At 69.5% G+C, this 57671-nt stretch carries 39 protein-coding genes and 3 pseudogenes (1 of these 42 running past the window's edge); 27 read left to right on the forward strand and 15 right to left on the reverse strand.

Going from position 1 to position 57671, the window contains the following annotated elements:
- The 3 genes from AB0G47_RS22085 to AB0G47_RS22095 all read left to right on the forward strand — a co-directional run.
- Positions 1 to 1578, forward strand: a 1578-nt coding sequence (locus tag AB0G47_RS22085) for an alpha/beta fold hydrolase (RefSeq protein WP_360772457.1), incomplete at its 5' end; no start/stop codon positions are given.
- A gap of 42 nt (positions 1579 to 1620) precedes the next feature.
- Entirely contained in the window at positions 1621 to 2610 is a 990-nt protein-coding gene (locus tag AB0G47_RS22090; protein ID WP_360772460.1) for a threonine/serine dehydratase, read from the forward strand.
- A gap of 727 nt (positions 2611 to 3337) precedes the next feature.
- Positions 3338 to 4354, forward strand: a complete 1017-nt coding sequence (locus AB0G47_RS22095; protein ID WP_360772463.1) for an aldo/keto reductase family protein — start codon at positions 3338 to 3340, stop codon at positions 4352 to 4354.
- 119 nt (positions 4355 to 4473) lie between these two features.
- Here the strand turns inward: AB0G47_RS22095 and AB0G47_RS22100 are convergent, their stop codons facing one another.
- The 3 genes from AB0G47_RS22100 to AB0G47_RS22110 all read right to left on the reverse strand — a co-directional run bounded on the left by AB0G47_RS22100 (position 4474) and on the right by AB0G47_RS22110 (position 13460).
- Positions 4474 to 5670, reverse strand: coding sequence for a cytochrome P450 (locus AB0G47_RS22100; RefSeq protein WP_360772466.1), 1197 nt, complete (start codon positions 5668 to 5670; stop codon positions 4474 to 4476).
- Positions 5667 to 5897, reverse strand: coding sequence for an MbtH family protein (locus tag AB0G47_RS22105; RefSeq protein WP_360772469.1), 231 nt, complete (start codon positions 5895 to 5897; stop codon positions 5667 to 5669). The genes AB0G47_RS22100 and AB0G47_RS22105 overlap by 4 nt, the downstream gene beginning before the upstream one ends.
- 99 nt (positions 5898 to 5996) lie before the next feature.
- Positions 5997 to 13460, reverse strand: a complete 7464-nt coding sequence (locus AB0G47_RS22110; protein ID WP_360772472.1) for an amino acid adenylation domain-containing protein — start codon at positions 13458 to 13460, stop codon at positions 5997 to 5999.
- A 488-nt stretch (positions 13461 to 13948) separates the two neighbouring features.
- Between AB0G47_RS22110 and AB0G47_RS22115 the strand changes: the two genes are divergently transcribed.
- The 3 genes from AB0G47_RS22115 (at position 13949) to AB0G47_RS22125 (ending at position 17241) form a co-directional block, all read left to right on the forward strand.
- Positions 13949 to 14809 carry a methyltransferase domain-containing protein gene (locus AB0G47_RS22115; RefSeq protein WP_360772474.1) on the forward strand — a complete coding sequence of 287 codons (861 nt, stop codon included), beginning with the start codon at positions 13949 to 13951 and terminating at the stop codon, positions 14807 to 14809.
- 288 nt (positions 14810 to 15097) lie between these two features.
- Entirely contained in the window at positions 15098 to 16231 is a 1134-nt protein-coding gene (locus tag AB0G47_RS22120; RefSeq protein WP_360772477.1) for a tryptophan dimethylallyltransferase family protein, read from the forward strand.
- 146 nt (positions 16232 to 16377) lie between these two features.
- On the forward strand, positions 16378 to 17241 hold the full coding sequence (locus tag AB0G47_RS22125; protein WP_360772480.1) for a methyltransferase domain-containing protein: 864 nt from the start codon (positions 16378 to 16380) through the stop codon (positions 17239 to 17241).
- A gap of 160 nt (positions 17242 to 17401) precedes the next feature.
- On the opposite strand, the pseudogene AB0G47_RS22130 reads toward AB0G47_RS22125, so the two are convergent.
- Positions 17402 to 18037: pseudogene (locus AB0G47_RS22130) on the reverse strand (integrase); the annotation flags it as partial.
- On the opposite strand from AB0G47_RS22130, the gene AB0G47_RS22135 reads away from it, so the two are divergent.
- From AB0G47_RS22135 to AB0G47_RS22165, 7 genes and pseudogenes are all read left to right on the forward strand, one after another.
- Positions 17963 to 18178 carry a hypothetical protein gene (locus AB0G47_RS22135; RefSeq protein WP_360773230.1) on the forward strand — a complete coding sequence of 72 codons (216 nt, stop codon included), beginning with the start codon at positions 17963 to 17965 and terminating at the stop codon, positions 18176 to 18178. The pseudogene AB0G47_RS22130 and the gene AB0G47_RS22135 overlap by 75 nt on opposite strands.
- A gap of 446 nt (positions 18179 to 18624) precedes the next feature.
- Entirely contained in the window at positions 18625 to 19026 is a 402-nt protein-coding gene (locus tag AB0G47_RS22140) for a hypothetical protein (RefSeq protein ID WP_360772483.1), read from the forward strand.
- 245 nt (positions 19027 to 19271) lie between these two features.
- Positions 19272 to 20018, forward strand: coding sequence for a hypothetical protein (locus AB0G47_RS22145; RefSeq protein WP_360772486.1), 747 nt, complete (start codon positions 19272 to 19274; stop codon positions 20016 to 20018).
- Positions 20019 to 20916: 898 nt separating this feature from the next.
- Positions 20917 to 21159 (forward strand): annotated as a pseudogene (locus tag AB0G47_RS22150) (myo-inositol-1-phosphate synthase); the annotation flags it as partial.
- Positions 21160 to 21342: 183 nt separating this feature from the next.
- Positions 21343 to 23568, forward strand: coding sequence for a M9 family metallopeptidase (locus AB0G47_RS22155; protein WP_360772489.1), 2226 nt, complete (start codon positions 21343 to 21345; stop codon positions 23566 to 23568).
- Positions 23569 to 24912: 1344 nt separating this feature from the next.
- On the forward strand, positions 24913 to 27651 hold the full coding sequence (locus AB0G47_RS22160; RefSeq protein ID WP_360772492.1) for a LuxR family transcriptional regulator: 2739 nt from the start codon (positions 24913 to 24915) through the stop codon (positions 27649 to 27651).
- Between the two features lie 289 nt (positions 27652 to 27940).
- On the forward strand, positions 27941 to 28303 hold the full coding sequence (locus AB0G47_RS22165; RefSeq protein ID WP_266872487.1) for a peptidase inhibitor family I36 protein: 363 nt from the start codon (positions 27941 to 27943) through the stop codon (positions 28301 to 28303).
- A 265-nt stretch (positions 28304 to 28568) separates the two neighbouring features.
- On the opposite strand, the gene AB0G47_RS22170 is transcribed toward AB0G47_RS22165, so the two are convergent.
- Both AB0G47_RS22170 and AB0G47_RS22175 read right to left on the reverse strand, forming a co-directional pair.
- Positions 28569 to 28901 (reverse strand): hypothetical protein, encoded by a 333-nt coding sequence (locus AB0G47_RS22170; RefSeq protein WP_360772495.1) that lies wholly within the window; start codon positions 28899 to 28901, stop codon positions 28569 to 28571.
- Between the two features lie 192 nt (positions 28902 to 29093).
- Positions 29094 to 31166 (reverse strand): glycoside hydrolase, encoded by a 2073-nt coding sequence (locus AB0G47_RS22175; protein WP_360772497.1) that lies wholly within the window; start codon positions 31164 to 31166, stop codon positions 29094 to 29096.
- Positions 31167 to 31694: 528 nt separating this feature from the next.
- Between AB0G47_RS22175 and AB0G47_RS22180 the strand changes: the two genes are divergently transcribed.
- The 6 genes and pseudogenes from AB0G47_RS22180 to AB0G47_RS22205 all read left to right on the forward strand — a co-directional run bounded on the left by AB0G47_RS22180 (position 31695) and on the right by AB0G47_RS22205 (position 38380).
- Positions 31695 to 32681, forward strand: a complete 987-nt coding sequence (locus AB0G47_RS22180; RefSeq protein ID WP_360772500.1) for a bile acid:sodium symporter family protein — start codon at positions 31695 to 31697, stop codon at positions 32679 to 32681.
- 77 nt (positions 32682 to 32758) lie between these two features.
- Positions 32759 to 33408 (forward strand): annotated as a pseudogene (locus AB0G47_RS22185) (short chain dehydrogenase); the annotation flags it as partial.
- A gap of 159 nt (positions 33409 to 33567) precedes the next feature.
- The gene (locus AB0G47_RS22190) at positions 33568 to 34365 is read left to right on the forward strand and encodes a VOC family protein (protein WP_360772502.1); all 798 of its coding nucleotides are present in this window, start codon (positions 33568 to 33570) and stop codon (positions 34363 to 34365) included.
- Positions 34366 to 34579: 214 nt separating this feature from the next.
- Positions 34580 to 36121 carry an amidase family protein gene (locus tag AB0G47_RS22195; protein ID WP_360772505.1) on the forward strand — a complete coding sequence of 514 codons (1542 nt, stop codon included), beginning with the start codon at positions 34580 to 34582 and terminating at the stop codon, positions 36119 to 36121.
- 174 nt (positions 36122 to 36295) lie between these two features.
- Positions 36296 to 37456 carry an alkaline phosphatase PhoX gene (locus AB0G47_RS22200; protein ID WP_360772508.1) on the forward strand — a complete coding sequence of 387 codons (1161 nt, stop codon included), beginning with the start codon at positions 36296 to 36298 and terminating at the stop codon, positions 37454 to 37456.
- A gap of 57 nt (positions 37457 to 37513) precedes the next feature.
- Positions 37514 to 38380 carry an MBL fold metallo-hydrolase gene (locus AB0G47_RS22205; protein WP_360772510.1) on the forward strand — a complete coding sequence of 289 codons (867 nt, stop codon included), beginning with the start codon at positions 37514 to 37516 and terminating at the stop codon, positions 38378 to 38380.
- A 31-nt stretch (positions 38381 to 38411) separates the two neighbouring features.
- Here AB0G47_RS22205 and AB0G47_RS22210 read toward each other — a convergent pair whose 3' ends face one another.
- Positions 38412 to 39932, reverse strand: coding sequence for a PucR family transcriptional regulator (locus AB0G47_RS22210; RefSeq protein ID WP_360772513.1), 1521 nt, complete (start codon positions 39930 to 39932; stop codon positions 38412 to 38414).
- A 230-nt stretch (positions 39933 to 40162) separates the two neighbouring features.
- On the opposite strand from AB0G47_RS22210, the gene AB0G47_RS22215 reads away from it, so the two are divergent.
- Complete coding sequence (locus AB0G47_RS22215; RefSeq protein WP_360772515.1) at positions 40163 to 40987, forward strand: FAD binding domain-containing protein; 825 nt, start codon at positions 40163 to 40165, stop codon at positions 40985 to 40987.
- On the forward strand, positions 40984 to 43803 hold the full coding sequence (locus AB0G47_RS22220; RefSeq protein WP_360772518.1) for a molybdopterin-dependent oxidoreductase: 2820 nt from the start codon (positions 40984 to 40986) through the stop codon (positions 43801 to 43803). The genes AB0G47_RS22215 and AB0G47_RS22220 overlap by 4 nt, the downstream gene beginning before the upstream one ends.
- On the opposite strand, the gene AB0G47_RS22225 is transcribed toward AB0G47_RS22220, so the two are convergent.
- From AB0G47_RS22225 to AB0G47_RS22250, 6 genes are all read right to left on the reverse strand, one after another.
- Positions 43791 to 44930, reverse strand: coding sequence for an ABC transporter ATP-binding protein (locus AB0G47_RS22225; protein WP_360772521.1), 1140 nt, complete (start codon positions 44928 to 44930; stop codon positions 43791 to 43793). The genes AB0G47_RS22220 and AB0G47_RS22225 overlap by 13 nt on opposite strands.
- Positions 44927 to 45796, reverse strand: a complete 870-nt coding sequence (gene modB, locus AB0G47_RS22230; protein ID WP_360772524.1) for a molybdate ABC transporter permease subunit — start codon at positions 45794 to 45796, stop codon at positions 44927 to 44929. The genes AB0G47_RS22225 and modB overlap by 4 nt, the downstream gene beginning before the upstream one ends.
- Positions 45793 to 46611, reverse strand: coding sequence for a molybdate ABC transporter substrate-binding protein (gene modA, locus AB0G47_RS22235; protein ID WP_360772527.1), 819 nt, complete (start codon positions 46609 to 46611; stop codon positions 45793 to 45795). The genes modB and modA overlap by 4 nt, the downstream gene beginning before the upstream one ends.
- 203 nt (positions 46612 to 46814) lie before the next feature.
- Entirely contained in the window at positions 46815 to 47207 is a 393-nt protein-coding gene (locus AB0G47_RS22240; protein WP_360772529.1) for a helix-turn-helix transcriptional regulator, read from the reverse strand.
- Positions 47208 to 47221: 14 nt separating this feature from the next.
- Positions 47222 to 47641: a TOBE domain-containing protein gene (locus AB0G47_RS22245; protein WP_360772532.1), complete on the reverse strand. Its 420-nt coding sequence runs from the start codon at positions 47639 to 47641 to the stop codon at positions 47222 to 47224.
- A gap of 156 nt (positions 47642 to 47797) precedes the next feature.
- A complete protein-coding gene (locus AB0G47_RS22250) occupies positions 47798 to 48220 on the reverse strand; it encodes a MarR family transcriptional regulator (protein WP_360772534.1) in 423 nt (140 codons plus the stop codon).
- 189 nt (positions 48221 to 48409) lie between these two features.
- On the opposite strand from AB0G47_RS22250, the gene eno reads away from it, so the two are divergent.
- Both eno and AB0G47_RS22260 read left to right on the forward strand, forming a co-directional pair.
- On the forward strand, positions 48410 to 49711 hold the full coding sequence (gene eno, locus AB0G47_RS22255) for a phosphopyruvate hydratase (RefSeq protein ID WP_360772537.1): 1302 nt from the start codon (positions 48410 to 48412) through the stop codon (positions 49709 to 49711).
- A 197-nt stretch (positions 49712 to 49908) separates the two neighbouring features.
- The gene (locus AB0G47_RS22260; RefSeq protein WP_360772540.1) at positions 49909 to 50742 is read left to right on the forward strand and encodes a PIG-L family deacetylase; all 834 of its coding nucleotides are present in this window, start codon (positions 49909 to 49911) and stop codon (positions 50740 to 50742) included.
- 165 nt (positions 50743 to 50907) lie between these two features.
- Here AB0G47_RS22260 and AB0G47_RS22265 read toward each other — a convergent pair whose 3' ends face one another.
- On the reverse strand, positions 50908 to 51936 hold the full coding sequence (locus AB0G47_RS22265) for a LacI family DNA-binding transcriptional regulator (protein ID WP_360773182.1): 1029 nt from the start codon (positions 51934 to 51936) through the stop codon (positions 50908 to 50910).
- A gap of 248 nt (positions 51937 to 52184) precedes the next feature.
- On the opposite strand from AB0G47_RS22265, the gene AB0G47_RS22270 reads away from it, so the two are divergent.
- Genes AB0G47_RS22270 through AB0G47_RS22285 form a run of 4 tightly spaced genes read left to right on the forward strand, consistent with a single transcriptional unit; the run spans position 52185 to position 57544 of the window.
- Complete coding sequence (locus AB0G47_RS22270; protein ID WP_360772543.1) at positions 52185 to 53111, forward strand: sugar ABC transporter permease; 927 nt, start codon at positions 52185 to 52187, stop codon at positions 53109 to 53111.
- 5 nt (positions 53112 to 53116) lie between these two features.
- Positions 53117 to 54055: a carbohydrate ABC transporter permease gene (locus AB0G47_RS22275; RefSeq protein WP_360772546.1), complete on the forward strand. Its 939-nt coding sequence runs from the start codon at positions 53117 to 53119 to the stop codon at positions 54053 to 54055.
- Positions 54056 to 54115: 60 nt separating this feature from the next.
- Positions 54116 to 55453 carry a sugar ABC transporter substrate-binding protein gene (locus AB0G47_RS22280; RefSeq protein WP_360772549.1) on the forward strand — a complete coding sequence of 446 codons (1338 nt, stop codon included), beginning with the start codon at positions 54116 to 54118 and terminating at the stop codon, positions 55451 to 55453.
- A 39-nt stretch (positions 55454 to 55492) separates the two neighbouring features.
- Positions 55493 to 57544 carry a beta-galactosidase gene (locus AB0G47_RS22285; RefSeq protein ID WP_360772552.1) on the forward strand — a complete coding sequence of 684 codons (2052 nt, stop codon included), beginning with the start codon at positions 55493 to 55495 and terminating at the stop codon, positions 57542 to 57544.
- Between the two features lie 41 nt (positions 57545 to 57585).
- Here AB0G47_RS22285 and AB0G47_RS22290 read toward each other — a convergent pair whose 3' ends face one another.
- Positions 57586 to 57671, reverse strand: partial view of an RICIN domain-containing protein gene (locus AB0G47_RS22290; RefSeq protein ID WP_360773185.1) — the end only. The gene runs 1372 nt beyond the window's last position; the window shows 86 of its 1458 coding nt (coding positions 1373–1458); its start codon lies beyond the right edge, outside the window — the gene reads right to left on this strand; the stop codon is at positions 57586 to 57588.

Raw genomic sequence — 57671 nt, forward strand, 5'->3', positions numbered from 1 at the left:
GACAACATGCGGGCGTTCGTGCTGGACGCGGGGCTGCGTCCGGTGCCGGTGGGGGTGGCGGGTGAGTTGTATCTGGCCGGGGCCGGGCTGGCGCGTGGGTATGTGGGGCGTGCGGGGCTGACCGGGGAGCGGTTTGTGGCCTGCCCGTTCGGCGGGGTGGGTGAGCGGATGTATCGGACCGGGGATGTGGTGCGCTGGAACGCGCGGGGCGTGCTGGAGTTCCTGGGCCGCGGGGATGACCAGGTCAAGGTGCGTGGTTTCCGTATTGAGCTGGGTGAGGTGGAGGCGGCGCTGTCGCGGTGTGCGGGGGTGGTGCAGGCGGTTGCGGTGGTGCGGGAGGACCGTCCGGGGGACAAGCGTCTGATCGGTTACGTCGTCACCGATGCCGGCCGTTCCGTCAGCGCGGAGAGGGTCCGTGACGCGGTCGCGGCCGCCCTGCCCGACTACATGGTCCCGGCCGCTGTGGTCGTCCTGGATGAGATCCCGTTGACGGTGAACGGGAAGGTGGACCGTAAGGCGTTGCCTGCACCTGACTTCACCGCGGCGGGTGAGGGCCGTGCCCCGGCCACTCCGCAGGAGGAGATCCTGTGCGGGATCTTCGCCGAGGTGCTCGGTCTGCCACAGGTCGGGGTGGACGACGGATTCTTCGAACTCGGCGGCGACTCGCTCCTGGCGACGCGCCTGGTAAGCCGGGTGCGGGCCGTCCTGGGCGTCGACGTCAGCATTCGGGCGCTGTTCGAAGCGCCCACCGTGGCGGAGCTGGCGGCGGGGCTCGGCGGGGCATCGACACCGAGGGACGCCCTCGGCGTGCTCCTGCCGCTACGGAAGAGCGGCAGCCGCGCACCTCTCTTCTGTGTGCACCCCGGCATCGGCCTGAGCTGGTGCTACACGCCGCTGCTGCGCAGCATGCCTTCGGGCTATCCGCTGTACGGAATACAGGCTCGCGGGTTCGTCGGGCCGGCCGAACTGCCCCGCACCGTACGGGAGATGGCCAAGGACTACGTTCAGGAGATCCGCAGCGTCCAGGAGACGGGCCCCTACCACCTGCTCGGGTGGTCCCTCGGCGGCATCGTCGCCCACGAGGTGGCGGTACAGCTTCAGGAGTCGGGCGAGGAGGTCGAGACGCTCGTGCTCCTCGATCCGTACCCCCGCGAGCAGGCGGTGGACACCTCATCGCTGAGCGACGCGGAACTGCTGGCGGTAGCGGTGCAGGGGCTCGGCGTCTCGATCGACCCGGCGGAGGCCGACGACGTCGATGCCGTACTCGAGGCCTTCCGGGAGCAGGGCGGCATCTTGGGCAGCCTCGCCGATGAGGCAGCCGGATCCCTCGCCGACGTCTTCCGGAACAACACCGGAATTCAGCACGGCCATGTGCCGGGCGAGTTCGCGGGCAACGCGCTGATCTTCACCTCGACGGCGGGCGCCGATGAGCCGGACGGGGCGGAACAGCGATGGCGGCCCTTCGTCTCCGGTGAGATCGAAGAGGTCAATGTGCCCTATGGGCATGAGGAGTTGGCGCGGCCGGACGTGCTCGCAGAGGTCTGGCAGAGGCTCCAGTCCTCGCGTCAGCGCTGGTAGTACCCGTGGAAGCCATTCGGATTCTAGGTGGGGAAGGCGCTCATGCTGATCAGTGATGTGGAGCGGGCAGCCGGACGGATCGCGGGAAGAGCGATCCGAACGCCGGTACTTCGGTTGCCCGCTCTGGACGCCGCGGTGGGTGCGAAGGTCGCCCTGAAGGCAGAGATGTACCAGCACAGCAACGCGTTCAAGTTCCGAGGAGCGCTGAACAAGATGCTGATGCTCGGCCCCGCGTCGCTGCGCAGGGGAGTGGTGGCGGGCTCGTCGGGCAATCACGGCAGGGCGGTCGCGCAGCTCGCCGAGAGCTTTGGTGTCCCGGCCCTGCTCGTGCTTCCCCGGGACGTGTCCGAGCTCAAGCTGGCGGCGGTGCGCCGCCACGGCGCCACCGTCGTCACGTACGACCCGGAAAGTGACGACCGTGACACGATCACGGCGGCGCTCGCCGCCGAGCGCGGCCTCCCGGTGCTGCCGTCGTCGGACGACCCGGATGTGGCGGCCGGGCACGGCACCGTGGCGCTGGAACTTTTCGCCGACGCAGGGCACTTGGATCAGCTCATCGTGCCGGTCGGCGGCGGCGGTCTCGCGGCCGGATGCGCCACCGTGGCCAAGGCGCTCAACCCGACAATCAAGGTGATCGGCGTCGAACCGGAGGACGCCGACGACACGGCTCGCTCGCTGCGGGCCGGCCGGCGGGTCATCGTTCCGCCCCCGAGGACCCTCGCCGACGGTCTGCGTCATCGCACACCCGGACGTTTCACGTTCGACGTGAACCGAGCGTTGCTCGACGGGATCGAGACCGTTTCCGATCACGAGATAGCGGGAGCGATGGGATTTTTGTGGAAGCACGACCGGCTGGTGGTCGAGCCGAGCGGTGCGTGTGCCGCGGCTGCCGTCCTGAGGCTGCGGGCCGGGGCGCCGGAAGAGCGGATAGGCGTCGTCCTGTCCGGCGGGAACATCGCAGTCGACCGCTTTCACGAGATCATCGGGTCCGTCAGAAGCGGGGAGCGAATGATGTCCGTGCTGGAGAGCTGATCGCGAGTCATCCCCCGCTTCGAGTGGTGAGGGTTGCCCGGCGGGCAGTGAGGCCGACGGTTCTCAACTTTTGTCGCGGGGGTCGGGTGCGCGCTGTTCGGCAGGCGGCGGATTTCGCTGGTTGAGGGGGCCAAGCGGCGCAGTAGTTCCGCATACGGCGTCGTGTGCGTGCCAACGGGGCTTCTCAACTCCGAACCAGAATAGGACACTTGACTGGGGGGCAAGGGGTCGCAGGTTCAAATCCTGTCGTCCCGACAGTGATGTCGGATATTTCCGCAGCTCAGGGCTCATCTTCGGATGGGCCCTGAGGCCTTTTCGGGGTGAGTGGTGGGACCGGGGGGGAGCATCTCGTGCTCCCCCCGCTCCCAGCCCGCCGGAGTCTGGGAGCGACGTCAAGAGTCGATTGACGGTCGGTCGCCCGTTGGTGTCGCTCATGGTGGAAATCTCTGCCGCTCGGGGCCGGTGTATCAGTCAAGTGCTCAGGGCTGTGCCCCCTTGTCCGTCTTCTCGTCGACTGCTGTCCACCCTGGTGCGGGTCGCCGGACGAACACCAGGTCCGGCGCTGGGCGTCCTGGCGCCGCTGGGTCACCCTCCGGCGACGCCGCCACCAGGCCCGATCCCACGCCAGCCGCTACCAGAGACAAGCCGCCCAGATTCGACGGCGATCTCGCCCTAGTCAATTGCGCATTCGCCGGAACGATCCCAATTCCGTTGATAATTTGGGGTCATGGAATTTTGCCATCTGGGACGCAGTGGTTTAATTGTCAGTCAGATTGCGTACGGCAACTGGCTGACCCGGAGCTCATCGAGAAGCGAAGAGACGGAACTCGCCTGCGTGCGGGCCGCACTTGACGCCGGAATCACCACCTTCGACACCGCGGACGTCTATGCGGACGCCCACGCGGAGGAATCCCTCGGCCGGGCACTGAAGGGAGAGCGGCGGGAGGGCCTGGAGATTCTCACCAAGGTCTTCGCGCCTGCCGGGCCCGGCCGTAACGACATGGGGCTCTCGCGCAAGCACATACGGGAGTCGATCGACAACTCCCTGCGCCGGCTTGGCACGGACCACGTGGATGTCTACCAGGCCCATCGGTTCGATCTCTCGACCCCGCTCGAGGAGACCATGGAAGCGCTGGCCGACGTGGTGCACTCAGGCAAGGCGCACTACATCGGTGTCTCCGAATGGACCGCGGACCAGATCAGGCGCGGGCACGCTCTCGCCCGGGAGCTCAAGATCCCCCTGGTGTCCAACCAGCCGCAGTATTCGGCCCTGTGGCGGGTGCCCGAGGCCGAGGTGATTCCGGCCTGCGAGGAGCTCGGTGTCGGGCAGATCGTCTGGTCGCCACTGGCCCAAGGCGTGCTGACCGGCAAGTACCTGCCGGGCGGGAAGTGGCCGGAGGGCTCCCGGGCGACGGACTCGAACGACGGCTCGGCGGAATTGGCCGCCTGGCTGACGGACGATGTCCTCGGCCGGGTGCAGCAGCTCCGGCCGATCGCCGCCGACGGTGGCCTGACGGTCGCTCAACTCTCGCTCGCCTGGGTGCTCCAGAACCCCAATGTCTGTGCCGCCGTGCTCGGCGCGTCCCGGCCCGAGCAGATCACCGACAACGTCAAGGCGGTCGGCATCAGGCTGGACGACGAGGTCATGGCCCGGATCGATGCCGTGCTCGGTCCGGTGGCCCATCGTGACCCTGCGGCCACGGTCGCCATGAGTCCCCCGTCCCCCGACTGGCGGCTCGCCTGACGGTCCGGATAAGGGGCTCCCCGCGGACGTACGACATGTCCGCGGGGAGGCCTTTCACCAAGCCCTGTGCATCCACCAAGCCCTGAGCATCCACCAAGTCCGGTGGATATAGCGGAAATTCACCAGGCGACCGGCAACCGCAGCAGGCTCCGTACCTGCATTCCGTCCTTCCACTCCAGCGAATCCAGGGGAACGGCACACCGCATTCCGGGAAGTCGCGCGAACAGCGCCTCCAGCGCCACCTGCATTTCAAGGCGGGCCAGCGGCGCACCCAGGCAGCGGTGGATTCCGTACCCGAATCCCAGATGGGGATTGTGCTCCCGGGTGAGGTCGAATCGGTCCGCGTTCTCGAATACCGATTCATCGCGGTTGGCCGAGGGAATGGCGGGCAGCACGGACTCGCCCGCACGGACCAGCGTTCCGCTCAGCTCGATGTCCTCGGTGGCGTAGCGCGCGAAGGTGACATGGGAGATGAGGGGCACATAACGCAGCAGTTCCTCGATCGCCCTCGGCATCAACTTGGGCCTGCTCCTGAGCAGTTCCAGCTGCTCGGGGTGGGTGAACAGAACGTAGAGGGAGTCGATGAGCTGCGACGAGACCGTCTCGTGCCCCGCGATCAGCAGGACGCTCGCCAGCTCCACCAGCTCCTTCTCGGAGAGCCTGTCCTCCTCGTCGCTGGCCTTGACCATGGCGCTGATCAGGTCGTCCTGCGGCCGCTCGCGGCGGCTGACCATCAGCCGCGCGATGTATCCGTGCAGCCGCTCGGTGTCCGCCTCGATCTCCTCCTCCGTCATCACGGTCGTGGCGGAGAATGCGTCGAGCCAGCCGCGGAACCGCTCACGGTCCTCGAAGGGGACGCCGAGCAGATCACAGACGACCGTACCGGCGAAGGGCACCGCGAACCCTTCCATGAGATCACCGGGCGGCCCCTGGGCCACGAGCCCGTCGATCAGCCGGTGAGCCTCCCCTTCGATCCGGGAACGCAGCAGCTCGACCCGGCGAACCGTGAAGACCTTGGCCAGGAGCCGGCGCAGCCGGGTGTGGTCGGGCGAGTCCATGCCCAGGATGCTGGTGTGGATGGGCAGTGGGGTGAGACGGGACTCGTCGTGCTCGGCCGCCTTCGCACGGCTGAACCGGGGATCCCCGAGGATCTTCTTCATGTCCGCGTGCTTGGTGACCAGCCAGGCGTCTTCGCCGAAAGGGCAGCCCACCCGCAGGACGGGTTCTTCCTGGCGCAGCTTTTCGTACAGCGGATCGACGTCCAGGGCGACCGCTTCGCTGAAGGGATAGCTGCGGGGTGACGGCTGGTCACTCATGCGGACCGCACCTCCGTGAACCGGTCGTAGTGCTCGACGAGGCTCTTGGGCCGCATGTCGGTCCAGTTCTCCTCGACGTACGTGAGGCACTCCTGGTGGGAGGCGGGGCCATGGACCGTGGTCCACCCCGCGGGCACGGTGGCGAAGGACGGCCATAAGGAGTGCTGTCCCTCGTCGTTGACCAGCACCGAGAAGGTGCCCTCGGTGTCGTCCCAGGGGTTGCTCATGATGCGTGCCTTTCCATGGGTGACTGGATGAGCGGGTGACTGGATGAGGTGATGGCGTGGTGGTGCCGCGGCCAGGTCCCGGCCGCGTGACGGTGGTGCTCAGCGAGCGGGCGGCGGGAAGAAGCCGGACGCGACGAAGTAGTCGGCGTAGGTCCGGATGAGCGCGCCGTCCAGGGCCGGGAACGCGGGCCCTGAATCCGCAAGGCCGGTCAGGGTGTTGGCCCGGTGGAGACGGATCTGCCCCAGGCGGGACAGCGCGGGCAGCGTGTCGGTGAGCAGCACGGCCGCGTCGAGGAGTCCCGCGCCTGCCGACCGGTCCGCCTCGGCGTCCGCCTGCCGGCGCAGGGCCCGGGTCCAGTCGTCGAGGCCCATGGTGTCCAAGTGATAGCCGTACGCCCGCAGATGGCCGAGGACCGTGTCGAAGGGGACGGGTTCGGGGCACGTGAGATGGTGCGCCAGACCGAGGCTGCCGGGGCGGCGGGAGAGATGGACGAGGGCGGCCGCGGCGTGGTCCACGGGGATCAGGTCGACCACGGGCGGCGGGTCGTCCTGACCGGCCGGGCGCGGCGCGGCCCCGATGACGAGCATGGCCCGCACGAGCTGCCAGAGCACGTCCTTGCTGGAACCGGCCCCACTGACGGTGTGTCCGCTCACCCGGCCGAACCGGTACACGCTCACCGGGAGCCCGCGCTCGCCCGCCTCCCACACGAGCTGCTCCGCCGCCCACTTGCTGGCCGTGTAGCCGCCCGGCATGAGGGACTCCGGGCGTACCCGGTGGGACTCGGGCACGGGGGCGAGGCCCTCGAAATCCTCGTCGGTGCTCACGGAAACCGCGGCCGTCGAGACATGGTGGACCGGCACCGGGACCGAGCGAGCCGCAAGGCGAAGGACCTCCTGGGTGCCGGACACGTTGGCCGCCCTCAACCGGGCATACGGTTCAACCGCGTTGACCCGCGCGCCATTGTGATAGATGACGTCAGTCAGGTCCGCCAGGGCGTCGAACCGCTCCGAGGAGAGGCCGAGCAGGGGCTTCTCCAGATCGCCGGGCACGGGCACGATCCGGCTGCGGGTGAACTCGTTCCACAGCCCGTACTCCACCAGGCTCCGCCGGACGCGCCTGGCCGCCTGCTCGGTGTCGTCCGCGCGGACCAGACAGTGGATGTCGGCACTCGTACGGTCGAGGAGTTCGCGCAGGAGGAAGGCGCCGAGGAAGCCCGTCGCGCCCGTCAGCAGGATGTTCTCGTGGTCCCTTGTGTCGCCGGACTGGCCCTCCCGCCGGGGCCCGACGGTGATCCGCGGGTCGAGCACGGCGTCCGCCGCGAGGCCGGCCGGGCCCGGAGCGCACGCGTCCGCCCCGCGCGGGTCGATCGGCGTGGTCGGCCCGTCGACGGCCTCGAGGAGCGCCGCCACCGACTGCCGTTCGAAGAGGGTACGGACGGGCAGTTCCACGCCCAGACGGCGGCGGATCCCGCTGATCACCCGGGTCACGAGCAGGGAGTGCCCGCCCAGGTCGAAGAAGCTGTCGTCGATGGTGACCTGTGGGACGTCCAGGACCTCGGCGTACAGCTCGCACAGGATGCGCTCGCGCGGATTGCGCGGCGCCCGGCCGGCCGACAGCGTCGCGAAGTCCGGCGCGGGGAGCGCGGCCCGGTCCACCTTGCCCGTCGCCGCGAGCGGCAGCGCGTCGAGGACCGTCACCGAGGCGGGGACCATGTAGTCGGGCAGCAGGCCGGCCAGATGGGAGCGCAGTTCAAGGCCGTTCAGGTCGGCCGGGTGACCGGCGGGCACGGCGTATCCGGCGAGGCAGGTGGCGCCGCGGCTGTCCTTGCGCGGGACGACCACGGCCTGCGCGACATCCGGATGGGCGCTCAGCGCGGCCTCGACCTCGCCCGGCTCGACGCGGAACCCCCGGATCTTGACCTGCCCGTCGGCGCGGCCCAGGTACTCCAGTTCCCCGGCACGGTTCCAGCGCACGATGTCGCCCGTGCGGTACATCCGGGAGCCGGGGGCGCCGAACGGGTCCGCCACGAACCGGTCGGCCGTCAGCCCCGGCCGGTGCAGATAGCCGCGGGCGAGTCCGGCCCCGGAGACGTGCAGCTCGCCGGGGATCCCGGGCGGCACGAGACACAGGTCGCGGTCGAGGACATAGGTGCTCGCGCCCACGGTGGGCCTGCCGATCGGAGGCGTACCGCCGCCGGAGAGCGGGGAGCTGAGCGTGGCGCACACGGTGGTCTCGGTCGGGCCGTAGCCGTTGATGAAACGGCGTCCGGCCGACCAGCGCCGGACCGTCTCCCCGGACGACGCCTCACCCGAGACGATCAGTGCGGACAGGGACGTCAGCTGAGCGGGCTCCAGCACGGTCAGCGCGGCCGGGGGCAGCGTCGCGTGGGTGACGGCGTGTCGCTCGACCAGGTCAGCCAACCCGGGCCCGGGCGCGGTGAGTTCGGCCGGTGCCATGACCAGCGTGGCGCCGGTCAGGAGTCCGCCGCACAGCTCCCACACGGCGCCGTCGAAGCTGTGCGACGCGAACTGGAGGATCCGGCTCGACGCCGTCACCCCGAACCGCCGCAGCTGCGCCTCGGTGACACCGGAGAAACCGGAGTGGGTCACCACGACGCCCTTGGGCCGTCCTGTGGACCCGGACGTGTAGATGGCGTACGCGGGACTGGTGTCCGTCAGCGGGCGTACCCGCTCGCCGTCGGCTACGTCCGTCTCCCGGCACAGGCCGACGGCGTGCCGGGTCTCGGCCCGGTCCAGGACGACTCGGCGCATACCGGGGGTGCCGGGAACATCCGGCAACGGAAGCGAGGTGCCGGAGTCGGTGAGGAGCAGCGCCGGACGGACGTCCTCGAGCATGAACCGGAGCCGCGACGCGGGGTAGTTCGCGTCCAGCGGCAGATAGGCGCCTCCCGCCTTCAACACGGCGAGGGTGGCGATGACCGAGTCGACCGTACGGGGCAGCGCGATGGCCACGTACTGCTCGGGGCCGATGCCGCAGCCGACGAGATACCGGGCGAGCCGGTTCGCCCGGGCATTCAGCTGACGGTACGTCAACTTCCTTACGGGTCCCACTCCGTCGTCGAAGAGCAGCGCCGTCGCCTCCGGTGCCCGCTCGACCTGCGCCTCGAACAGATCGGGCAGGGGCAGCCGCGGTACGTCCCGCACGCTGTCGCGGCCCTGCGCAAGGAGCCTTTCCCGCTCGTCGGCGAGTACCACGTCGAGCGCGCCGATCCGCTGCCCGGGGTCGGCGGTGACCGCGTCGAGGAAACGCAGGAACCGTTGGACGAGACGCTCGACGCTACCCCGGTCGAACAGATCGGTGCTGTACTCCGCCACCCCGTCCATGCCCTGCGGGCGCTGGTCGGCGCCCCGGGACTCCCGCAGGCTCAGCGAAAGGTCGAACCGGCAGGCACCGGTGCTCACCGGGCGCTCCCCGACGGTCAGGCCCGGCAGCTCCGGCGCACCCTGTGGAGCGTTCTGGAGGGCGAGCATCACCTGGAACAGGGGGTGGTGGGCCGTCCCGCGCGCCGGGGCGAGGGCGTCCACGAGGCGCTCGAACGGCATGTCCTGATGGGCGTACGCGGCGAGGTCGGTCTCCCGCACCCGGGCGAGCAGATCTCGGAAGGCGGGGTTCCCCGAGGTGTCGGTGCGCAGCACCAGGGTGTTGACGAAGAACCCCACAAGACCGTCCAGGGCATGGTCTGTGCGGCCCGCGACCGGGGTACCGATCGCGATGTCGTGGCCCGCGCCCAGTTTGGTCAGCAAGGTGGCGAGCGTGGCGTGCACCACCATGAACGGGCTCGCCCCGCACCGCCCTGCCAGGTCCACGATCCGCCGGTGCAGATCGGCGTCCACGGTGAAGTGCAGGGTGTCGCCGCGGTGCGACGCGGTCCGCGGCCGGGGCCGGTCCAGGGGGAGTTCGGCGCACTCGGGCAGCCCGGTCAGGGCACCGGTCCAATAGGCGATCTGGCGGGCGGCCGGACTGCCGGGGTCGTCCTCGTCGCCCAGGAGCCGGCGCTGCCACAGGGTGTAGTCCGTGTACTGGACCGGCAGGGGTTCCGTGCCCGGGGCCTCACCGGAACGGCGCGCGGCGTAGGCGGTGGCGAGATCCTGCCACAGTGGTGCAAGGGACCATCCGTCGCAGGCGATGTGATGGATGGTCAGTGCCAGGACGTGACGGTCCGGGGCCGTGGTGAACAGGTGGGCCCTGACCGGGACTTCGCTCGCCAGGTCGAACGGGCGGCGTACCGCTGCGGCCACCGCCGCGTCGAGTTCCGCGGGCGTCACCGTGCTGATGTCCAGCGGCGGCCGTGCGGCCGCGCCGTCCAGGACGAGCTGTCGGGGCACACCGGCCGTTTCGGGAAAGACCGTCCGCAGGCTCTCGTGGCGCTCAAGGACATCGCCGAGCGCGGCTTCGAGAGCTGTCCGGTCAAGGTCGCCCTTCAGTTCAAGGACGAGGGGGACGTTGTACGTCGCGCTCGGACCCTGGAGCCGGTCGAGGAACCACAGGCGGCGCTGTGCGAAGGACAGCGGTATCCGATCCGGGCGCTCCATGGGCTGGAGCGGGGGCCGGTCGCCTGCCGACGCCTGGCGCACGGCCTCGGCAAGGCCGGCGACGGTCGGTGCCTCGAAGACGCTGCGCACCGGCAGCTCGAGGCCGAGCGCCGACCGCAGCCGGGAGCTGAGACGGGTGGCCGACAGGGAGTGCCCGCCGAGCGCGAAGAAGCTGTCGTCGATGGTGACCCTGGACACGCCGAGGATGTCGGCGAACAGCCCGCACAGCAGCTCTTCGAGGGGGTTGCGGGGCGGCCGCCCGTCCTCGGCGGAGCGGATGTCGGGCTCCGGAAGTCGGCGCCGGTCCACCTTGCCGTGCGGCGTCAGGGGCAGGGTCTCAAGGACCACCGTGGCGGCCGGGACCAGGTACTCGGGTAATCGCCCCCGCAGGAAGTCACGGACCGAGGAGACCAGGGCGCCGGTGTCGCGCGCAGTCGCGGGGGCGTTGACCAGCGAGGTGAGCGCCGTACCTGCCGGTGCCGGGGCGGCGGCGCCGGGTGCGCCGGGCAGGCGGCGGGTCAGCACGACGTCCAGGGCGTCATCGATGGTGGCCGACCAAGTGGCGGACGCCCGGAGCCCCAACTGGGCCGCACATTCGTGCAGTTGCTCCAGTACGAGGGGCTCGACGTCGTCCTGACCGCTCAGCGGGCGGACCTGGCCCGGGCCGCCCACACCGTCGAGGGCCCGCAGCGCCGCGGCAACGGGTGCCATCCGGTGGTCGGGCACGCCGGTGAGGCGGATGTCGACGGGCCGTCCGGCGTCGAGGCGCCCGGCCAGCGATTCCAGATCCGATACGTCCTGACCCCACCGCAGCTCTTCCACGGGCGGTTCGGGAGCCGCTTCGTGTCCGGCCTTCCGCAGGACGGCGTCGTAGCGATAGCGGGTCAGCTCGTTGACGTACCGTCCCTGCTTCACCCGCACCTCGCTGCCGCCGATGCCGGGAACGGCACCCGCCAGTTCGGTGAAGAACGCCGGGTCGACCAGGAGCTCCTTCTCCCGGACCATGCCGTGCTCGACGGCCGCCCGGAATGCGCCGGGGCTCGACGGCAGGTCCGGGCGGCGCAGCTGGACGTCGGTGTGGAAGGCGCGAAGGAGGCGCAGGTTGCGTACGTCCCCGATGAAGACGGACCCACCGGGGACGAGCAGTTCGACGGCCTTGGCCAGGACGTCCGTGAGGTAGTGGGCGTCGGGGAAGTACTGGGTGACGGAGTTGACGACGACGGTGTCGAAGAAGTCGACGGGCAGACCGCTGATGTCGTCGGCCGCACGGGCGCGCAGCTCGATCCGGTCCGCGAGCGAGGCGTCCCGGCGCACCAGTCCCGTCAGCGCCTCGATGACCTGGCCGGACAGGTCCGTTCCCCAGTAGGCGTCACACTGCGGAGCAAGGCGGGACATCAGCAGGCCGGTGCCCACGCCTATCTCCAGGACGCGACGCGGGTTGAGTTCGCGGATGCGCTCCACGGTCGCGTCGCGCCACTCCCGCATCTGCTCCGTCGGAATGGGCTGTCCGTCGTAACTGCTGTGCCAGCCGGAGAAGTCCTCGCCGAAGTGCGCCCGGGCGACATCGCTGTACAGCGAGTCGTAGATCCCCTGCCACTCGCTCACCGAGTCCGCGTGCGGGGCGCCCTGCCCGGGCCCGGCCTCATCGGCGGGCACGACGTAGCCGACGAGCCGTTTGTGCCCGGGCCGGTCCTCCCTGGTCACGACCGCGGCCTGGGCGACACCCGGGTGCTCCGAGAGGACGGCCTCCACCTCGCCGGGCTCGACACGGAAACCGCGAATCTTCACCTGGTCGTCGCTGCGGCCCACGAACTCGAGGAGACCGTCCGGCCCGCCGCGCACCAGGTCACCGGTGCGGAAGAGACGGGCGCCGGGCTCTCCCAGCGGGTCGGCGACAAACCGCTCGGCGGTCAGGTCGGGGCGATTCCAGTAGCCACGGGCCAGGCCCGAGCCGCCGATGTACAGTTCCCCGACCTCACCCGGCGGCACCGGGCGCAACTGCCCGTCGAGGACCTCGGTGCGCATGCCCGACATGGCGGCGCCGATGGGCACCACGGTGCCCGAGCCACCGGCGCCGGCGACCCGGTGGCAGGTGGCGAACGTCGTCGTCTCCGTCGGCCCGTAGCCGTTGACGACCGCCGTGCCGGGGCAGGCCCGCAGGACCCGGCGGACGGCCGCGGGCGAGACCGCGTCCCCGCCGGTCCACACTTCGCGCGCGCCTCGGAAGCACTGCGGGTCCTCCTCCGCGAGGACGGCGAACAGCCCGGCGGTCACCCACATTCCGGTGACCCCCGCATCCGAGACCGCCGAGGCGATGCCACGGGCGTCCAGTTCGCCCGGGGGCGCGACCACGACCGTCCCGCCGCACAGCAGCGGCACCCACATTTCGTAGGTGGACGCGTCGAAGGCGTGCGGCGAGTGCAGCAGGACCCGCTCGTGGGCGCCGCCGCGCCAGGCCTGGTCCCGGGCCAGGCCCACGACGTTCTCGTGGGTCACGGCCACGCCCTTGGGCGTACCGGTGGAGCCCGAGGTGAACATCACGTAGGCGAGCTGCCGCGGTTCGGCGGGGACGCCGGGGGACGCGGGGCCCTCGTGCCCGTCCGGTGCGCCGAGCGGCACCGGCAGGACCCGCGGCCCGGCGGCGCCGAACTCGGCCCGGGGACGTGGCCCGTCCGTCAGGATCAGCCGGGACCCGGTCTGCTCGACCATCGACCGCAGCCGCGAAGCGGGCTGCCGTGCGTCCAACGGCACATAGCAGGCACCGGACTTGACGACGGCGAGCAGCGACACCACGAGCTCGGCCGAGCGTTCCATCAGGACCGCCACGGTGGAACCCGGACCCACCCCCTCCGTGGCAAGGCGCCGGGCCAAGTGGTCGGAACGGGCGTCGAGTTCCCGGTACGTCAGGGCCGTGTCCTCCTCGGCACCGCAGATCAGTGCGGTCGCGTCGGGAGACAGCTCAGCCTGTCGCGCGAAGGCCTCCGGGAGGGAGTGGTGCTGTGCGGACACGCGTCAACTCCTCTGCGCCGGCTTCCCGGAGCACGGCGGTGCCGACATGCCGGTCGGCCGCACAGAGGGAAGGGCGCACTCAGTCGTCTGGTGAATGCGTCATCGAACGATGCGTAGCGATCATGTCGCAGAACGTGGCGATACGGATCGGCGCGGTGGCCAATTCGGCCGTTCTTGTAGCTGCCTGATCGGTCGTGTGGGGCTTTGTGGTCAATCCGCAGGTGCGATCGCTTCCGGAGGCGGTACCACCGGGGCGCGGGGCCCGGCCGCGCCACCGGACCACCGGGCGCAGGCGTGAGGTCTTCCGTCAGATATGCGGCCCGGAGATTGGCCGGAATGGAGTTCCGACGGGCGGTTCGTGGGAAATGTCGGGCAAAGCTCCGGCATGCTCCGCGCCGTACTGGGAAGATCCCGCTCGCTTTCGGCGACACGGCACAGGGGGACGCGGTGGAAGCCGCCGGTGAGTTACTGAAGGGGAGGCCAGGACCATGACTGCCGACAGGCACGGAGTCACAGCCGAAGTGGTCGGAGAACTCTACGACCAGGGAACCGAGTTGCTGAGCGCCCTCATGGGCGGCAGCCTGCACTACGGATACTGGGACGGCCCCGCCGACACCGGTTCCATGGCCGATGCGTCCCGGCGCATGACCGACCTCATGATCGACAAGCTCGCGGTGCGCAGGGGCGGACGGGTCCTCGACGTCGGCTGCGGTACCGGCGGACCGGCCCTCCGGCTCGCCCGGTCCACGGGCGCGGAGGTCGTCGGCATCACCATCAGCCGCGAACAGGTCCAGCTTGCGAACCTGGCGGCCGAGGCCGAACGGCTGGGCGGCCAGGTGAAGTTCGAACACGGCGACGCGGCCGACCTTCGCTTCGCCCCCGAGTCCTTCGACGCGGTGTGGCTGTTCGAGTCCCTGCTGCACATGCCCGATCCGCGGCACGTACTGAAGCAACTCGCCACGATCCTGCGACCCGGCGGTCGCCTCGTCATCGCCAACCTGGTGCAGCGAGCCCCGCTCACCGAGGCCGAGGAGGCCGGCCTCTCGGCGTACCTCCAGATGACCGGCATCGCCGCGATCGCCCCGCTGGACGACTATCCCGGCCTGATTACCCGCAGCGGGCTCGTGCTGGACGAGCTCCTCGACGTCTCCGACCACAGCGTCCGCAGGACCCTCGAGTGCGTCCTCGCCGGGCTCTCCGACGCCGTGGTCCCCGAGGTCGCGGAGACCGACGCGGCGAGCGAGGCACTCGGGCAGGCAAGGGCCATCGTGGAGCAGTTCGCCGCGACACGGGGCATCGGGTACGCGCTGGCCGTCGCCTCGAAACCGGTGCGCAAACTTCCTGGGTGAGATCTTCAGGCCGTTCTCGGCTCGACCCCGCGCAGACCGATACGACCCTGGGTAAGCGCAGGTGCGACCATGTGCGCACGACTGGCTACGGATTGCGGTCCTTCGCCGCCAACTCCACTTGTCCTGCGTAGTGGTGTTTCGGATGATGCTGAACATTGGCCGAAATAGCCGTACTTAGTGCTCCGTAGTCGAATGGATCTCTCCGGATGACGGATGTCTGCGATCACCGGATGAGACGATCCGATCGTTTGCGCCCGTTACGTGTTCCCAGTCGTGCAGGGAGAGTCAATGGAAGCTGCAGCTCTCACACCGGACACGGGAGTCGCCGCCGAGATGGTGGGACGGCCCGTGCGCTTCGAGTCCCGGAGGTACCAACCGACCGACAGCTACGCCGACATCGCTTGCGACAAGATCCTGCGCGGGAGCGAGGTGCTCGGTGCGAGCGAGAGCGAACGGCGCTCGCGACTCGCCCTGGTCCGCGAGCTGTTAGGGGCCTGGGGTGAACTCCCCGCAGGGAAGCCGCCCGAGCGCGCGTGCTGGGTCGCCATCGACGGCATGCCTTTCGAAGTGTCGTTCGCCTGGGCCGACGGCCAGAGCGAGCTGCGCCTTTCGCTCGAAACCCCGAGTCACCCGGGTACATCTCTGGCCCGCCAGGAAGACGGCAGGACTTTCACCCGCAGCCTGGCCGGCCGTCCGGGAGTCTCGATCGAGCGCTATCTCGCCGTCGAGGACCTCTTCACCGACCGGGACCCGCGCGGATACTTCTCGCTCTCCCACGGGGTTGCCTGGCGGGGCGGACACCCGCTCTACAAGATCTATCTCAACCCCGCCGTCGCCGGCCGCGAACACGCTGTTGCTCGCACGGAGGAGGCCATGATCCGGCTGGGCATGGAACGCCCCTGGCGCGCCCTCGCCGACCACTTGGGCGGCGTCCATGGCATCGCGCACGAGCCTGCCGCACTGGCCCTGGACCTGTCCGACGCCCGAGAGGCCCGCTGCAAGGTCTACCTCGCGCACACAGGTGTGACCGCCGATGACATCGATGCCCAGTCGGCCGTCGCCCGCGATCACATACCCGGTTCCTTCGCCCGTGCTCTCGAACGCGTCACCGGACGCCGCGAGTCCGGATGGCCGAAGCCCCCCGTCACTTGCTGGGGCTTCAGCTCTGCTCAGGACGCGCCGGGCGCCACGCTCTATGTGCCGCTCATCCCCGGTCACAGCGACGATGAGACCGCGCACGACCGCGTGGCGGCCTTCATGCGCGAGGAGAACGTGGACCCGGCGCCCTACACGGCTGCCCTCCACGCCCTGGCGGACGGCCCGCTGACGGAGTCGGTGACCCAGAACTTCCTCTCCTACCGCGGTGGTTCGGCCCCGCGCTTCGCCGTCTACCTCGCCCCGGGCACGTACCGCCCGGCCTGACGGCGGTGACCGGCCGGGCGCCACACCCCGGCCGGCCCTCGGGCGTGACCGAGAGGTTCTCGCACCGCCGCACGCCGTCCCGCAGGTCTCCCCAGGCACAGCCTTCGCTGCTGTGCCACCGTGCCGTTTCCCCGTCAGGAGGACATGTGTCGCAAGAGAGCCCCGCCCCCGTCGCCCAGCAGGCCGAGCCGATCGCCCCCGAGCAAGTCGGCACCTGGTACGACCAGTTCGGCGACGTCTATCACCAGACCATCGGCGACAGCCTGCACTGCGGTCTCTGGGTGCCCCCGGACGCGCCGCACCCCGCCGGCCTGGACCTGGTCACCCTCTCGTCCGAGGCACAGGACCGGTACACGGACTACCTGATCAGCGTCCTCCACCTCCGGCCCGGCCGGCGCTTCCTGGACATCGGCTGCGGCCCGGGCCGCCCGGCCGCCCGACTCGCCGAGCAGACCGGGGCACACGTCACGGGCATCTCCGTGAGCAAGGAGCAGATTGACCGTGCCAACCGGCTTGCGGCCGGCTCCGAACAACTCACCTTCGAGGTGGCCGATGCCACTCGGCTCCCCTACGACGACGAGTCGTTCGACGGTGCCTGGGCCGTGGAGAGCATCGGGCACATGGACCGGGCCAAGGCCCTCAAAGAGGCATGGCGCGTGCTCCGGCCCGGTGGTGAGTTACTCGTCCTGGAGGCCGTGCTCACCGCCGATCCGTCAGAGGCCGATAGCGCCCTCTACGATCAGGTCCTCGCCAGCAATCTCCCCCTGCGCATGCCGGAGTTCTTCGGCCTGGTCGAGGACGCGGGCTTCCACACCCTTGAACTCAAGGACCTGACGGCCAACCTCGCCTTGAGCATGGACGTGATGGAGCTTGTCTTCCGCGACCGGAGCGAGGAGATGGGTGAACGGTTCGGGCCCGAGTTCGCCGGGCAGATGGGTGTGGCCCTGCCGCGCGTTCGAGCGTTCATCCGCGAGAAGATCCGCTTCTTCCTGCTGTTGCTCCGCAAGTGATGCGGGGTCACCTTCGGGTGGCCCCTATTTCGTTTCTGGGAGCGACGTCAACCGGGGGTCGACGGATGGTCATCCGATCCGGTCGCTCCCACGGAGAGTCTCTGCTGGCCGGTCTGATGTACGAGGCAAGGGGCCGCGCTGTTCGCCCCCTTGACCGAGTACCCGTCAAGGGGCCGTGGACGCCGACCTCGCTCAGGATGTTGTCGAAGAGGGCGGGGTACTTCGCGTCTCGGTCGCGGATCAGGTACAGGTTGCGGGCTGCTTGGCTGACCCAGGCGCCGGTGGGGTGTGCGGCGGTGGTGCCGAGGATCCTGACGCGGCGGGTGGAGTGCTCGATGACCGCGAGGATGTACTGGCGCCTGCCGGTCAGGGTGACGGTCTCGATGAAGTCGCAGGCCAGGAGAGCGTCGGTTTGCGGGCGTAGGAAGTCGGCCCAGGTGGTGGCGGCTCGGTCGGGCGCGGGGTCGACGCCCTCGGAGGTGAGGATCTCCCAGACGGTGGAGGCGGCGACCTGGATGCCGAGGGTGGCGAGTTCGCCGTGCACCCGGCGGTAGCCCCAGGACGGGTTCTCCCGGACCAGGCGGAGAATCAGCGCGCGGATCGAGCGGACCGTGTGCCGTCGGCCCGGCCTCTTCGGCCGGCATGTGCGGGCATGGCGCCGCTTGATCAGGTCGCGGTGCCGGCGCGGCACGGTGTCCGGCCGGACCACTAGTCGCAGCCGGTGCAGCACCTGGCGGGGCAGCGGCGCCAGCAGAGCGGCCAGGGGCGCCCGGTCTTCCGGAGCGAGCTTCAACACCGTGAACCCACGATCGGCTACCGCCGCATCCTGAAGCTGTCGGAGTCGGTGACGACCAGCAAGGTGCGGCTGCGGATCACCTCGTCCCGGGCCCGTCCGCCGGCCATCGACACGGTCAGCCTCCACAACGATCAGTCGTAGCCCGGCGTCTGGGCATCGATGTGACGGTCGCACCGTCTCACGGTTTGATGATGCCGTGAGGCGGTGCGGTCGTTCGCAGGCAGGCGGTGATCGCTTGGGGTATCGCGGACGCAAGGGGACCTCATACCGCGAAAGTTGTAGGAACGGCGAACGTACCGCCAGGGTTTAGGCGGTGATCAAACCAGCGCGCGACGACGCCGTCACGTGTCCGCTTCTACCTTCACTGATGGCGCCGATCGCTGGCTGGCGCCATCAGGTGGGGGTGTCGGCCTCTCCGACAACTCCGGCCGAATCCAACGGGAATCCACGCGACCGAACGACGGGTTTCTCGCGGGCCAGGCGCGTCACGTGCTTGTGGTGCGGCGGCGCGCTCGAACACCACCATGATCATGAGAAGGGGCATCAGGCGCGGATCGCGCGGAATGTCTCTGGGAACTGGGGGATCGATGATCAAGACCAGGCAGATCGCCACGACGCTGGGCGGCGCTGCGGCCGTACTGGCCGCCATGACCGTGCCCACGCAGGCCTCGGCGCCCAGTACGGCGGCCACCGCACAATCCTGCTCCGCAGCGCCGTATCAAAGTGAAGCAGGCACGGGCCCCGGTAACGACGCCCACTGGCCCAATGCAGGACATTGGGCAGTCGTGAACAGCGGGTGCCACAACATCAGCCTGATGCCCAACTCCGGCACCCACAAGGTCCGGGTCTGCACTCCCAGCGCCTGCAATGCCTGGAAGTCGGTGAGTGGTGGGGAATGGAAGGTCATCGCGCACAACGCGGTACCGGGCAAGAAGTTCTACGTTCAGTTCAAGGGCCTGTTCGGGGGCACCGGCTGGATTGAGCACTAGCGCGCACGGTGCGACACCGGGCTACCTGATGGTTGCCCGGTGGGGACGGCCACGGCTGTTCCCACCGGGCTTGAACGTTCCCCACCGGGCTTGAACGTTCACGAAGCCGTCGCCTTCGGGCTTCTGCGCACTGGCCAACCCATCCGATCTCTCGGATCTCAATCGCGCCGGTGTGCGGCATGACCACGTACCGGCAAAGCAGCAAGCACTCTCACCGCTCCCGTCACACCTACCAAGGAACCCCAATGCGTACGAAGACCCTCAAGAACTGGAAGCTCTGCCTGCTGGGTGCCACAGCCGCGCTGACCCTGGCCACCACGGCCTGCGAGCCGTCCGGCGACGACAACAGCGGCGGCGGCTCCAAGCCGTCCCCGACGGTGTCCGAGTCCACCGAGAAGCCGTCCGGCGACGGCAACTCCGGCGGCTCGGGCGGCAAGCAGACCTCCAGCCCGGACCCGGAGAAGACGGGCGACGACATCGAGGGTTCGGGCGGTGCCAACTCGGGTGGTGGTACCAGGGGTTCGGACAAAGGCGACGACAACTGGGACTACGCGGACCGTCAGAAGCCGCCGTCCGGTTCGGTCTGCGACAACGACGGTCAGGGCCCCTACGGGAAGGTCCAGTCCGTCGACATGGGCGGCGAGAGCCCGGACGCGACGCTGGGCATCGCCCTGGGCTACTACGAGTGCGGCGACATGGGCCCCAACTTCCGGACGTCCAGCGCGACCGGGGCCGCGCAGAACGTGCTCATTGACTCGGCCCACCTCAAGGTGGTCGTGGGCGGCACGATCGCCGAGGACCTCGGCACCAAGACGCCGAGCGTCAACGCGTTCCTCGACCAGTTGGTGCTGATGCAGGACGAGGGTCAGCTCAAGGGCCCCAAGGCCCCCGAGTTCTACTTCCGGATCGACGCCGAGTCCGACGATGTGAACGCCATGCCGGACGACGAGTCCCACATCATCTACCTGTACCAGATCATCGACGGCGACTGACGCCGCGTACGGCAGCATGCATCGCGCCCGGCACCCCCGAAAACGGAGCGCAAGGAACGGAAGGCTTCGGGCCGTGGCCTTGTGCGGTGCGGTGGCCGTGGTGATCGCTTCTGTTGTGCTCGGCCTTCTCGGTCAGCCCGGCCGACCGTGAGGCAAGCGGACGAGACCGACAACCCTAGGGGTGGTCACGCATCTGCTCGTCCAGAAATGCCACGCGCAGCCCGTCGCGAGCGCGGGCGAGGAGTGACGTTACGCCGCTGGGGCTGAGGGCGAACAGCGGGGCCATGGCATCGGCCCGCCGGCCTTCGATGGCTGAGTGCCACAGGGCGGCCTGCCAGCGCGCGGGAAGTCTGCGTGTGTGCGGTGTCGCCGGCACAGTCCTCGAGTGCGGCTTCGGCGGCTGCGGGCGGGCCGCTGCGGATATGTGAGGTCAAGTGAGGCTCAGAACAAGGCGGTTGAGGGGCAGCGAAGCTCGGATGTGCTGTCGGACGTGGCGATCACCTGCAGGCCGTGCTGTTCGGATGGAAGCTCGCTGCGGGGAGCGGGCCGACACCCCTGTCGTGCACTTGCTCGACGCCTACGCGGCAGTGGTTCAGTTGGCCCCGTTCGACTTCGGGGGCCTGCTCGGTGTTGGTGTCAGCCGAGGGCCTGGAACTCTGTGAGCGACAACGGCCGGTCCGATCCGACCAGTTGGACGCGGAGGGGCGAAGGTGGCGATGGCGGACGGGAGCGCCCGGGATGAAGTGATCCGCAGTCGCACCTTGTTGGTGGTGACCGGCTCCGACAGCTTCAGGAGGCGGCGGTAGCCGATCGTGGTGCCACTGCCGACCTCCTTCCACGACGAGCCGTTCCAGGCATCGACGGCGAAGCCCGAAGTCCGCTGACCCACCTTTACGACCTGCCGGTGGCCGGTAGGGACGGCAAGACCGGGCAGACGATGCTCCGCTCCGTGCTCGGCTCGATGTTCGCCCAGCGGGCACTCGCCGTCCGCTCCTGGTCCGGCACCAACCCGCTCGGCGGGGGAGACGGGGCGGCGCTCGCCGACCCGGCTGCGGCCGCCGCGAAGAACGCCGGGAAGGAGCGTGTCCTCGCCGACACCCTGGGGGCCGTGCCTGAAGGCGTGGTGCACATCGACGACGTGCACCCGTGCTGGTCCCAATTCCCTTGATCCGCACGGGGGTTGTGGCATGACACAAGGCGAAAAGGATGAAGGACGCGAGTCTTGCCCGCCCATGAACCATGTGAAATTTTACATGTCACATGTGCCATGTGTTCATGTCAAGCAAGATCGCTCTCCATATCCCCAGCAGAAGGAGAAGTCGCGATGTCCCTACGGCGCTACGTCGTGCCCTTATTGATCAGTACCGCCCTGATAGCGGGGAGCGGCGCGCAGGCACTGGCCGCGCGCCCCGCTCCGGAGCCCGCCGCCGCTGCCACGCCCACCGCCACTGCCGCACGCGGCAAGCCGGTCTCAGGACCGACCGAGATCGTCGAGCAGGACAGACCCGGCAAGCAGAAGAGAGCCGAGCGGCTCGCACCGCTCACACCCCCGGCCGCCACGGCCCCCAAGGCGCTGCGGACGACCCGGACCGCGGCCGACTGCCGGGTCTCCGACTTCACAGGCAACACGGGCACGGCCCTGGTCAACGCGATCAAGGCCGCCTCGGTCGGCTGCGTCAACTCGCTGTTCAGCGTGACCGGTTCGGACCAGTACCACGCCTTCCGTGAGGCGCAGATGGTCACCGTGGCCAACGCGCTGCGGACGAACGCCGCGTCGTACAACGGGACCAACGCTGCCAGCACTGAACAGCTCATCCTGTATCTGCGCGCCGGGTACTACGTCCACTACTACAACCCGGACACGGTCGGCCCGTACACGGGCACCCTGGCCACCGCGACCAGGCAGGCGCTGGACACCTTCTACGCCAACCCGGCCACCCGCACCGTGAGCGACGCGAACGGGGAGATCCTCGGGGAAGCCGTCACCCTCATCGACAGCGCCGAGGAGAACGCGCGCTACCTGTACGTCGTCAAGCGCCTGCTCGCCGCGTACGACAGCGCCCACAACGCCAATTGGTACATGCGCAACGCGGTCAACAACGTCTTCACCGTCCTGTTCCGCGGGGAGTGGGCGGACGGCTACCCGGCCGCGGTACAGGCCGACCCGAGCATCGTGGACGCGGTCTACAACTTCGCCGCCCGGCACCTGGACCTGCTCGGCACGGACTCCGCGTTCCTGGTGGCCAACGCCGGTGGGGAAACGGCCCGGTTCGTGCAGTACGCCGCCCTGCGGAGCAAGGTCCGCCCGCTGAGCAAGTGGCTCCTTGACAACAGCGCGATCACCGGCGCCCGCGCGAAGCTGTGGGTACGGGTGGCCGTCGTGGCCAACAGCAAGGACAGCGCGAACTGCTCCGCCTACGGCACCTGCGACCTGGAGAAGCAGCTCAAGGCCGCGGTGCTGCCCCAGAACCACACCTGCAGCGCCGGAGTGCTGCACATCCTGGCCCAGAGGATGACCAACGACGAGTTCCAGGCGGCCTGTTCGAGCATGCTCCGGCAGAACACCTACTTCCACGACGTGGTCCAGGACGGCGGGCGGCCGGTGGCCGATGACTACAACACCCATATGGAGGTGGTCGTCTTCCGGTCCAGCGACGACTACCAGACCTACGCCGGCGCGATCTACGGCATCGACACCAACAACGGCGGCATGTACCTGGAAGGCGACCCCTCAGCCGCGGGCAACCAGCCGCGGTTCATCGCCTACCAGTGGGACACCGACAACGGCTACGCGGCCCGCATCTGGAACCTCAACCACGAGTACACCCACTACCTCGACGGCCGGTACGACATGTACGGCGACTTCAGCGCCGGACAGGCCCATCCGGCGGTCTGGTGGATCGAGGGTGCGGCCGAGTACGTGTCGTACTCCTACCGCAACCTCCGCAACGACGCCGCGCTCAAAGAGGCCCCGAAGCACACGTACGCACTCAGTACCCTCTTCGACACCACCTACGCGAACTCCAACACGGCCCGGACCTACCACTGGGGCTACCTGGCGGCGCGGTACATGCTGGAGAAGCACCCCGCCGACGTGACCAGGCTGCTCGGCTACTACCGGACGGGGAAGTATGCCGACGCGTACGCCTTCACCAAGTCGCTGAACTACGACAGCTCCTTCAATGCGTGGCTGGACACCCTCTCGGGCGGCGGAACGACCGAATGCACGGCGTCCGACACCCGGGTCCTGGGCAAGAACTGCGGGCGCAGCAACGTCTCCGCGACCACCGGCAACACCGCCCACTTCTATATCTGGATCCCTTCCGGCACGAAGTCCCTCACCATCAAGGCGTCCGGCGGCACGGGCAACGCCGACCTCTACTTCAACCCCGACACCTGGGCCACGCCGAGCGCTCACACCGCCAGGTCCACCGGCCGGGACAACACCGAGTCCCTCACGGTGACGGGCCTGCGGCCGGGGGCGTACCACTACGTCAGCCTCCACGCCACGTCCTCCTTCACGGGGGCGACCGTCAGTACGAGCTACTAAGTGATCTTGAGTACGTGAGCTGTGGTTGGCGCTGGCAGGTCGCTCGCCTAGTGAGGTGTTGAGCGACGCTGAAGATGTGCATGAAGGCGACGTGCTGGTTGTCGACGGAATGGTGTGAAACGACCCCAGCGGCCGTCTGGCCGCTGGGGTCTTCGAGATCACGGTGCCCTTCTCGTCGGCGAACGCGGCGATGAGGAATTGCGGGGCGATGTTGCTGATCGTGCGGGGCACTTGGCCGTCCAGTGCCATGGCAAGCTCACGCGCCTGCTGGACTGCCCAGCTACCGGTCGGGTGGGCGGCGACGCCCAGGAGGTGTACTCGGCGGGTGGAGATCTCCATGACCACCTTGCAGTTCAGGCGCCGCAGCAACGCGGTGTCGACGTGGAAGAAGTCCACCGCGAGGATCCCGGAGGGCTGGCTGCGCAGGAACTGCGCCCAGGTCGGGCCCGAGCGTCGTGGTGCCGGGGCGATCCCGGCTCTTTTCAGGATCGCCCATACCGTGGAGGCGCCAACTGGACGACCGGCGCGGCCCAGTTCGCCTGCGATCCTGCGGTATCCCAGTGCGGGTTCTCCGTGGCCATCCTCAGCAACAGCTCCCGTAGGACGGGCTGGGTTGGCGGTCGGCCTGGGCCTCGCCGTTTATAGCAGCCGGGACAGCGCCGCAATCACTGCCCAGGATCTCGCCACGCCTGGCCTGGACCGTAAGGCCAGGCCAGCAGGGGTAGCCGACTTTCGGTCCCCTACCCGCCCACCGCCCGCTCGATTCGGGCTCTCGCCCTGCGCCTTGTTCGCGAGAACAGCGGCCAGGGCTGCTGCCCCCGCATCCACGGAGAGCTGGCCGTGCTCGGGATCAGGGTCGCTCCCTGCATCTTCTGGGAAATCCTCAAAGCCGAAGGCGGCATTGCCCTCACCCCGTGTCCGAGGCGGCGCAGTTCGCCATGCACGCAGCGGTGAAGCGTTCTGAAGCGGTACGGGACATCAGCGCGGCGGTGTGCGCCTGATCCACCGAGATCGACAGGTGAGATCGGAAGTTGCTTCTGGACCTCAGGCTGATGGCGTGTCCGCATCGCCGCCGAAACGACCTCGTACGCGGCTCACTCGCCGACACATACAATTCGAACGTAAATCTTGAGCGCTGTAACACCGCTGGACCGGGTACCGGGCCCGGCACGCGAGTGTCCGGACCGTCCACACGGCCGGGGCAGGGGCTCATCACCACTGTCCAGCGCTGAACGACCAGGTCCGGCAGACGCCTTCGCACAGGCGGCGACTTGCCCCGGGGATGGACGCCGACGGGGTAGCTGCCCGGCCGAGTGCCAGTCGGCGCCCACAGGAGACCAAACGATGCATTTAGGCCGGCACGCCGAGCGTAAGGCGATCGAACGGCTACTCGCAGACGTGCGGTCGAGACGCAGTGGCGTGCTGGTGGTGCGCGGTGAGGCCGGTATCGGTAAGACCGCGTTACTGGAGTATGCCCGTGGCGCCGCGTCGGGGTTCCGGGTGGAGCATGCGGCTGGTGTGGAGTCCGAGATGGAGCTCGCGTTCGCGGGCCTGCACCAGTTGTGTGCGCCGATGCTGGACCGGCTGGGTGCGCTGCCCGAACCGCAACAGGCCGCCCTGGGCGTAGCGTTCGGGCTGCGTGCCGGGGACCCGCCGGACCGGTTCTTGGTCGGCCTTGCCAGCTTGAGTCTGCTGGCCGAGGTCTCCGAGGAACGGCCGTTGCTGTGCTTGGTGGACGATGCGCAGTGGCTGGATGCGGCATCCGCACAGACCCTCGCGTTCGTAGCGCGGCGGGTGGGCGCCGAGCGAGTGGCGCTGGTGCTCGCGCTGCGCGACAACAGCCCCGACCCGAGCGACGCTCAGCCCTTCGCCGGGCTGCCTGAGCTGGGCTTGGACGGGCTCGGCGAAGCGGATGCGCAGGCGTTGCTCGCCACAGGGGTCAGGACACCACTGGATGAGCGGATACGTGACCGGATCATCGCCGAAGCGCGGGGCAACCCGCTGGCGCTGCTGGAACTGCCCCGAGGTGCAGAGCCGATGAAGCTGGCGGGCGGATTTGGGCTGCCGGATGCACTGAGCGTGCCGCGCAGAATCGAGGAGAGCTTCCAGCGTCGGTCACGCAGCCTGCCGGCCGGGACGCAGTTGCTGCTGCTGGCCGCGGCGGCCGAGCCGCTCGGCGATACGGCGCTGCTGCGGGGTGCGGCCGATTACCTGGGCATCGACGCCGAGGCGGCTGCACCGGCGAAGGCGGCGGAATTGCTGGAGATCGGCGCCCGGGTGCGGTTCTTGCATCCGCTGGTGCGCTCGGCGGTCTACCGTGCCGCCGACCCGTCTGACCGGCGGCGCGTGCACGGCGCGCTGGCTGCGGCGACTGACCCGCAGGCCGACCCCGACCACCGCGCCTGGCACCGCGCGCAGGCCACACTCGGGGCCGACGAGACGACAGCGGTGGAACTGGAGCGTCTGGCCGGCCGGGCATGGACCCGCGGCGGGCCGGCCGCCGCGGCCGCGTTCTTGGAACAGGCGGTGGTGCTGACCCCCGAACCCGCCGACCGTGCACGCCGGGCGCTGGCCGCCGCACACGCCACGCACCAGGCCGGCGCGTCCGAAGCAGCCCTGGAGCTGCTGACGGTTGCGGCGGCCGTACCGCTGGATCCGCTGGGACGCACCTGGGTGGAGCTGCTGCGCGCCCAGATCCTGTTCGATACCACTCGGGGCAGCGAAGTGCCCGGGATGCTGGTGGACGCGGCCAAGACGCTCGTCCCGCTGGATGTCGCGATGGCGCGCCAGACCTACCTGCAGGCGCTCGAGGCGGCTGTCGTCGCTGATTCCTTCGGCCGCGGTCGCAGGGTGCTGGAGGTGGCCGAAGCCGCCCAGACCGCGCCCGCACCGCCCCACCCGCCAGGGGTGGTGGACCTACTGCTCGACGGTCTTGTGACCAGGGCCACGCAGGGGTACGAAGCGAGCATGCCAAGGCTGCGGCGGGCACTGGGGGCGCTCGGCGACCACGATCGCCATCCCCGCACCGCGGCAGCGGACGACAGCCGCCGCTGGCTGTGGCTGGGCAGCCGCGTCGCGGTGTCGCTGTTCGACGACGAGACGGCGCTTGAGCTGGCCGGCCGCCGCGTCCGGCTCGCGCGCGAAGCCGGCGCACTGTCCGAGCTGCCCGCCGCGCTTGACTATCTCGCCGTCGTGCTCGCACACACCGGCGAGCTCACCCAAGCCGCCGAGCTCGTCGCCGAGGCCACCGCGATCCAGCCGGCGATCGTCACCATCACCGGGATCCAGCTCGCCGCCTGGCGCGGTCGGCAGGCCGAAACCTCCGAGCTGTACGCGGACATGGTCCCGGACGCGACCCGGCGGGGCGAGAGCGCGGTGGTCACCGTGGCCCAGTACACGCTGGCCGTACTGAACAACAGCCTGGGCAACTACCGCGCCGCGTTCGACGCCGCAACAGGCCCGAGCGACTCCGACGAGCTGGAGCACAGCAACCTGGCCTTGCCCGAGCTCATCGAGGCGGCCGTCCGCGCCGGTGAACCAGCCCCAGCGGCCGACGCGCTGGAGCTGCTCAGCTCGCGAACTCGCGCCAGCGGCACCCAGTGGGCACTCGGTCTCGAGGCGCGCTCGCGCGCGCTGACCAGCACCGGGCCGACCGCCGATGCGCTGTATCGCGAGGCGATCGAGCGGTTTGGGTGCTGCCGGATGGTGACCTGTCTCGCCCGCGCCCACTTGATCTACGGCGAATGGCTGCGCCGCGAAGGCCGGCGTCAGGCCGCCCGCGAGCAACTCCGCACCGCCCACGAACTGCTGTCGGGCATGGGCGCAGAGGCATTCGCCGCCCGCGCCGCCCGTGAGCTGCGCGCCACCGGCGAGCGGCCGCACAAGCCAACTGCCCGGCCGACCGATGCGCTTACCGCCCAAGAGCTGCACATCGCCCGGCGGGTGGCCACCGGGGCCACCTCCAAGGAGGTCGGCACGCAGCTGTTCTTGAGCCCGCGCACCATCGACGCGCACCTGCGCAGCATTTTCCGCAAGCTGGACATCACCTCCCGCCGCCAGCTCAGGGACATGCAGCTTCCCTGACCTCCGGGCCGGCGTGCTCCCGAGAGGCATAGGCGATGTTCGCCTATGCCACCGGCCTCCGCCGGAGAGGTGTAGGCGATGTTCGCCGATGCGACCGCAGTGCGGCAGCGCCGAGCATGAATGTACGTCCGGGGCAGCCGCCCCGGACAACGCTCGGGCGGACGTTCTGACAGAGATGTGCTGGACCACGGTGCTGCACGAAGAGGGGAACGACCCGCCCGGCCTGCTCCCGAATTTCTGATGACCGCGAACTGCGGTACACAGATCGACGAGAGGAAGACGGAAAGACATGAAGAGGACTCTGGTAGCCGGTGTCATCGCGGCAGCGTGTGTGACAGTGACGACGGTCGGCCTAGGAGCGACGCCGGCCAGCGCCGACCCCGACGACTGCCCCAAGAAGTATGTATGCGTCTGGGACAACAGCAATTACGAAGGACGTTTCGTCTTCGATCCCGGAACTGAACGTCCCAATGTCGGGGGATACATGAACGATCGGACGACCTCCCTCAGGAACCGCACCGGTTCCCACGTCTGCTTCTACCAGAACTCAAACGGTGAGGGGTCCCTCCTGGCGAGGGTGGGTCCAGGCGATGCGCGACCCAACGTCGGCCCGACCGCCAACGACAGGATCTCCTCGTGGAAGGCCTGCTAGCCAGGGCTTTTCGCCGGAGCTTCCTACCCCGCCGATACCAGCGACGCATATCCGGGTTGCCACAGGGCAACGGACGCTGACCCGGGGCTACTCCGTCGCCGACGGGGCTCCCGGCAGGGCAGAAGCTCGACCAAGATCCGACGTCCCGGAGTCATCATGCGGCTCGCGGCGTGACGCGGCTCGGGTGGCCAGGAAGGCCTGCACTCCGTACTCGCCTGCGCCGGAGGCCCCGCCCTTACCGACGGGACCTCCGGCGCTCTGTCGCTCAGTCCAGTTCGGGCAGGATTCCCTCCGGGCCGCCGGAATCCATGATTCCGCGAAGGGACGCCATCATCGCGTCGACCCCGCCGGTCGGGACGATGACGAGGTCGGGGCACTGGAAGAAGGCGCCGCCCGCGCATTCGCCCGTTTGCTTCCAGCGGTCCATGACCTCGGCGATCTCGCGGAGCGTCATGAAGGTGGCACTCCACCTCGTTCCGTCGGGCAGACGGAGCTCGACGTCGACGTTCTCGACATCCTCGGCGCGGTCGTCGGCCCCCAGCATGAAGAGGGCCGAGAACCGGTCGTCGACGACGACGTACTGCGGGTCACTTTCCATGGAGCTGCTTCAGCCTCGCAATCACCTTGGGCTCGTTGCCCTTGTCTGCCTTGCCGACGATCTCGGCTTACGGCCGCACACCTTGGAGGAGGAGCGAGTACTGAGCGACCGAGTGTGCCTGATGTGGCGGCAAAGCATGGATCTTACGTACCGCTACCAGCACCACGACCAGTGACCTCGTCCGGGGAACGCTCAGGGCAGCTTCGCCGGGCAGAGGCGGTGAGACTTCGCCTCGTTTTCGAGCGTGGCATCCACACAACCGCCGGGCAATGAACCGTACTTCCTCTTCCCGAAGTTGGCGGTCACGGTCAGCTTCCCGTCGCCGAACTCCGAGCGCTGCACCGTCCCGTCACCGGTGAGCCGCTGGTAGCCGGTCATCGGCTCGGTTCCGGCGGCCTTGTGCAGGGGCGCGAAATAGTGCTGGAGCGCCGCCATCTCCTTCCCCGTGGACTTCAGGTTCTTTTCCCCGAGCGTGAAGTTGAGCGGGGTGTTGTGGAGGACGGACATCAATGCCCGGTCGGTCTTCTGGTCCGGGAGCTTGTTGTACGGCATTTCCCAGCGGTCGGTGTTGATGACGGAGCCGTGCAGCGCGGTTTCGTACAGGGGGACGCGGTAGCGCGGGTCGTACATCGCTTTCGCCAGCTCGGGCGGCAGCTTGACCTGCTTGAAGAAGATCGCCGGCTCGCCCTGCGGCGCGTAGCCGCCCCACTTTTCCTTGTCCCTCTCCAGTTTCCACAAGCCGTCCGCGACCGGTGTCTGCCCACCGTGGTTGAAGGTGAGCACGGGGGCGGCCCAGGCACCGGCGGACTCGGAGCCGAGGACGAACTTGTCGTCGGATGCGAGCTTCCGCATGCGCTCCAGGCGGTTGGCGCGGTCCTGCTTCTTGTTCATGCGGTGGCCGTTGCTGCTGTCGGTGAACAGCTCGCCCGCCGCGTCGACATCCAGGAAGTAGCTGTCGGCACCGTTGGCCGTCATCTTCCTCGCCCGGTCGGCCAGGTAGTGCTTGCCGGGCTCGGCCTGCTTGAACGCCTGGGTGCTGACGTAGCAGCCCCGGCCGCCGAAGCCTTCCTTGATCTCCCCCTTCCAGTTCCGTATGCAGAAGTCCGGGTAGACCGAGCCGGGCCACTTCGAGGAGGGGTTGTCGGCGCTGTCGGAGGGCTGGCCGTTGGCGTAGGAGTCGTACGGTCCGACCAGGTAGCCGTGTCGTTGCGCGACCCGTACGGCTTTCTCTTCCATCGGCTGGTCGTCGGCGTCGTAACCGAGCCAGAGACGGGAGACGCCGAGCTTGCGCAGCTCGTTCACGCCCTTCGCGGTACGGGCGCTGCCCCAGGCATAGGCGTGCACGGCCCCGAGCAGCCGCTCGACCTCGGGATTCTCCTGGATCTTCTGCTTCAAGGAGCGCAGCTTGCCGTGTTCGGCGAGGTAAGCACGGTAGTTGGTGGCGGAGGAGACCGGGGAGGAGCCGGTGAGGGAGAAGTGCACCGTGTAGTCGCGGGTCTGCTCGCGCCGCGAGAACTCGTGCCGCGCCGTGGAGCCGAGCCGGCCGCCCTTCGAGGCGAAGCCCAGCGAAGTGCCGACCTCCTCCGGCACGATATAGCTGACGCCGTGCTTGCCCTGGGTGTAGCCCCAGGCAGGAAGGGTGAGGCCGCCCGAGAGTTCGGCCTCCGTGTCCGTCAGACCGGCCTCGCCGGAGTTCCAGAAGATGTCGTTCACCGGGATGCGCAAGCCCTCGCCGCGCGGGATCTGAAGGGCCCCGTGAGCGCCGGGCGCGGTACTGGGCCAGGACAGGTTCTGGGCGGCACCGGAGTGCACCGTCATGCGCAGCCGACCGTGATCGCTCTCCGCCGTGACGGTGAGCTTCTTGTCGGGGTACGTCCAGCGGGCAGTGTCGCCGTCCACGGTCACCGGGCCGGGCTTGCCGAGCTGCTGCACAGCCGCGCCGGACACCGGGAGTGAGGCCCCGTCGTCGGTGTGCCCCGTGACGCGCAGCGACCCCGTGTCCACGCGCGCGGTGCCGCCATGCACGGTGAAGTCGACCGTGCTGCCGTGCACTTGTGGCGGCTCGCCCGGCGTACCGCCGCCTGACGGCGGCTCGGCCATGGCCAGGTAGCCGGCCGACGCCGTGGTGGCGGTCAGCACGACGGCCGCAGCGATGCCGTACGTACGGATGCGTCGCCGACGCTGCGCGCCTGCGACGTCACCGTGCCGGGGCTGCTGCTGTGTCTGACTGCTGTTGCTCTTCACGTAATTCACGGGGGAGAGCATCGGGGGTGAGCGTAAGAAGTTCTTAAGAGCGGCCCCGCACTTCCGCAAACGACGTCGTACGGGCGCCGATGGGTCTTCAGAACTCCGAACCAGGATCGCGCACTTGACTGGGGGGCAAGGGGTCGCAGGTTCACATCCTGTCGTCCCGACAGCGATGCCGATATTTCCGCAACTCAGGGCTCATCTTTGGATGGGCCCTGAGGCGTTTTCGGGGTGGTGGTGGGAGCGAGTGGGAGCGCTTTGTGCTCCCACTCGCTCCCAGCCCGTCGGATGGCGGGTGCTGATCCAGGCGGATCCGGGGACCGCGGTCCACGTGGCCAACTCCCCGGGCCGGCGCGGGGCACGCTGCTGGACCTGGTCACGGCGAACCGGGAGCGGTGGAGGGCGAGGTCTCTCTGGACCTGTCGGCGCGGCCGGTTGGCCTGATGGCCGGCTACCGGGGCCCTGCGCCTCTCCGCCGCGGCCGGCGTGCGGGAGCTGTTCTGTATGGTCATGGACTTTTCGAGCAGCCTCGCGGAGTCTGTTCGCGTGGACTCGCCACTGACCACCTATCTGCTGCCTGCCGTCCTCGCCGTGATCATGTTCGGTCTCGGACTCGGCCTGTCTGTGGCCGACTTCCGCAGGATCGCGGCGTATCCGCGGCCTGTGGCCGTCGCGCTCGTCTGCCAGCTGGTGCTGCTGCCCGCCGCCTGTCTGGGCCTCGTGCTGGCCTTCGATCTGAGTCCCGCGCTGGCCGTCGGCATGATGCTGCTCGCGGCCTCTCCCGGCGGCACCATGGCCAATATCTTCAGCCATCTCTTCGGCGGCGACGTCGCCCTCAACGTCACGCTGACCGCCATCAATTCGGTCATCGCCGTCGTCACGCTGCCGATCGTCGTGAATCTCTCCCTTGACCACTTCATGACCGGCACGGATGAGGCGCTGGGACTGCGCTTCGACAAGACACTGCAGGTCTTCCTCGTCGTGCTGGTGCCGGTCGCGGCGGGAATGCTGGTCCGGCACCGCCGTCCGGACTTCGCGGAGCGCTCCACGCGGATGGTCAAGGTGACGGCGGTTGCCGCGCTCGTCGGCATCATCATCGTCGCGCTTGCCGCCGAGCGTGAGAACGTGCTCGGCTATCTCGCCGACGTCGGCCTTGTCGTCTTCCTTTTCGGCGCGATCTCCCTGACCATCGGCTACGGCGCGACCCGGCTGGCCCGCGGCGACCACCGGCAGTCCGTCGCCACCTGCTTCGAGATCGGCATGCACAACACCACGCTGTCGATGGCAATCGCCCTCAGCCCCTCGCTCCTTGACAGCACCCGGATGGCCATCCCCTCGGCGGTGTACGCGGTGGTGATGTTCGTCATGGCCCTGACCGCCGGCTTCCTGCTGCGCCGCATCGCCCCGGCCGAGGCTGCCGCCGTCAGCGCGGGAGCACCATCGGCATCCACCTCCGAGAGCCGGATGCCAAGCAAGCGGGCGGGCCCGCGGTGGCCACGGAGGCGGTCTGCAATCGGCCGGGAGAAGCTGTGACCCCGGCGATCGGATCATCGACTGGTCCGAGGTGGGCCCCTCGGCATGATCCGCGCGGGGCGGTCGGTGCGAAGCCTGCTTCCGTCGCCGCCCTCGGCGGGCCCCTGCGCGAGGAGGGCCGGCCGATCCGTCTGCTCATCAACAACGCCGGCGTCATGACTCCGCCCGACCGGCACACGACCGCCGACAGTCTCGAGCTGCAAATCGGTACGAACCATCTCGGCCACTTCGCCCTGGTGGCCCATCTGCTGCCGCTGCTGCGCGTCGGCTGCGCGCGGGTGACCTCCAGGTCAGCATCGCGGCGAACCAAGGAGCCATCAACTGGGACGACCTGAAATGGGAACGCTCGTACGACGGCATGAAGGCGGGGCGCAGGCAGGCCCACCACTGGGGCATCACGAGCAACCTTTCCCATCCGGGAGTCGCCCCGACGACTCTGCTCGCGGTCGGCCGGAGCAAGGACACCATGGGTGTGCGCCTGATCCGGGCCCTCTCCGCCCGCGGCATCATCGTCGGGACGGTCGAGAGCGCGCAGTTTCCCGCCCTCCTCGCCGCCACCTCTCCCGACGCCAAGCGCGGCGGGTTCTACGGGCCGCGGGGACTCGGGCACATGGGCGGCCCTCCCGGAGAGCAGAAGCTCTACTCCCGGCTGCGCAGCGTAGAAGAGGCCCGGCGGATCTGGACCGCCTCGGAGAACCTCACCAAGGTCTCCTTCCTGACCGCGTAACCCACCCGAGGGGCACACCGCTGATCCCCCAAGTGCACTGGTCCACCGCCTGGCCCCCGCCGGCACGCCCTCTAGAGGCGCATCACCGGGCGGTCGACGCGCGACTGTCAGTGGCGAGTGCCAGGCTGGTGCCACACAGTATCTGCGAAGGGAATCGCCGTGATCACCACTGACCTCGCTCCCGGCTCCCCCTGTTGGCTCGACCTCGGTGCCCCGGACGTCCGGGCCGCCGCGGCCTTCTATGGCGCGGTGCTCGGCTGGGAGTACGAGTCCATGGGCGAGTCGGAGGACATGGAAGGCGGGATGTTCAAGAAGGACGGCAAGACCGTCGCCGGGCTCGGCAAGCTCAGCGAGGAGGGAGCGCGCTCGGCCTGGATGATCTATTACACCGTCACCGACGCGGACGCCACGACTCAGGCCGTGGAGCGCGCGGGCGGCACGGTGCGGGTGGCGCCGCGGGACCTCGACGACTGGGGCCGGATGGCGCAGTACAGCGACCCGCTGGGGGGCCAGTTCGCCGTCTGGCAGCCGGGGAAGAACTCGGGCTTCGAGCTGGCGGACGAGCCGGGCTCGCTGTCCTGGACCGAGCTGTACACGAGCGACGCCGCGGCCTCCCAGGAGTTCTACGGCGCAGTGTTCGGCTGGCAGTTCAGCGACACGGAGCTGCCGGGCGGCGGTGGCACGTACACCCTCATCACGCCCGCCGGGCTGCCTGAAGAGCGTATGCAGGGCGGCCTCATGCAGCTCCATACAGAGGACCTCGCGGTGGCGGGCGGGCGGCCGTACTGGCACCCGGTCTTCGCTGTCGCCGACTGCGACGCCGCGGTCGCGAAGGTCACCGAGAACGGAGGGAGCGTGCAGATGGGACCGGCGGACGCGGAAGGCGTCGGCCGCCTGGCCGTCTGCCTCGACCCGTCGAACGCGGACTTCGTGGTGCTCACCCCGGCCCAGAGCTGAGCCGACTGTCCGCCGGAGCGGCGGCTGGGGCATCAACCGGTCCAGGTCCAGTCGGCGACCTCCGCGAGGCCGGTGCAGTTCTCGGCGCCCTGGGCACGGTTGTCGCTCTGGGGCGGAGGTGTCACCTGAGTGGCCCGACCCGGCGCGGGTGCCGCGATCTGTGGAAGCCCCGCGCCCTTGCGCCGGACGCGGCCCGTGTAGTCCGCTGACCCGCATGAGGAAGAAGAGCATGGCCGCAATGACCGCCGCCCTCGTCGCGGGGTCGCTTCTGACGGGCGTACCGGACAGCAGCGGTGCGCAAGCTGCCGAGGAGCGCGGCGTCGATCTGGACACCGCGACGATTCCGGAGTTACAGGCGCGCATGGCCGACGGTTCGCTGAGCTCGGCGGCGCTTACCCGGGCCTACCTGCGGCGGATCGAGGATGTCGATCCCAGGATTCACTCGGTGCTGCGCACCAGCCCGACGGCGCTGCGCCAGGCGGCCGCCAGCGACGCCAGGCACCGGCGCGGCAAGACCCTGGGGCCGCTGGACGGCATCCCCGTGCTGGTCAAGGACAATGTGAACACCCGCGACATGCCGACGACGGCCGGATCGCTCGCGCTCGCCGGGAGCCCGCCCGGCACCGATGCCGCCCTTGTGACCCGGCTGCGCAAGGCGGGGGCGGTGATCCTCGGCAAGACCAATCTGTCCGAGTGGGCCAACTTCCGTGCCACCAAGCCGACTTCGGGGTGGTCGGCGGTGGGCGGGCAGACCAATAATCCGTACGTCCTGGACCGGAACCCGTGCGGATCGTCGTCCGGCTCCGCCGCCGCGCTCGCCGCGTCGTTGTCGCAGGTCGCCATCGGCACCGAGACGGACGGCTCCATCGTGTGCCCGGCAGGGATGAACGGCGTCGTCGGACACAAGCCCAGCCTCGGCCTGGTCAGCCAGTCGGGCGTCGTCCCGATCTCAGCCGAGCAGGACACGGCCGGGCCCATGGCGCGCAATGTGGTCGACACCGCGCTCACGCTGTCCGTGCTGAGCGAGGGCAAGGGCTCGTACGGTGACGCCGCCCGCACCAGCCTTCGCGGCAAGCGGATCGGGCTGTGGCGCCTGCCCTCGCTCGGAGACGACGTGGACGCCGTGATGACCCGTACGGCGAAGAAGCTGCGCAAGGCCGGAGCCGTGGTCGTCGAGGTGACGCCCCCGTACCAGGCGCGGCTCGCCGAACTCGAATTCCCCGCGCTGCTCAGCGAGTTCCACCGGGACATCGACGCCTACCTCGGTACGCGCAAGGGCCCCCAGAACCTCGCCGAGCTGATCGAGTTCAACCGTGCCCACCCCGAGGAACAGACCTGCTTCGCCGGTCAGGAGCTGTTCGAGCAGGCACTCGCCGCGCCGCCCACCACCGACCCCAAGTACCGCGCCATGCGTGCCGAGTTGAAGGACCTCTCCCGGCGCTCCCTCGACGAGACCATGGCCACCCATCGCCTGGACGCCATCGCGGCGCCCACGAACCCGCCCGCCTGGACGACCGACTGCGCACGCGGCGACAACGACGTCATCCCTTCGTCCACGCCGGCGGCCGTCGCCGGATATCCGTCCCTCTCGGTGCCCGCTGGGTCCGTTGGCGAACTGCCGGTCGGCCTGCTCCTGATGGCCGGTGACCACCAAGACGCCGAGCTCCTGTCTCTGGGGGCCGCGGTGGAGCAGCGGCTGAAGGCTTGGCGCGCGCCGCGCTATCTGCCGACGACCGGGGCCGATGCGTCACGGTGAACGGCGCGGCCGAGACCATCGGCCGCGCGCAACAGGCCGGAAGCAGTCGCTTCCGCTTCATCGGTCGTTGATGCACCGTCAATCCAGGACTCGTACGTTCCGGAAGCGCACCCCCCGCGACCCTGCCGCCCGACCGGTGCGGCAGGGACGGTCACGATCCCCTGGAGTGATCAAGTGGAACGTCGTAGTTTCCTGCGTGGAGCGGTCGTCGGCGGCACAGCGGCGGCATTCGGCTACACCCTCATGCAGGGCGCGGCCTACGCGGCGCCGGCCCAGAAAGGCCCGGGCCCCTACGGAGCGCTCGGCACGGCGGATGCCAACGGCATCCAGCTGCCCAGCGGCTTCACCAGCCGGGTGATCGCCGGGTCCGGCCAGAAGGTCGGCTCCACCGCCTACACCTGGCACAACGCCCCCGACGGCGGCGCCTGTTTCGCCGACGGCACGGGCTGGATCTACGTCTCCAACTCGGAGATCTCCTCCACCGGCGGCGCGGGCGCGATCAAGTTCAACTCGACGGGCTCCATCACCGGCTCGTACCGGATCCTGTCCAACACGAACCGCAACTGCGCCGGCGGGGCGACCCCCTGGAACACCTGGCTCTCCTGCGAGGAGGTCAGCAACGGCTACGTCTACGAGACCGACCCGTGGGGCGTGAACGCCGCCGTGCGCCGCGATGCCATGGGCCGCTTCAACCACGAGGCGGCCGCCGCCGACCCGGTCCGCAAGGTGATCTACCTGACCGAGGACGCGTCGGACGGCTGCTTCTACCGGTTCGTTCCGTCCACGTGGGGCAACCTCTCGGCGGGCACGCTCCAGGTCCTCAAGGCTGGAACGGCCACCTCCGGCAGCTTCACCTGGGCAACCGTGCCCGACCCGGACGGCTCGCCAACCCCGACCCGCGACCAGGTCTCCGGCGCCAAGCTGTTCAACGGCGGCGAGGGCTGCCACTACGCCAATGACACCGTCTGGTTCACCACCAAGGGCGATGGCCGCGTCTGGCAGCTCAACCTGGCCGCCGGCACCTATGAGCTGGCCTACGACGACTCCCTGGTCGTCGGTGGCGGAGCCCCGCTGACCGGCGTCGACAACGTCACCGGCTCGTCCTCCGGCGATCTGTACGTCGCGGAGGACGGGGGCAACATGGAGATCTGCATCATCACGCCGGACGACGTGGTCGCGACGTTCCTGAGGATCAACGGCCAGTCCTCCTCGGAGATCTGTGGCCCGGCCTTCTCGCCGGACGGCAAACGGTTCTACTTCTCCAGCCAGCGCGGTACGAGCGGCAGCTCGTCCGGCGGCATCACCTACGAAGTCACGGGCCCCTTCCGCAGCTGACCGGCCCACTGTCACGAGCCGCGCGTGCCCCGTGCGAGGCATGACAGGATCGCGGCCATGTCCCTCAGCGCTCCCCGCCTCCGGATCGGCTCGACCGAGATCATCGCCCTCGCCGACGGCGAGGGCCCGTTCTTCTCCCCGCGCGGCGAGGCCTTCCCCGAGGCCACGGCCGCCCAGTGGGCCGAGGCCGACCGCTACGACCCGGGCGCGGTCGACGCCGAGGGCGGCTGGCGGCTCCAGTTCCGCGCGTACGCGATCCGCGGCGACAAGGGCCTCACCGTCGTGGACGCCGGGATTGGTCCGGCGGACGGCCCGGCAGCCTCATGGGCGCCCGTCCCCGGTGCGCTCCCCGAGTCGCTCGCCGCCGCGGGCATCGACCCGGCCGAGGTCGACACCGTGGTGCTGACGCATCTGCATACCGACCACGTCGGGTGGGCGGTCGTGACCGAGGCGGCCGTCCCCTCAGCGGGCGGCGCCGGCAGTGCGACCAGCGGCCGCCGCCCCTATTTCCCGAACGCCGAATACCTGCTCCAGCGGGCCGAGTTCGACGCCCTCGACGCGCTCAACCCGCAGCTTCGCGAGACCCTCACCGACCCGCTCGAGGCGGTCGGCCGGCTCCGGCTCCTCGACGGGGACACGCCACTGCGCGCCGGGCGCGCGGTCGCCACACCCGGTCATACGCCCGGTCACCAGAGCGTGCTGGTCGCCGACGGGCGCGATCTTGCGCTCGTCACCGGCGACCTCCTGGTGCACGCGCTCCAACTGCTCCACCCCGAGCTCGCCTACTCGCACGAGACCGACCCCGAGGCGGCCAGGCGCTCAAGGGAGCGCATGCTCGGCCACGAAACCGCCGCCACGCTGCACCTGGCGACGCCGCATCTGACGGAGCCGTTCATCTCGGCGTCTCGTCGTCGACGGGCCTGAAGGCCGGCGCCGGCGGGGGCCCGCGAGCATCTCAGCGGCACAAGAGCGCGGCGCGCAGGTCGAGTTTGTGGTCCAAGCGGGAGAGATCCCGTCCGGTGAGGTCCTGGATCCGTTCGATGCGGTAGTGGACGGTGTTGACGTGCAGGTGCAGGGCTTCGGCCGTGCGGGCCCAGGAGCAGTTGTGGGCGAGGAAGACTTCCAGGGTCTCCAGAAGCCTGCTGTGCGAGGCTGGTTCGCGGTCGGCCAGGGGGCCGAGCGTCGCGGCACTGAAGATGGTGCGTACGTCGGCGGGGATGCCGGCCAGGAGTGAGTCCAGGGAAGAGAGTTCCTCGACCGCGGTCACCTGGCCGGGCGTCGGGGAACCGTGCCGTGCCGCCGCGAGGGCGTAGCGGGCTTGAGCGAGGGCGGTACGGAGTCCGGTGGGCTCGGTGGTGGGCGCGCTGACGCCGGTGTGCAGCGGGGTCTCGGGGCGGCAGTCGTGCAGCAGGGACCAGGGCTCGCGGAGCGCGGCGGTGCCCCAGTCGCCGCTTCGTACGACGGCGACGGCTTCCGCGTCCAGGGTCGTGCCGACCGCGAAGTCGGCGGAGGGAAGGTGCTGGAGTGCCTCCGTGAGCGCTTCCTCGGCGGCGCTGTCCGCGAGCTGCCCGCCGGCGGCCGTGACCACGACCTGCCAGGGGCCCTCCGTGAGCGGCCCGCAGGACGCAAGGGCGTTGGCCAGAGCTCCCGCGTCGGCGCCGTCCCTGTCGACGAGGGCGATCAGCTCCTGCCCGGTCCGGCGCCGGGCCGCATGCCGGCGATCGTGAAGGTGGCGGTACTGGCCGATGGCCTCGGCTGTCTCGTGCAGGGCACGGGGCGGCGCTCCGCCTGCCTGTGGTGGCAGATGGAGATACCAGGCGTCGTACGGCGTGGTCTCCGCCTGGACGCGCAGCGTCTCACCGGCGGGGCCGCGCAGGTTCTGCGCGGCCTGCGTGGCCGGGAGTTCGGGGGCTGACGCGGTGCGGGCGATGGTGCGCCCGCTGCTGGTGAGCACGTAACACGACGGCGTACCGAACGGAGCGAGCGCGCACTCGAGGAGTTCGCCGGCTTCGGCGCGCTGATCGAGGAGACGGCCGAGCTCGTTGCGTACGTTCTCGGGCAGGGCGAAGTGGTCTGCGGGGCGGCGGCTGAGGTCGCCCCACTGGCGCCGGTACACGGCTTCGGTGATCGCCCGGAAGTTGGTGTGCGCCGGTACGGCCAGGAGCGCGATGCCGTGTTCGCGGCAGGATTCGACGATGTCGGCGGGGACGGTGCCGTGGGTCTCCTCGCCGGCGAGGAGCGCTGTGGCTCCGGACTCCGCCAGTGCGGAGACGAAGCGCTCGGTCCTGGCGTGACGGTCCGCTTCGGTCCACCACACCAGGCCGCTGAGCACGATCTCTCCGGGCTGGAGAAAGCGGGCGGGATCCTCCAGGTCCGTGGCGGTCACTCCGCTGATCGCCTGGTCGAGCAGATTCTCGCCACCCCAGACGAGGGTGAGGTCGAGCCCCTTGATCTGGAGGAGGTCTCCGACGTGCATGTGCTGACTCCTTGAATGGCCACCGGGTGGTCGCCCGGCTTCTCACATCCACAAGGTGGGTACGAGTTGAGTCATCGTAAATGCAAGGAAGAGGTGGGGGCACGCCTCTTGGTTGATTCACCAGGACATGACCGGCCGGGCTGGAGATTTTCCGTGCTCTGCACCAGTCGTTTTCGGCCTGTGGCCGGGCTTCACTGACGAGGGAAGCAAAGGGCGAAGACGGGGGAGACATGGATCTGAACACGGTTCTCGACGTGCGTGACGCGCGTCGTCACGAGCCCTGGCGTCCTGGCGACGCCTGGCTCGGCGGAGGAACGTACCTCTTCTCCGAACCCCAGCCGCACCTGCGGCGCCTGGTGGATCTGAGCCGGATGGGCTGGGAGCCGCTCCACACGCTGCCCGACGGGTCGCTGGAGATCGCGGCCACGTGCACCATCGCCCAGCTGTCCCGGTTCGGGCGGACGCTCGACGCGGCGGCCGCCCCTCTCATCGAGCAGTGCTGCCGGGCCTTCCTCGCCTCGTTCAAGATCTGGAACATGGCGACCGTCGGCGGAAACCTCTGCAACGCCCTGCCCGCAGGACCGATGATCTCCCTCACCGCGGCCCTCGACGGCGAGTGTCTGCTTCAGGCTCAGGACGGCTCGATCCGGCGCGTCAAGGTTGCGGACTTCGTCACCGGAGCGGGCCGCAAGGATCTGGCCGATGGCGAGTTGCTGCGCTCGGTGACCATCCCCGCCCGCTCGCTGCGGTGCCGTACCGCTTTCCGGCAGGCGTCGCTCTACGGCCTCGGGCGCTCCGGCGCCCTCGTCATCGGGACGCTGGATCCGTTGGACGGTTCGCTGGCCGTGACCATCACGGCCGCGACCCGACGGCCGTTCCGGCTCTGGTTCGCCCTGCCGCCGGACCGGGCCCAGTTGCGCGCGGCGATCGCGTCGGCCGTGGGCGGCTCCGACTGGTTCGACGACATCCACGGACTGCCCGAGTGGCGGCGGCACATGGCCTTCCACCTCGCCGAGCAGGTACGCCACGAACTCACCCGGGACGGTGTGCGATGAGTTTCAGCATCCGGGTCAACGACAAGACCTTCTACTCCGAGCCCCGTGCCGGTCAGTGCCTGCGCACGTATCTGCGCGAGCGCGGCTGGTTCGGCGTGAAGAAGGGCTGCGACGCGGGCGACTGCGGGGCGTGCACCGTGCACGTGGACGGGGAGCCGGTGCACAGCTGTCTCTATCCGGCGGTGCGGGCGGAGGGCCGGTCGGTCACCACGGTGGAGGGCCTGGTCGGGGAAGGTGGCGAACTCCATCCCGTACAGCGGAAGTTCCTGGATGCCCAGGGCTTCCAGTGCGGCTTCTGCACCGCGGGGTTCCTGATGACCACGGCCGCCCTCGAACAGGAGAAGGGCGGTGCCCACGACGACGGCAAGCTGGACGACCTCCCGCGGGCCTTCAAGGGCAACATCTGCCGCTGCACCGGATATCGCGCCATCGAGGACGCCGTCCGCGGCGTGCGGCACACCGAACGCCCCTGCGCGGGGAAGGCGGTGGGCAAGAGTCTCGGCGCCCCGGCAGGACCCCAGGTCGTGACGGGCACCGCCCGGTACACCTTCGACGTCGAGGTCCCCGGGCTCCTGCACATGAAGTTGCTGCGCTCCCCGCACCCGCACGCCCGCATCCTCGCCGTCGACACCTCCGCAGCCCTGCGGGTGCCCGGTGTCCACGCCGTCCTCACCCACGAAGACGCCCCCGACACGCTGTACTCCAGCGCCCGGCACGAGCACCCCACCGAGGACCCCGACGACACCCGCGTCCTCGACGACACCGTCCGCCACATCGGCCAGCGCGTCGCGGCCGTCGTCGCGATCAGCGAGCAGGCGGCCGAGGAGGGCTGCCGACGGATCGAAGTGACGTACGAGGAACTGCCCTACGTCACCGACCCGGAGGAGGCCATGCGCGACGGTGCACCCGTCATCCACGCCGGCAAGGGGCCGGAGGTGCGGATCGCCCGCGTCGGGAACAACGTGGCCGGCGAGGTGCACGGCGAGATCGGCTCCGTCGACGACGGGTTCGCCGAAGCCGCGGTCGTCTACGAGGAGACCTTCCGCACCCAGCGCGTCCAGCACGCCAGCCTGGAGACACACGGCTGCGTCGCCTACTTCGAGCCGAAGGAAGACGCCACGGGCGAGCGGCTCACCGTGCGCTCAAGCACCCAGACGCCGTTCCTGACCCGCCGCGCGCTGTGCGCCCTCTACGGCCTTCCGGAGGACGAAGTCCGCGTCGTCGCAGGCCGGGTGGGCGGCGGCTTCGGCGGCAAGCAGGAAATGCTGACGGAGGACATCGTCGTCCTCGCGGCACTCAAGCTGCGGCGCCCCGTCAAGCTCGAGTACACCCGCGCCGAGCAGTTCTACGGCGCCACCACCCGCCACCCGTTCACGATTGGCATCAAGCTGGGCGCCCGTGCCGACGGCACGCTGACCGCGATCCAGATGCGGGTGGTGTCCAACACGGGCGCGTACGGCAATCACGGCCCGGCCGTGATGTTCCACAGCGTCGGCGAGTCCTTCGCCGTCTACCGGGCCCCGCACAAGAAGGTCGACGCCTACTCCGTCTACACCAACGGCGTTCCCGCGGGCGCCTTCCGGGGCTACGGCCTTGGCCAGGTCACCTTCGCCGTCGAATCCGCCATGGACGAGCTGGCCCGCCGCCTGGACATGGACCCCCTCGCCTTCCGGGAGAAGAACATCATCGGCCCCGGCGATCCCATGCTCAGTCCGATCGGCGAGGAGGAGGACCTGCACATCGCCTCGTACGGACTCGCCCAGTGCCTGCGAATCGTCCGCGAGGCCATCGCGGAGGACCGGAGCACCGACGACGTCCCGGAGGGGTGGCTGACCGGCCAGGGCACGGCCATGGCGATGATCGCCACCGGTCCGCCCGGCGGCCACTACGCCGACGCGACCGTCGGTCTTCTCGCCGACGGGACGTACGACATCGCCGTCGGCACCGCCGAGTTCGGCAACGGCACCACCACCGTCCACCAGCAGATCACCGCGGGAGCCCTCAACACCACCATGGACCGGATCGCCGTCCGCCAGTCCGACACCGACGTTGTCCGCCACGACACCGGTGCCTTCGGCTCGGCCGGTACGGTCGTGGCCGGCAAGGCGGTCCTGCTCGCCGCGGAATCTCTGGCCGGGCGTCTGAAGACCTTCGCGGCCCGGTACGTGGGCGTGGCACGCCACTTGTGCGTGCTCGGCGCGGAGGGGTTCGACTGCGACGGCCGGATCGTCACCCTGAAAGAGCTCCACGAGGCGGCGCATGCCCAAGGTGCACAGGGCGAGATCACGGCGGAGGGCCACTGGGGCGGCACCCCGCGCTCGGTGGCCTTCAACGCCCAGTGGTTCAGGATCGCCGTCGACCCGGACACGGGCGAGATGAAGATCCTGCGCAGTGTCCACGCCGCCGACGCGGGCAAGGTCATGAACCCGCTGCAGTGCCGCGGCCAGATCGAGGGCGGAGTCGCCCAAGCGCTCGGCGCCACACTCTTCGAGACCGTACGACTCGACGAGCGGGGCGAGGTGACCACGGCGGCCTTCCGGCGCTACCGCCTCCCGCAGTACGCCGACGTGCCACGCACCGAGGTCCACTTCATGGAAACCACCGACGCGATCGGCCCCCTCGGGGCCAAGTCGATGAGCGAGAGCCCCTTCAACCCGGTGGCCCCCGCGTTCGCCAACGCACTGCGGGATGCCACCGGCATCCGCTTCACCGAGGTGCCGGTGACCCGCGACCGTGTCTGGCTGGCGATGGACCAGGAGGCGGTGCGACGGCCGGCCCCGCGTAATCCATCCGGAGGCTCCGCTCAAGCCGGGTAGGCATGTGTCTGCGTCGCTTTGACCGTGGCCCAGACCGTCGCGCCCGGGTGAAGCTCGAGCTCCGCGGCCGCGACAGTGGTCAGATCGGCGGCGAGGGGCAGTTCGCCGGTGAGGTCCACGCGGATCTGGTCGCCGTGCGTCTCCAGGCCGGCCACCTCGCACTTCCAGAGGTTGCGCGCACTGGACCCGGTGGGCCGGTCACGGAACAGGGTCACGGCCACCGGCGGGAACGCGACGAACACCGGTCCTGTCAGATCCTCCGTGGTCGTGATGGCAGGACCGGCGTCGAGGCGGACGGCATGCCCATCGGCCTCGCCCCGGTAGAGGTTGAGGCCGACCAGCTGGGCGATGTAGTCGGTGCGCGGGTGCCGGGCGATGTCGGAGGGCGCACCCTCCTGGACCAGGCGGCCGTGCTCGATGACGACCAGGCGGTCGGCGAGCACCATGGCGTCCAGCGGATCGTGGGTGACCAGTATCGCGACGGCCTCGAAGTCGGCCAGGTGCCGCCGGAGTTGGGCACGTACCTCAAGACGCGTACGGGCGTCGAGCGCGGCGAGCGGCTCATCCAGGAGCAGAAGTCGCGGGTGGGTGGCCAGCGCCCGGGCGAGGGCGACGCGCTGGGACTGACCGCCGGAGAGGCGGCGGGGTTTGGCCCCGGCGTGATCGGCCAGACCCATGCGGTCCAGCCACGCGGCGGCCTGGGTGCGGGCTTCGGCCTTGGACACGCCGTGGCAGCGCGGCCCGAACGCCACATTGTCCAGGGCGGACAGATGCGGGAAGAGCAGATAGTCCTGGAAGACGACACCGACCGGACGGAACTCGGGAGGCGTACCGTCCAACGAAGCGCCGTCCAGGTGCAGATGGCCGCCGCTCGAGAGCGGAGTGAGTCCGGCCAGCGCGCGCAGGGCCGTGGTCTTGCCGGCTCCGTTCGGCCCGAGCAGCGCCACGACATCACCCGGCGCGGCGGCCAGCGCCACGTCGAGGTGGAACGAGCCCTGATCGACGACGAGCCGGGCATCGAGGCCCGCGCCGTGACCGTCGGCGGAAGCGAGGCCGGCCGCGGTGTTCTCGACGTTCTCGACGTTCTCGACGTTCCCGGTGTTCTCGACGTTCTCGATGTCGGTCATGAGGCAGTCATCCAGCGGTCCCGCAGCCCGGCGAGGACCGCGATCGATACGGCGAGCAGCACCAGGCTCAGCGCGATGGCCGCCGCCGGGTCGCTCTGCAGGGCGAGGTAGACGGCCAGCGGCATGGTCTGCGTACGGCCGGGGAAATTGCCCGCGAAAGTGATCGTCGCCCCGAACTCACCGAGCGCACGGGCCCAGGCGAGGACGGAGCCCGCCGCGATCCCGGGCGCGATCAGGGGGAGGGTGACGCGACGGAACGCGGTGAAGCGCGACGCACCCAGGGTCATGGCGGCCTCCTCGAACCGTGGATCAGCGGCCCGCAGCGTTCCCTCCACACTGATCACGAGGAACGGCATCGCCACGAACGCCTCCGCGATCACGACGCCCGTCGTGGTGAACGGCAGCGTGATCCCGAACCACGAGTCAAGCCACTGCCCGACGACACCGTTGCGCCCGAGTGCCATAAGCAGCGCCACACCACCCACCACGGGTGGCAGGACGAGCGGCAACGTCACCAGGGCGCGTACGAACCCCCGCCCGCGGAACTCCGTACGGGCAAGGAGCCACGCCAAGGGCACGCCGAACACCAGGCTCACCGCGGTGGCCGCGGTGGCGCAGAACAGCGACAGTTGCAGCGCCTGCCAGACCTCTGTACTGGTCAGCTGCTCCGGCAGGTTGCTCCACGGGGCCCGCAGGAGAAGGGCGACCAGCGGAATGAGCAGGAAGGCAAGGCCCACCAGGGCGGGGAGCAGGAGGGGCAGCGGCACCCCGGAGCGCCGGCCACGCCGGTCCGCCCCGACGCGCCTGCGCCGCGGCCCACCGGGGAGGGGGTGGGCCGCGGCGCCGGACTTGTCGAGCTGGGTCACGGCTTGAGGAACCCGGCGGCCGTGAGGACCTTCTGGCCCTCGGCGGACTGGACGAGCTTGATGAACGCCTTCGCCGCGTCGGCGTTGGGCGCGTCCTTGAGCAGGGCGATCGGGTAGTCGTTGATGGCATCGGCCGATTCGGGGAAGTCCACGCCCTCCACCTTGTCGCCCGCGGCCTTCACATCGGTCTTGTAGACGACCGCGGCGTCGGCCTCCTTCAGCTCCACCTTCGTCAGGGCGCTCTTGACGTCCTGCTCGTACGAGACCGGGGTGAGCTTCAGGTCACTGGCATCCAGCGCCTTCTGCGTGGCGGCACCACACGGCACCGTCTTGTCGCACAGGACGACCTTGATGCCGGACTTGGTGAGGCCCTTCAGGGAGGCGACCTTGTCGGGGTTGCCCGGCAGGGTCGCGATCTCCAACTGGTTGCGGACGAAGGTGGACGGGGCGCCGGCCGCGTCCTTCTCATCCGTCACGATCTTCATCGTCTTGGGGCTCGCGGCGGCGAACACATCGGCCGGAGCGCCTCCGGTGATGCCCGCGGCGAGCGAGTCGCTGCCGCCGAAGTTGAAGGTGACCTTCGTGCCGGGGTGGGCCTCCTCGAAGTCCTTGCCCAGCGTCGTGAAGCTCTCCTTGAGCGAGGCGGCGGCGAAGACGGTCACCGTTCCCGAGAGCTTCTTCGACGAGGAACCGGAAGAGTCCGACTCGGCCGATGAGTCGTCGGACGAGGAGCAGGCGCTCAGCGCCAGCAACGCGGCGGCGCCCGCGCCGGCCACCTGCAAGGTACGGCGGGTACGGCGCGTGGATCGGGTCATCACGGTCTGCTCCCAAAGGCGTAGGTGCGCATGCGGGGCTCATACTGCCGCATATGCGAGGGGTAAGTCTCCTGGCGCATCGCATGAGCCGGATGAATGGGAGGCAGGGGTGGTATGTGCGTTTGTACGGGGCGGGGTCGCCTGGGAAGGCGGTGTCCAGGCGGGGGTGTCCGCGGAGGCTGCCGGGCGCGCGGCCAGGCGCGTCAGGTCCGGTCGATATGCACGTTGGTCGACTTCACGCGGGCGGTGGCCTCCATGCCGACTTCGAGGCCCAGCTCCTCCACGGCCTCCCGGGTCAGCAGCGAGACCAGTCGATGTGGCCCGGCCTGGATCTCCACCTGCGCCGCGACATCGCCGAGCCGCACACCGGTCACGATGCCCGGGAAGGCGTTGCGGACGGAGGTGTAGGACGCGTCTTCGTCAGCACCTTGCTTGGCGAGCTCGACCGAGAAGGCGGCCAGGTCCCGCCCGTCGATGAGCCGGCGCCCGCCCTCATCCCGATGGGTGGTCACGCGCCCGGCATCGGCCCACCGGCGCGCGGTGTCCGGACTCACGCCCAGCAGGCGGGCGGCCTGCCCGATTGTGTAGCGCTGCATGCCCGCAACAATAGTCAGGCGGTGGCGAGGGAGATCTCGGTCGACTTGATGAGCGCGACGACGGGGGAGCCGGAGGCCAGGTTCAGGTCTGCGACGGCATCCTTCGTGATGGCGGCGGTGAGTGCACCGCCCTCGACGTCGACCTTGACGGAAGCCATGGCGCCGCCGGTGGATACGTCCGTGACCGTGCCCGCGATCTGGTTGCGGATGGAGACGCCCTGGACCGGGCCGGTGGCCAGGGCAACCTCGGTGGACTTCACCAGGATCCTCACCTCTGAGCCCTCGACGAAGCCGAGGTCCTTGACGGACTCGGTGGTGATCGCGGCGGTGATGTCCTGGCCGCCCGCGAGACGGACCTTGACGGTCGCCATGGCCTCGCCGGCGGTGACGGAGGAGACGGTGCCGGGAATCTGGTTGCGGATGCTCAGGGTCATGGGGTGCTGCCTCACGGGTCGTCAGGTGGGGCGAGGCCGCGGTGGCGGCCGCCGTTCCTCGAACCTATGACGGCCGCGAACGGACTGCTGGGACCCCGTCGCGCCCACCAGGGCAATCCCGCCTTGCGGATGGCAGATGGAGCACATCGTGACGCTTCAGCGCGCGGCGAGCCGCTCCATCAGGGCGGCGCTGCGCGCCAGAACGTCCCGCTCCTCGTCGGTGAGCTCGATCTCGATGGCCTGGGCGAGCCAGCCGACCCTGCGCCCGCGCTCCGCCTCGAGGGCGGCCTGTCCCGCGGGGGAGAGCTCGACCAGGGACTTGCGGCCGTCCGTGGGATGCGCCCGGCGGACGACCAGGCCCTGCTCCATGAGCAGCCCGACCGCACGGGCCATGGACTGGGGCCGTACGCGCTGATCCGCGGCGAGATCACTGGTGGTCATGGCCCCGTCGCGATCAAGGGTGCCGAGCACGGAGACCTGGCCGTGCGGAATCCGGTCCTCGTGCTTCACGCGGCGCGTGAGCTTACCCATCGCGGTACGCAGTTCGGTGGCGACGGCGGCGGGTTCCGGGGTGGGCATGAGGCACTTTAACCGGTGATCAGCAGGGGGCCTGCGCACCCTGTCTGTACAGCTTTGCTGAACAGCGCAACTAAACAGCACAACTGAACAGCTGAACTGAACAGCATTGCTGTAGAGTCGCTGTCGTCGCGGCACGCGCCAGCGTTGTCGCAGCAGGGCCGCGGCGTGCGTCAACGCGAAGGACCTCCCATGGTTTCCAGGGCAGTTGAGTCCACCGTCATTCAGTCCGTCACCGCCCGCAGGGTGCTCGACAGCCGGGGCAACCCCACCGTCGAGGCCGATGTCCTTCTCGTCGACGGATCCCTCGGTCGCGCCGCGGTCCCGTCCGGCGCCTCCACCGGCGCACGCGAAGCGGTGGAGTTGCGCGACGGGGATCCCGGGCGCTGGCACGGCAAGGGCGTCGACCGTGCGGTGGCCCACGTCAACGGCGACATCGCGTCCGCGGTCGTGGGGCGCGACGCCGACGACCAGGCCGGTCTCGATGCCGCGCTCGTCGCACTCGACGGTACGGCGGACAAGTCCCGCCTAGGCGCCAACGCACTCCTCGGCGTCTCCCTCGCCGCCGCCAAGGCCGCCGCGGCGGCCCACCGCCAGCCTCTCTACCGCTACCTCGGCGGGGCCGACGCCCGTCTTCTCCCGCTGCCGATGATGAACATCGTCAACGGCGGCGCCCACGCCGACAACCCGCTGGACTTCCAGGAGTTCATGATCGCTCCGGTGGGCGCGGAGAGCTTCGCCGAAGCCGTCCGCATGGGATCCGAGGTCTTCCACACGCTCCGCCGCGACCTGCTGTCCGCCGGGCACGCCACGGGCGTCGGCGACGAGGGTGGCTTCGCGCCCGCGCTGCGCACCGCGGAGGAGGCACTCGACTTCGTCATGGCGGCCATCGACCGCACCGGATACCGGCCCGGCACAGACATCGGCCTTGTCATGGACCCGGCCTCGTCGGAGTTCTTCCAGGACGGTACGTATGTGTACGCGGGCGAGGGAGTGCGCCGCACGCCCGCCGAGCACGTCGACTACCTGGCCAAGCTGATCGACGCGTACCCGATCGTCTCCATCGAGGACCCGATGGCCGAGGACGACCTGGACGGCTGGCGGGAGCTGACCGCCCGCGTCGGCGACCGCTGCCAGCTCACCGGCGACGATGTGTTCTGCACCAACGAGGATCTGCTGCGCGAGGGCATCCGCACCGGCGTCGGCAACTCCGTCCTGGTCAAGGTCAACCAGATCGGCACCCTCACCGAAGCCCTCGCCACCGTCGCCACCGCGCACCGTGCGGGTTGGACCGTCGTCATGTCGCACCGCTCCGGCGAGACGGAGGACACCACGATCGCGGACCTGGCGGTGGCGACGGGCTGCGGCCAGATAAAGACCGGCTCGCTTTCCCGGTCCGACCGTACGGCGAAGTACAACCAACTCATCAGGATCGAGGAGGAGTTGGGCGCGTCGGCGCGGTACGCGGGCGGAGCGGCACTGCACCGCTCCTGACGAACTGCAGCGCCACTTCTCCGGGGGTTCGTGTTGAAACGCCGCCGCCTGGCAGAACAATCGGCCGCGCCGGGAACAGCCGGTCCGGTCGGCGCGGTTGCATCGACCGAGGGACCGGCGGCGCCGCCGGTCCCCAGGGGCGCGGTACGCACGCCGCGCACTCGGATCACGATGTACTTCCGCAGGAGGAAAGTTTCATGACTGGCCGGCCCTTGACGCTCATGGCAGTACACGCCCACCCCGACGACGAGGCCACCGGAACCGGAGGGGTCCTCGCGCGGTACGCGGCGGAAGGCATCCGCACGGTTCTTGTGACCTGTACCGACGGCCGTTGCGGTGACGGACCGGAGGGCGTCAAGCCGGGCGACCCCGGGCACGATCCGGAGGCCGTCGCCTTGATGCGCCGTCAAGAACTCAAGGAGAGCTGTGACGTCCTGAAGGTCGGCGATCTGGAGCTCCTCGACTATGCCGACTCCGGGATGATGGGCTGGCCGAGCAACGACGCCCCCGGAGCCTTCTGGCAGACCCCCGTGGAGGAAGGCGCCGCCCGACTCGCCGAACTCATGCGGCACTACCGGCCCGATGTGGTCGTCACGTACGACGAGAACGGCTTCTACGGCCACCCCGACCACATCCAGGCCCACCGCATCACAATGGCGGCGCTGGAGATGACTGAGCTGACACCGAAGGTGTACTGGACGACGATGCCCCGCTCGGGGATGCAGCGGTTCGGGGAGATCATGCGCGAGTTCCACCCGGACATGCCGGAGCCGGATCCGGCCGAGGCCGCCGCGATGGCCGAGATCGGCCTGCCCGACGACGAGATCACCACGTGGGTGGACACCCTCGCGTTCAGCGGTCAGAAGTTCGACGCGCTGGCCGCGCACGCCAGTCAGGGCGAGAACATCTTCTTCCTCAAGATGGGCAAGGAGAGGTTCGGCGAGCTGATGGGCATGGAGACCTTCGTACGCGTCAAGGACACCACCGGCGCGACCGTACCCGAGAACGATCTCTTCGCCGGACTGCGCTGATCCGCCTGTCCGGCAGCGGCCCTCGCGGGATCACCGGCGGCCCGCTGTCCAGCGGAGGGCTCCGGAGAGGTGCGCGCGGAAGGCTCTCCCGAGCGGAAGGCTCTCCCGATTCGTCTCATTCGTCCGAGGGGGCCGCGACGGCGGCGATGGCGCCCTCGCCGCCGGTCAGCGCGCAGGTGGCGGGGCGGTGCTCGCGCGTACCACGAGTCGGGTCGGCACCAGGGTGGTGCCGTGCTCCGGTTCGCCGTGTTTCACCTGGTGCAGTACGCGGTCCACGCAGCGGCGGCCCACTTCGCCGAAGTCCTGGTGGACGGTGGTCAGCGGCGGCTGGAACGAGCCGGCTTCGGCGATGTCGTCGAAGCCGACCACGGAGACGTCCTCGGGGACCTTGCGGCCGCGCTCGTTGAGGGCGCGCAGCAGGCCGAGTGCCATCTGGTCGTTGGCCGCGAACACCGCGGTGCACTCGGCGCGTTCGGCGAGTTCGAGACCGGCGCGGTAGCCGGACTCGGCCGACCAGTCGCCGCGGACGAGCGAGGGCGGCGTGCGGCCGGCCTGCACCAGCGCCGCGCGCCAGGCTTCCGTTCTGCGCTGGGCCGCGTACGACGTCTCGGGTCCTGCGAGGTGCCAGACCGTCTCGTGGCCGAGGTCGAGGAGATGGGCGACGGCCTCACGGGTGCCGCCGACCTGGTCCGTGTCCACGACCGTGTACCGGTCTCCGGCGTCGGAGTCGGCGACGACGACCTTCACGTGCGGCGGCAGCGAAAGGCGCGCGTCGTCGAGGAGGTGGACCTCCATGATGACGATGGCCGCGTCGATGGCCAGTTCCCCGAGGCGTGAGAAGGCGCCGCGGACCTCGTCCTGGGTGGGCACCGCGACGGGCAGCAGCGTGACCGCGTACCCCTCCTGCGCGGCCGAGGTGGCGATCGCCTCCAGGGTGCGGACGTTGCCCGTCGTGGAGAGGGTGAAGGTGATGACGCCGATGGTGCGGAACTCGCCGCTCTTGAGGGCGCGGGCCGCGCTGTTGGGGCGGTAGTCGAGCTCTCTCATCGCGGAGAGGACCTGCTCGCGGGTGGCTTCGTTGACGCCGGGGAAGCCGTTGGAGACGCGGGAGACCGTCTGGGAGGAGACCCCGGCCAGCCGGGCCACGTCCGCCATCGACACGGAACGGCGGCGTGCGGGACGGCTCGCGGGGATGGGCCCGTCGCCCGGCGTCCGTGACGCCGGGGTGTGTTCGTCTGTGCCGTCCACGCTCTCCCTCACCAGGTGCCGCCCTTCGTGAGCAACCCTTGACCGCTCATCTGGAGGCAGTGTAGACATGCCGCCATCGAATGTTTACGTAAACATATCGTCTGACCCGCGCATTGGTCGAGCCGCTCAACCGGCCTGGAACGTTTACGTGAACTGCGGTTTCGGTTTGGCGAAGCACAAGCGAGGGACGCGAGATGACGACGCTTCAACCGCCGGCGGCAGCAGCCCCCCGCGCGGCCGGGCCACCGCCGCGGCGCGCACGCCGCTCATGGAGGGGATGGGGGTTCATCGGCCCCTTCCTGCTTGTCTTCGCGCTGGTCTTCCTGGCGCCACTGCTGTACTCGGTCTATCTGAGCCTGTTCCGGACACAACTCATCGGCGGCACCACCTTCGTGGGCCTGGACAACTACCAACAGGCCTTGCAGGACGGCCAGTTCTGGGACGGCGTCGCACGCGTGGGCCTCTTCCTCGCCGTCCAGGTGCCGATCATGCTGGGCATCGCCCTGCTCGTGGCGCTCGCGATCGACAGCGGCCGCCTGTACGGCAAGGACTTCTTCCGGATATCGGTCTTCCTGCCGTACGCCGTACCCGCCGTCGTCGCGACGCTGATGTGGGGCTTCATGTACGGGCCCCGCTTCGGCCTGGTCGGCGACATCAACGACGCGTTCGGCGTCCACCTGCCCGACCCGCTCTCGTCCGGCCTGGTCCTGGCGTCGATCGGCAACATCGTCACCTGGGAGTTCGTCGGCTACAACATGCTGATCTTCTACTCCGCGCTGCGCGTCATCCCGCACTCGCTCTACGAGGCCGCGCAGATCGACGGAGCCGGCCAGTGGCGGGTCATCTCGGCGATCAAGCTCCCGGCGATCCGCGGCGCCCTCGTCATCGCCACGATCTTCTCGATCATCGGCAGCTTCCAGCTCTTCAACGAGCCCGCCATCCTCCAGAAGCTCGCGCCCAACGCGATCACCACGGACTACACCCCGAACTACTACACGTACTCGCTGTCCTTCTCCGGCCAGCAGCACAACTACTCCGCGACGGTCGCCATCGTCATGGGCGTGCTCACCATGGTCGTCGCCTATGTCGTCCAGCTGCGCGGCATGCGCAAGGGAGCGTGAGCCCGATGACGGGACCGAGCACCACCACCGCTCCCCGGCCCGCGGCACGGCCGCGCACCACCGCACCGCGCCTGCGCACCCCGCGCCGGCACACACCCCGGCGCCCCCGGCGCAGCGTCCTGCTCACCTTGCTCACCGGCGTCGTCCTGCTCTACAGCCTCGTCCCGCTCCTGTGGCTGCTGATCAGCGCCACCAAGACCCAGGAGGGGCTCGCCGGTTCGTTCGGCCTGTGGTTCGACGGGGACTTCGCCCTGTGGAACAACATCACCGAGACCTTCACGTACCAGGACGGCGTCTTCGGCCGCTGGCTCCTCAACACCCTGCTGTACGTGGTCGTGGGCGCGGGCGGCGCCACCTTCCTCGCCGTACTCGGCGGATACGCGCTCGCCAAGTTCGACTTCCCCGGCAAGCGGGGGGTGTTCGCGGTCGTCATCGGCGCGGTCGCGGTGCCCACCACGGCGCTCGCCGTCCCGACGTTCCTGATGTTCAGCGAGATGGGTCTGACCGACACCCCGTGGGCCGTCATCATCCCGTCCCTGATCTCTCCGTTCGGGCTCTATCTGATGTGGGTGTTCGCGACCGAGGCGATCCCCACCGAGCTGATGGAGGCCGCCCGGATCGACGGGGCGAGCGAGCTGCGCACCTTCTTCCAGGTCGCCCTGCCACTGCTCGCGCCCGGCACGGTCACCGTCCTTCTCTTCACCACGGTCGCGACCTGGAACAACTACTTCCTGCCGCTGATCATGCTCAAGGACCCCGACTGGTACCCGCTCACACTCGGCCTCGACGCCTGGAACAAACAGGCGGCCACGGCAGGCGGCGAGGCCGTCTTCAACCTGGTCGTCACCGGCTCGCTGCTCACCATCGTGCCCCTCATCGCCGCCTTCCTGCTGCTCCAGAAGCACTGGCAGTCCGGCCTCGCCGCCGGAAGCGTCAAGGAATAGGCGCGGTCTGTAGGCGCGGTCAGTCATCCTGTCGAACCACGACGAAGTGGAAGTATCGCCATGCCCAAGCACTCCCGCCGCTTGCTGCGCGGACTTGGTCTTCTCACCGCTCTTGCTCTGGGGGCGACTGCCTGCGGGTCGGGCGACGACGACTCCGCCCAGAAGAAGGTCGGCGCCTCCGACATCGAGGCCGCGCTGAAGAAGGGCGGCACCGTCACCGTGTGGGCGTGGGAGCCCACCTTGAAGCAGGTGGAGGCCGACTTCGAGGAGAAGTACCCGAAGGTCGACGTCAAGCTGGTCAACGCGGGCACGAACAACGACCAGTACAAGGCGCTTTCGAACGCCATCTCGGCGAAGAAGGGCGTCCCGGACGTCGCACAGATCGAGTACTACGCACTGGGGCAGTACGCCCTGACGAAGCAGGTCGCCGACCTTTCGGCGTACGGGGCGGACAAGCTGGCCGGGTCGTACTCGCCGGGCCCGTGGAACGCGGTGAAGTCCGGCGACGGCGTCTACGGCCTGCCCATGGACTCCGGTCCGATGGCGCTCTTCTACAACAAGAAGGTCTTCGACAAGCACAAGATCAAGGTGCCGACGACCTGGGACGAGTACGTCGAGGCCGGCCGCAAGCTGCACAAGGCCGACCCGAAGGCGTACATCACGAGCGACGTCGGTGACGCGGGCCTGACCACCAGCCTTCTGTGGCAGGGCGGTTCGCGGCCGTACAAGGTCGACGGCACGAAGGTCGGCATCGACTTCACCGACGCGGGCGCGAAGAAGTACACCGACACCTGGCAGAAGCTGATCGACGAGAAGCTGGTCTCTCCCGTCAGCGGCTGGAGCGACGACTGGTACAAGGGCCTGGGCGACGGCACCATCGCCACGCTGACCGTCGGCGCCTGGATGCCCGCCAACTTCGCCTCCGGCGTGAAGGGCGCCGAAGGGGACTGGCGTGCCGCACCGCTGCCGCAGTGGACCAAGGGCGCCGACGTGAGCGCCGAGAACGGCGGCAGCTCGCTGGCCCTGCCCGAGCTGGGCGAGAACAAGGAACTCGCGTACGCCTTCGTCGAGTACGCCAACTCCGGTGCGGGCGTGGGGACCCGCATCGAGAATGGCGCCTTCCCGGCCACCACCAAGGACCTGAACTCCTCGTCCTTCCAGGACACCGCGTTCCCCTACTTCGGCGGCCAGAAGGCCAACAAGATCTTCGCCGAGTCCGCGAAGAACGTACCCACCGACTGGACGTACCTGCCCTACCAGGTGTACGCCAACTCGATCTTCAACGACACCGTCGGCAAGGCCTATGTCTCCGGTACGAAGCTGTCGGCCGGCCTGAAGTCGTGGCAGGACGCGTCCCTCAAGTACGGCGGCGAGCAGGGCTTCACCGTCGAGAAGTAGCCCGCCCCGCTTGATTCCCGTTCCTTTGAAAGGATGTGCATGACCGCCCCTCTCACCTCCCGTTTTCCGTACGCGAAGGGCCCGGACGGCAGCCGGCGGATCGGTTACGGCGCCGACTACAACCCCGAGCAGTGGCCGCGGGAGGTGTGGGAGGAGGACATCCGGCTGATGCGCGAAGCCGGAGTGAACGTGGTCTCCCTGGCGATCTTCTCCTGGGCCCGGCTCCAACCCACCGCCGACAGCTGGGACTTCGGCTGGCTCGACGAGGTCATGGACCTGCTGCACGCGGGCGGCATCGGTGTCGACCTGGCCACCGCCACCGCATCCCCGCCGCCGTGGCTGACCACCGCGCACCCGGAGATCCTGCCGGTGACCGCGACCGGCGAGACGGTGTGGCCGGGCGCCCGGCAGCACTGGCGGCCCACCTCGCCGGTCTTCCGCGCCCATGCGCTGGGCCTGGTAAGGGAGTTGGCGACCCGGTACGCCGGCCACCCGGCCCTGATCGCCTGGCATGTCAACAACGAGCTGGGCTGCCACAACGTCTACGACTACTCCGATGACGCGGCCCGCGCCTTCCGCGCCTGGCTGCGTGCCCGCTACACCACCCTCGACGGGCTCAACCACGCCTGGGGCACGGCCTTCTGGTCCCAGCGCTACAGCGACTGGGACCAGATCCTGCCGCCGCGCCTCGCGGCCTCACACCCCAACCCGACCCAGCAGCTCGACTTCAAGCGCTTCTCGTCGGACGCGCTCAAGGAGCACCTGATCGCCGAGCGCGAGGTGCTGCGCGAGATCACCCCGGACGTCCCCGTCACCACCAACTTCATGGTGATGAGCGGCACCAAGGGCATGGACTACGCGGACTGGGCGGCCTCGGGCGCGCTCGACTTCGTCTCCAACGACCACTACGTCGTCCCCGGAGCGCGGGACCGCGACGAACTGTCCTTCTCCGCCAACCTGACCAGCGGCATCGCGGGCCACCGCCCCTGGTTCCTGATGGAGCACTCCACCAGCGCCGTGAACTGGCAGCCCGTCAACCTGCCCAAGAAGGATGGGGAGTTGGCCCGCGACTCGCTGCTGCATGTCGCGCACGGCGCCGACGCCGTCTGCTTCTTCCAGTGGCGTCAGTCGGCGGCGGGTGCCGAGAAGTACCACTCGGCGATGGTGCCGCACGCCGGGGCCGACAGTGAACTCTTCCGTTCCGTCACCGAGTTGGGGCGCACGCTCCAAGCGCTCGCACCGCTCGCCGGCTCCGAGCGTGAACCCGCCCGCGTGGCCATCCTGTTCGACTGGGACTCCTGGTGGGCCGGCGAGCTCGACTCCCATCCCACCTCGCGGCTCGACTACCACCGCGAGGCACTCGACTGGTACTCGGCCCTGCTGCGCCTCGGCATCCGCGCCGATGTCGTACCCGCCCACCGCACGGACCCGTCCTCGTACGACGTCGTGATCGCCCCTGTCCTGCATGTGATCCCGCAGGCGCTCGCCAAGGAGCTCACCCGGTACGTCGAGGGCGGCGGCCACCTCGTCACCACGTACTTCTCCGGTGTCGTCGACGAGAACGACCACATCTGGCTCGGCGGCTACCCCGGCGCCCTGCGGGAGCTGCTCGGCATCCGGATCGAGGAGTTCGGGCCGCTGCTCGACGGCGACTCCGTGGACCTGGACAACGGTGCCACCGGGAGCATGTGGACCGACCGGATCGATGTGACGGGACCGGAGGTCGAGGTGCTCGCCCGCTATCGCACCGGCGCCTACGCCTCCCGCCCTGCGGTCACGCGGCGCCCGACGGGCCGGGGTTCGGCCACGTACGTCTCCACGCGCCTCGGGCCCGAGGGCCTTGCCGGACTGCTGCCCGAGCTGCTCGCTCCGGCGGGGGTGGCCAGTGAACTCCCCGAGCAGGTGCAGGGGTTGGTCGAGCTCGTGGTGCGCCACGATGCGGAGAGTCGGTATCTCTTCCTGGTCAACCGCGGGGACGAGTCCGTCGCACTGCCCGAACCGAGCGGGGACGTGCTCCTCGGGAACACCTCCTCCGGCAGTCTCGTCCTGCCGCCTCGCGAGGTCGCCGTTCTGCGGCAGTCCGCTACGTAAGCGAGTGCCCTACGGCTGAGTGCCGTAGGGCTCCGGAGGATTCAGGCACCCGCGCGCTTCCACCGCTGGTTGTCGGCTTCGCTGTCGCAGGTCCACTGGACCAGCGCGGCTCCGTCGTCGCCTGACC

Source organism: Streptomyces sp. NPDC021622 (assembly GCF_040640795.1).
Taxonomy (GTDB): Bacteria; Actinomycetota; Actinomycetes; order Streptomycetales; family Streptomycetaceae; genus Streptomyces.

Coding starts and splice junctions, on each gene's coding strand:
- AB0G47_RS22090 (WP_360772460.1), top strand. CDS start 1,621: ATGCTGATCAGTGATGTGGAGCGGGCAGCCGGACGGATCGCGGGAAGA.
- AB0G47_RS22095 (WP_360772463.1), top strand. CDS start 3,338: ATGGAATTTTGCCATCTGGGACGCAGTGGTTTAATTGTCAGTCAGATT.
- AB0G47_RS22100 (WP_360772466.1), bottom strand. CDS start 5,670: ATGAGTGACCAGCCGTCACCCCGCAGCTATCCCTTCAGCGAAGCGGTC.
- AB0G47_RS22105 (WP_360772469.1), bottom strand. CDS start 5,897: ATGAGCAACCCCTGGGACGACACCGAGGGCACCTTCTCGGTGCTGGTC.
- AB0G47_RS22115 (WP_360772474.1), top strand. CDS start 13,949: ATGACTGCCGACAGGCACGGAGTCACAGCCGAAGTGGTCGGAGAACTC.
- AB0G47_RS22120 (WP_360772477.1), top strand. CDS start 15,098: ATGGAAGCTGCAGCTCTCACACCGGACACGGGAGTCGCCGCCGAGATG.
- AB0G47_RS22140 (WP_360772483.1), top strand. CDS start 18,625: ATGATCAAGACCAGGCAGATCGCCACGACGCTGGGCGGCGCTGCGGCC.
- AB0G47_RS22145 (WP_360772486.1), top strand. CDS start 19,272: ATGCGTACGAAGACCCTCAAGAACTGGAAGCTCTGCCTGCTGGGTGCC.
- AB0G47_RS22155 (WP_360772489.1), top strand. CDS start 21,343: ATGTCCCTACGGCGCTACGTCGTGCCCTTATTGATCAGTACCGCCCTG.
- AB0G47_RS22160 (WP_360772492.1), top strand. CDS start 24,913: ATGCATTTAGGCCGGCACGCCGAGCGTAAGGCGATCGAACGGCTACTC.
- AB0G47_RS22165 (WP_266872487.1), top strand. CDS start 27,941: ATGAAGAGGACTCTGGTAGCCGGTGTCATCGCGGCAGCGTGTGTGACA.
- AB0G47_RS22170 (WP_360772495.1), bottom strand. CDS start 28,901: ATGGAAAGTGACCCGCAGTACGTCGTCGTCGACGACCGGTTCTCGGCC.
- AB0G47_RS22175 (WP_360772497.1), bottom strand. CDS start 31,166: ATGCTCTCCCCCGTGAATTACGTGAAGAGCAACAGCAGTCAGACACAG.
- AB0G47_RS22195 (WP_360772505.1), top strand. CDS start 34,580: ATGAGGAAGAAGAGCATGGCCGCAATGACCGCCGCCCTCGTCGCGGGG.
- AB0G47_RS22205 (WP_360772510.1), top strand. CDS start 37,514: ATGTCCCTCAGCGCTCCCCGCCTCCGGATCGGCTCGACCGAGATCATC.
- AB0G47_RS22210 (WP_360772513.1), bottom strand. CDS start 39,932: ATGCACGTCGGAGACCTCCTCCAGATCAAGGGGCTCGACCTCACCCTC.
- AB0G47_RS22215 (WP_360772515.1), top strand. CDS start 40,163: ATGGATCTGAACACGGTTCTCGACGTGCGTGACGCGCGTCGTCACGAG.
- AB0G47_RS22220 (WP_360772518.1), top strand. CDS start 40,984: ATGAGTTTCAGCATCCGGGTCAACGACAAGACCTTCTACTCCGAGCCC.
- AB0G47_RS22225 (WP_360772521.1), bottom strand. CDS start 44,930: ATGACCGACATCGAGAACGTCGAGAACACCGGGAACGTCGAGAACGTC.
- modA (WP_360772527.1), bottom strand. CDS start 46,611: ATGACCCGATCCACGCGCCGTACCCGCCGTACCTTGCAGGTGGCCGGC.
- AB0G47_RS22240 (WP_360772529.1), bottom strand. CDS start 47,207: ATGCAGCGCTACACAATCGGGCAGGCCGCCCGCCTGCTGGGCGTGAGT.
- AB0G47_RS22245 (WP_360772532.1), bottom strand. CDS start 47,641: ATGACCCTGAGCATCCGCAACCAGATTCCCGGCACCGTCTCCTCCGTC.
- AB0G47_RS22250 (WP_360772534.1), bottom strand. CDS start 48,220: ATGCCCACCCCGGAACCCGCCGCCGTCGCCACCGAACTGCGTACCGCG.
- eno (WP_360772537.1), top strand. CDS start 48,410: ATGGTTTCCAGGGCAGTTGAGTCCACCGTCATTCAGTCCGTCACCGCC.
- AB0G47_RS22260 (WP_360772540.1), top strand. CDS start 49,909: ATGACTGGCCGGCCCTTGACGCTCATGGCAGTACACGCCCACCCCGAC.
- AB0G47_RS22270 (WP_360772543.1), top strand. CDS start 52,185: ATGACGACGCTTCAACCGCCGGCGGCAGCAGCCCCCCGCGCGGCCGGG.
- AB0G47_RS22275 (WP_360772546.1), top strand. CDS start 53,117: ATGACGGGACCGAGCACCACCACCGCTCCCCGGCCCGCGGCACGGCCG.
- AB0G47_RS22280 (WP_360772549.1), top strand. CDS start 54,116: ATGCCCAAGCACTCCCGCCGCTTGCTGCGCGGACTTGGTCTTCTCACC.
- AB0G47_RS22285 (WP_360772552.1), top strand. CDS start 55,493: ATGACCGCCCCTCTCACCTCCCGTTTTCCGTACGCGAAGGGCCCGGAC.